The 57,671-nt window shown below is 38.8% G+C and carries 59 protein-coding genes and 7 tRNA genes (2 of these 66 only partly in view); 48 read left to right on the forward strand and 18 right to left on the reverse strand.

Going from position 1 to position 57,671, the window contains the following annotated elements:
- Both BEN71_RS01455 and BEN71_RS01460 read right to left on the reverse strand, forming a co-directional pair.
- On the reverse strand, positions 1-19 hold the 5' portion of the coding sequence (locus BEN71_RS01455; RefSeq protein ID WP_068972989.1) for a GFA family protein. 464 nt of this gene lie to the left of the window's left edge; only the first 19 of its 483 coding nucleotides appear in the window; the start codon lies at positions 17-19; its stop codon lies off the left edge, out of view.
- A 13-nt stretch (positions 20-32) separates the two neighbouring features.
- Positions 33-1,499 (reverse strand): carotenoid oxygenase family protein, encoded by a 1,467-nt coding sequence (locus tag BEN71_RS01460; RefSeq protein ID WP_068972988.1) that lies wholly within the window; start codon positions 1,497-1,499, stop codon positions 33-35.
- A gap of 95 nt (positions 1,500-1,594) precedes the next feature.
- Between BEN71_RS01460 and BEN71_RS01465 the strand changes: the two genes are divergently transcribed.
- The 5 genes from BEN71_RS01465 (at position 1,595) to BEN71_RS01485 (ending at position 5,182) form a co-directional block, all read left to right on the forward strand.
- Positions 1,595-2,206 carry a TetR/AcrR family transcriptional regulator gene (locus tag BEN71_RS01465; protein WP_227542643.1) on the forward strand — a complete coding sequence of 204 codons (612 nt, stop codon included), beginning with the start codon at positions 1,595-1,597 and terminating at the stop codon, positions 2,204-2,206.
- 229 nt (positions 2,207-2,435) lie between these two features.
- Positions 2,436-3,383 (forward strand): pirin family protein, encoded by a 948-nt coding sequence (locus BEN71_RS01470; RefSeq protein WP_068972986.1) that lies wholly within the window; start codon positions 2,436-2,438, stop codon positions 3,381-3,383.
- Positions 3,384-3,432: 49 nt separating this feature from the next.
- On the forward strand, positions 3,433-3,831 hold the full coding sequence (locus BEN71_RS01475) for an OsmC family protein (protein WP_068972985.1): 399 nt from the start codon (positions 3,433-3,435) through the stop codon (positions 3,829-3,831).
- Between the two features lie 94 nt (positions 3,832-3,925).
- On the forward strand, positions 3,926-4,567 hold the full coding sequence (locus BEN71_RS01480; protein WP_068972984.1) for a glutathione S-transferase family protein: 642 nt from the start codon (positions 3,926-3,928) through the stop codon (positions 4,565-4,567).
- 6 nt (positions 4,568-4,573) lie between these two features.
- Positions 4,574-5,182 (forward strand): alpha/beta fold hydrolase, encoded by a 609-nt coding sequence (locus BEN71_RS01485; protein ID WP_068972983.1) that lies wholly within the window; start codon positions 4,574-4,576, stop codon positions 5,180-5,182.
- Between the two features lie 19 nt (positions 5,183-5,201).
- Here BEN71_RS01485 and BEN71_RS01490 read toward each other — a convergent pair whose 3' ends face one another.
- Entirely contained in the window at positions 5,202-6,059 is an 858-nt protein-coding gene (locus BEN71_RS01490) for a helix-turn-helix domain-containing protein (protein ID WP_068972982.1), read from the reverse strand.
- A gap of 186 nt (positions 6,060-6,245) precedes the next feature.
- On the opposite strand from BEN71_RS01490, the gene BEN71_RS01495 reads away from it, so the two are divergent.
- Complete coding sequence (locus tag BEN71_RS01495) at positions 6,246-7,160, forward strand: DMT family transporter (RefSeq protein ID WP_068972981.1); 915 nt, start codon at positions 6,246-6,248, stop codon at positions 7,158-7,160.
- A gap of 35 nt (positions 7,161-7,195) precedes the next feature.
- Here BEN71_RS01495 and dinB read toward each other — a convergent pair whose 3' ends face one another.
- The 5 genes from dinB to mdtD all read right to left on the reverse strand — a co-directional run bounded on the left by dinB (position 7,196) and on the right by mdtD (position 12,630).
- Positions 7,196-8,251: a DNA polymerase IV gene (gene dinB / locus BEN71_RS01500; protein WP_068972980.1), complete on the reverse strand. Its 1,056-nt coding sequence runs from the start codon at positions 8,249-8,251 to the stop codon at positions 7,196-7,198.
- 68 nt (positions 8,252-8,319) lie between these two features.
- Complete coding sequence (locus tag BEN71_RS01505) at positions 8,320-9,357, reverse strand: MBL fold metallo-hydrolase (RefSeq protein WP_068972979.1); 1,038 nt, start codon at positions 9,355-9,357, stop codon at positions 8,320-8,322.
- A 59-nt stretch (positions 9,358-9,416) separates the two neighbouring features.
- A complete protein-coding gene (locus tag BEN71_RS01510) occupies positions 9,417-10,127 on the reverse strand; it encodes a glycoside hydrolase family 25 protein (protein WP_068973042.1) in 711 nt (236 codons plus the stop codon).
- 74 nt (positions 10,128-10,201) lie between these two features.
- A complete protein-coding gene (locus BEN71_RS01515) occupies positions 10,202-11,170 on the reverse strand; it encodes a hypothetical protein (RefSeq protein ID WP_068972978.1) in 969 nt (322 codons plus the stop codon).
- Positions 11,171-11,238: 68 nt separating this feature from the next.
- Positions 11,239-12,630, reverse strand: a complete 1,392-nt coding sequence (gene mdtD / locus BEN71_RS01520) for a multidrug transporter subunit MdtD (protein ID WP_068972977.1) — start codon at positions 12,628-12,630, stop codon at positions 11,239-11,241.
- 176 nt (positions 12,631-12,806) lie between these two features.
- Here mdtD and BEN71_RS01525 point away from each other — a divergent pair, with 176 nt between their 5' ends.
- The 3 genes from BEN71_RS01525 (at position 12,807) to BEN71_RS01535 (ending at position 16,318) form a co-directional block, all read left to right on the forward strand.
- Positions 12,807-14,648: a choice-of-anchor I family protein gene (locus BEN71_RS01525; protein WP_068972976.1), complete on the forward strand. Its 1,842-nt coding sequence runs from the start codon at positions 12,807-12,809 to the stop codon at positions 14,646-14,648.
- 203 nt (positions 14,649-14,851) lie between these two features.
- Positions 14,852-15,817 carry a hypothetical protein gene (locus BEN71_RS01530; protein WP_068972975.1) on the forward strand — a complete coding sequence of 322 codons (966 nt, stop codon included), beginning with the start codon at positions 14,852-14,854 and terminating at the stop codon, positions 15,815-15,817.
- A 147-nt stretch (positions 15,818-15,964) separates the two neighbouring features.
- Entirely contained in the window at positions 15,965-16,318 is a 354-nt protein-coding gene (locus BEN71_RS01535; RefSeq protein WP_068972974.1) for a DUF1304 domain-containing protein, read from the forward strand.
- 61 nt (positions 16,319-16,379) lie between these two features.
- Here the strand turns inward: BEN71_RS01535 and tenA are convergent, their stop codons facing one another.
- Entirely contained in the window at positions 16,380-17,051 is a 672-nt protein-coding gene (tenA, locus tag BEN71_RS01540; RefSeq protein ID WP_068972973.1) for a thiaminase II, read from the reverse strand.
- Between the two features lie 220 nt (positions 17,052-17,271).
- Here tenA and BEN71_RS01545 point away from each other — a divergent pair, with 220 nt between their 5' ends.
- The 4 genes from BEN71_RS01545 (at position 17,272) to BEN71_RS01560 (ending at position 21,119) form a co-directional block, all read left to right on the forward strand.
- On the forward strand, positions 17,272-18,357 hold the full coding sequence (locus tag BEN71_RS01545) for a DUF475 domain-containing protein (RefSeq protein WP_068972972.1): 1,086 nt from the start codon (positions 17,272-17,274) through the stop codon (positions 18,355-18,357).
- A gap of 172 nt (positions 18,358-18,529) precedes the next feature.
- Entirely contained in the window at positions 18,530-19,894 is a 1,365-nt protein-coding gene (locus BEN71_RS01550; RefSeq protein ID WP_068972971.1) for an MFS transporter, read from the forward strand.
- Between the two features lie 51 nt (positions 19,895-19,945).
- A complete protein-coding gene (gene ssb, locus BEN71_RS01555) occupies positions 19,946-20,521 on the forward strand; it encodes a single-stranded DNA-binding protein (RefSeq protein WP_068972970.1) in 576 nt (191 codons plus the stop codon).
- A gap of 148 nt (positions 20,522-20,669) precedes the next feature.
- Positions 20,670-21,119 carry a hypothetical protein gene (locus BEN71_RS01560; protein WP_068972969.1) on the forward strand — a complete coding sequence of 150 codons (450 nt, stop codon included), beginning with the start codon at positions 20,670-20,672 and terminating at the stop codon, positions 21,117-21,119.
- Between the two features lie 66 nt (positions 21,120-21,185).
- Here BEN71_RS01560 and BEN71_RS01565 read toward each other — a convergent pair whose 3' ends face one another.
- Positions 21,186-21,656: a hotdog fold domain-containing protein gene (locus tag BEN71_RS01565; protein ID WP_068972968.1), complete on the reverse strand. Its 471-nt coding sequence runs from the start codon at positions 21,654-21,656 to the stop codon at positions 21,186-21,188.
- A 132-nt stretch (positions 21,657-21,788) separates the two neighbouring features.
- Here BEN71_RS01565 and BEN71_RS01570 point away from each other — a divergent pair, with 132 nt between their 5' ends.
- From BEN71_RS01570 to BEN71_RS01590, 5 genes are all read left to right on the forward strand, one after another.
- A complete protein-coding gene (locus tag BEN71_RS01570) occupies positions 21,789-22,421 on the forward strand; it encodes a TetR/AcrR family transcriptional regulator (protein WP_171405005.1) in 633 nt (210 codons plus the stop codon).
- A 155-nt stretch (positions 22,422-22,576) separates the two neighbouring features.
- The gene (ahpC, locus tag BEN71_RS01575; protein ID WP_068972966.1) at positions 22,577-23,140 is read left to right on the forward strand and encodes an alkyl hydroperoxide reductase subunit C; all 564 of its coding nucleotides are present in this window, start codon (positions 22,577-22,579) and stop codon (positions 23,138-23,140) included.
- A 188-nt stretch (positions 23,141-23,328) separates the two neighbouring features.
- A complete protein-coding gene (locus BEN71_RS01580) occupies positions 23,329-24,207 on the forward strand; it encodes a pirin family protein (RefSeq protein WP_068972965.1) in 879 nt (292 codons plus the stop codon).
- Between the two features lie 718 nt (positions 24,208-24,925).
- On the forward strand, positions 24,926-26,224 hold the full coding sequence (locus BEN71_RS01585; protein ID WP_068972964.1) for an FAD-dependent oxidoreductase: 1,299 nt from the start codon (positions 24,926-24,928) through the stop codon (positions 26,222-26,224).
- A 32-nt stretch (positions 26,225-26,256) separates the two neighbouring features.
- Positions 26,257-27,072, forward strand: a complete 816-nt coding sequence (locus tag BEN71_RS01590; protein WP_068972963.1) for an SAM-dependent methyltransferase — start codon at positions 26,257-26,259, stop codon at positions 27,070-27,072.
- A 103-nt stretch (positions 27,073-27,175) separates the two neighbouring features.
- Here the strand turns inward: BEN71_RS01590 and BEN71_RS01595 are convergent.
- The 3 genes from BEN71_RS01595 to BEN71_RS01605 all read right to left on the reverse strand — a co-directional run bounded on the left by BEN71_RS01595 (position 27,176) and on the right by BEN71_RS01605 (position 28,755).
- Positions 27,176-27,251 (reverse strand) — tRNA-Thr (locus BEN71_RS01595).
- A gap of 345 nt (positions 27,252-27,596) precedes the next feature.
- The gene (locus BEN71_RS01600) at positions 27,597-28,109 is read right to left on the reverse strand and encodes a tetratricopeptide repeat protein (RefSeq protein ID WP_068972962.1); all 513 of its coding nucleotides are present in this window, start codon (positions 28,107-28,109) and stop codon (positions 27,597-27,599) included.
- A 418-nt stretch (positions 28,110-28,527) separates the two neighbouring features.
- Entirely contained in the window at positions 28,528-28,755 is a 228-nt protein-coding gene (locus tag BEN71_RS01605; protein ID WP_068972961.1) for a hypothetical protein, read from the reverse strand.
- A gap of 296 nt (positions 28,756-29,051) precedes the next feature.
- On the opposite strand from BEN71_RS01605, the gene BEN71_RS01610 reads away from it, so the two are divergent.
- Positions 29,052-29,405, forward strand: a complete 354-nt coding sequence (locus BEN71_RS01610) for a hypothetical protein (RefSeq protein ID WP_068972960.1) — start codon at positions 29,052-29,054, stop codon at positions 29,403-29,405.
- A gap of 190 nt (positions 29,406-29,595) precedes the next feature.
- Here the strand turns inward: BEN71_RS01610 and BEN71_RS01615 are convergent.
- A tRNA-Ser gene (locus BEN71_RS01615) sits at positions 29,596-29,685 on the reverse strand.
- Positions 29,686-29,804: 119 nt separating this feature from the next.
- On the opposite strand from BEN71_RS01615, the gene BEN71_RS01620 reads away from it, so the two are divergent.
- The 3 genes from BEN71_RS01620 to BEN71_RS01630 all read left to right on the forward strand — a co-directional run bounded on the left by BEN71_RS01620 (position 29,805) and on the right by BEN71_RS01630 (position 33,438).
- The gene (locus BEN71_RS01620; protein ID WP_068972959.1) at positions 29,805-31,685 is read left to right on the forward strand and encodes a potassium transporter Kup; all 1,881 of its coding nucleotides are present in this window, start codon (positions 29,805-29,807) and stop codon (positions 31,683-31,685) included.
- A gap of 369 nt (positions 31,686-32,054) precedes the next feature.
- Entirely contained in the window at positions 32,055-33,116 is a 1,062-nt protein-coding gene (locus BEN71_RS01625; protein WP_068972958.1) for a DNA/RNA non-specific endonuclease, read from the forward strand.
- A 76-nt stretch (positions 33,117-33,192) separates the two neighbouring features.
- Complete coding sequence (locus tag BEN71_RS01630) at positions 33,193-33,438, forward strand: hypothetical protein (protein ID WP_068972957.1); 246 nt, start codon at positions 33,193-33,195, stop codon at positions 33,436-33,438.
- Positions 33,439-33,569: 131 nt separating this feature from the next.
- Here BEN71_RS01630 and aqpZ read toward each other — a convergent pair whose 3' ends face one another.
- The gene (gene aqpZ / locus BEN71_RS01635) at positions 33,570-34,262 is read right to left on the reverse strand and encodes an aquaporin Z (RefSeq protein WP_068972956.1); all 693 of its coding nucleotides are present in this window, start codon (positions 34,260-34,262) and stop codon (positions 33,570-33,572) included.
- 260 nt (positions 34,263-34,522) lie between these two features.
- Positions 34,523-35,542 carry an AraC family transcriptional regulator gene (locus BEN71_RS01640; protein ID WP_068972955.1) on the reverse strand — a complete coding sequence of 340 codons (1,020 nt, stop codon included), beginning with the start codon at positions 35,540-35,542 and terminating at the stop codon, positions 34,523-34,525.
- A 231-nt stretch (positions 35,543-35,773) separates the two neighbouring features.
- Between BEN71_RS01640 and BEN71_RS01645 the strand changes: the two genes are divergently transcribed.
- Complete coding sequence (locus BEN71_RS01645) at positions 35,774-36,394, forward strand: sterol desaturase family protein (protein WP_068972954.1); 621 nt, start codon at positions 35,774-35,776, stop codon at positions 36,392-36,394.
- Positions 36,395-36,860: 466 nt separating this feature from the next.
- Here BEN71_RS01645 and BEN71_RS01650 read toward each other — a convergent pair whose 3' ends face one another.
- Positions 36,861-37,130: an oxidative damage protection protein gene (locus tag BEN71_RS01650; RefSeq protein WP_068972953.1), complete on the reverse strand. Its 270-nt coding sequence runs from the start codon at positions 37,128-37,130 to the stop codon at positions 36,861-36,863.
- 41 nt (positions 37,131-37,171) lie between these two features.
- Positions 37,172-38,602 (reverse strand): argininosuccinate lyase, encoded by a 1,431-nt coding sequence (gene argH / locus BEN71_RS01655; protein WP_068972952.1) that lies wholly within the window; start codon positions 38,600-38,602, stop codon positions 37,172-37,174.
- On the opposite strand from argH, the gene BEN71_RS01660 reads away from it, so the two are divergent.
- The 25 genes from BEN71_RS01660 to rplJ all read left to right on the forward strand — a co-directional run.
- The gene (locus BEN71_RS01660) at positions 38,593-39,753 is read left to right on the forward strand and encodes a sensor histidine kinase (protein ID WP_068972951.1); all 1,161 of its coding nucleotides are present in this window, start codon (positions 38,593-38,595) and stop codon (positions 39,751-39,753) included. The two genes, argH and BEN71_RS01660, sit on opposite strands and share 10 nt — an antisense overlap.
- Before the next feature lie 49 nt (positions 39,754-39,802).
- Positions 39,803-40,540 (forward strand): LytR/AlgR family response regulator transcription factor, encoded by a 738-nt coding sequence (locus BEN71_RS01665; RefSeq protein ID WP_068972950.1) that lies wholly within the window; start codon positions 39,803-39,805, stop codon positions 40,538-40,540.
- A 107-nt stretch (positions 40,541-40,647) separates the two neighbouring features.
- Entirely contained in the window at positions 40,648-41,571 is a 924-nt protein-coding gene (hemC, locus tag BEN71_RS01670) for a hydroxymethylbilane synthase (protein WP_193925004.1), read from the forward strand.
- 13 nt (positions 41,572-41,584) lie between these two features.
- Positions 41,585-42,364 (forward strand): uroporphyrinogen-III synthase, encoded by a 780-nt coding sequence (locus BEN71_RS01675; protein ID WP_068972948.1) that lies wholly within the window; start codon positions 41,585-41,587, stop codon positions 42,362-42,364.
- Positions 42,361-43,194 (forward strand): hypothetical protein, encoded by an 834-nt coding sequence (locus tag BEN71_RS01680; RefSeq protein ID WP_068972947.1) that lies wholly within the window; start codon positions 42,361-42,363, stop codon positions 43,192-43,194. The genes BEN71_RS01675 and BEN71_RS01680 overlap by 4 nt, the downstream gene beginning before the upstream one ends.
- Positions 43,195-43,198: 4 nt before the next feature.
- A complete protein-coding gene (locus tag BEN71_RS01685) occupies positions 43,199-44,392 on the forward strand; it encodes a hypothetical protein (protein WP_068972946.1) in 1,194 nt (397 codons plus the stop codon).
- 7 nt (positions 44,393-44,399) lie between these two features.
- On the forward strand, positions 44,400-44,834 hold the full coding sequence (locus BEN71_RS01690; RefSeq protein WP_068973041.1) for an acyl-CoA thioesterase: 435 nt from the start codon (positions 44,400-44,402) through the stop codon (positions 44,832-44,834).
- Positions 44,835-45,048: 214 nt separating this feature from the next.
- On the forward strand, positions 45,049-45,375 hold the full coding sequence (locus BEN71_RS01695; RefSeq protein WP_068972945.1) for an H-NS histone family protein: 327 nt from the start codon (positions 45,049-45,051) through the stop codon (positions 45,373-45,375).
- 164 nt (positions 45,376-45,539) lie between these two features.
- The gene (gspN, locus tag BEN71_RS01700) at positions 45,540-46,283 is read left to right on the forward strand and encodes a type II secretion system protein N (RefSeq protein WP_068972944.1); all 744 of its coding nucleotides are present in this window, start codon (positions 45,540-45,542) and stop codon (positions 46,281-46,283) included.
- Positions 46,283-47,146, forward strand: coding sequence for a type II secretion system protein N (locus BEN71_RS01705; RefSeq protein WP_068972943.1), 864 nt, complete (start codon positions 46,283-46,285; stop codon positions 47,144-47,146). Before gspN ends, BEN71_RS01705 begins: the two co-directional genes overlap by 1 nt.
- Positions 47,147-47,187: 41 nt before the next feature.
- Positions 47,188-49,461 carry a type II secretion system secretin GspD gene (gene gspD / locus BEN71_RS01710; RefSeq protein WP_068972942.1) on the forward strand — a complete coding sequence of 758 codons (2,274 nt, stop codon included), beginning with the start codon at positions 47,188-47,190 and terminating at the stop codon, positions 49,459-49,461.
- Between the two features lie 143 nt (positions 49,462-49,604).
- Positions 49,605-50,324, forward strand: a complete 720-nt coding sequence (locus BEN71_RS01715) for an FHA domain-containing protein (RefSeq protein WP_068972941.1) — start codon at positions 49,605-49,607, stop codon at positions 50,322-50,324.
- A gap of 94 nt (positions 50,325-50,418) precedes the next feature.
- Positions 50,419-51,087 carry an HAD-IA family hydrolase gene (locus tag BEN71_RS01720; RefSeq protein ID WP_068972940.1) on the forward strand — a complete coding sequence of 223 codons (669 nt, stop codon included), beginning with the start codon at positions 50,419-50,421 and terminating at the stop codon, positions 51,085-51,087.
- A 153-nt stretch (positions 51,088-51,240) separates the two neighbouring features.
- Positions 51,241-52,734 (forward strand): anthranilate synthase component I, encoded by a 1,494-nt coding sequence (gene trpE / locus BEN71_RS01725; RefSeq protein WP_068972939.1) that lies wholly within the window; start codon positions 51,241-51,243, stop codon positions 52,732-52,734.
- A 97-nt stretch (positions 52,735-52,831) separates the two neighbouring features.
- Positions 52,832-52,907 (forward strand) — tRNA-Thr (locus tag BEN71_RS01730).
- 53 nt (positions 52,908-52,960) lie between these two features.
- Positions 52,961-53,044: transfer RNA gene (locus BEN71_RS01735), tRNA-Tyr, on the forward strand.
- A 37-nt stretch (positions 53,045-53,081) separates the two neighbouring features.
- Positions 53,082-53,157 (forward strand) — tRNA-Gly (locus tag BEN71_RS01740).
- A gap of 14 nt (positions 53,158-53,171) precedes the next feature.
- Positions 53,172-53,246 (forward strand) — tRNA-Thr (locus BEN71_RS01745).
- Positions 53,247-53,388: 142 nt separating this feature from the next.
- On the forward strand, positions 53,389-54,579 hold the full coding sequence (tuf, locus tag BEN71_RS01750) for an elongation factor Tu (RefSeq protein WP_068972734.1): 1,191 nt from the start codon (positions 53,389-53,391) through the stop codon (positions 54,577-54,579).
- Between the two features lie 48 nt (positions 54,580-54,627).
- Positions 54,628-54,703 (forward strand) — tRNA-Trp (locus BEN71_RS01755).
- Positions 54,704-54,777: 74 nt separating this feature from the next.
- Positions 54,778-55,218, forward strand: coding sequence for a preprotein translocase subunit SecE (gene secE, locus BEN71_RS01760; RefSeq protein ID WP_068973912.1), 441 nt, complete (start codon positions 54,778-54,780; stop codon positions 55,216-55,218).
- 7 nt (positions 55,219-55,225) lie between these two features.
- Complete coding sequence (gene nusG, locus BEN71_RS01765) at positions 55,226-55,759, forward strand: transcription termination/antitermination protein NusG (RefSeq protein ID WP_004718486.1); 534 nt, start codon at positions 55,226-55,228, stop codon at positions 55,757-55,759.
- 117 nt (positions 55,760-55,876) lie between these two features.
- Entirely contained in the window at positions 55,877-56,305 is a 429-nt protein-coding gene (gene rplK / locus BEN71_RS01770; protein WP_004868049.1) for a 50S ribosomal protein L11, read from the forward strand.
- Between the two features lie 3 nt (positions 56,306-56,308).
- Positions 56,309-57,004 (forward strand): 50S ribosomal protein L1, encoded by a 696-nt coding sequence (gene rplA, locus BEN71_RS01775; protein ID WP_068973911.1) that lies wholly within the window; start codon positions 56,309-56,311, stop codon positions 57,002-57,004.
- A gap of 313 nt (positions 57,005-57,317) precedes the next feature.
- Positions 57,318-57,671, forward strand: the 5' portion of a protein-coding gene (gene rplJ / locus BEN71_RS01780; protein WP_068973910.1) for a 50S ribosomal protein L10. Its footprint extends 153 nt past the window's final position; the window shows 354 of its 507 coding nt (coding positions 1-354); its start codon is at positions 57,318-57,320; its stop codon lies beyond the right edge, outside the window.

Here is a 57,671-nt window from a genome sequence, read left to right on the forward strand (position 1 = left end):
TGATTGGTGTATTTTCCATATTTTTTATTCTCCTAATTTACATCTAAGTCCGCTTGATTCACCCAATTGGAATGAAAACCTAAAGGAATATGTGTCGGCAGTTCAATGATCGCCACAGGTTCTTGGGTAATATCTTTGGCATCCAAAATCACCACTTTACTGTTTTTGCAGTCGATTGAATGTACATAAGAGATTAACCAACCTTCATCTTCACCATGAGTATCAGGATTTGGAATAAAAATCACTTCACCTGTCACATAACCCTCACCATAAAAATGTTGTGTGGTTTCATTCGATTCTAAATCATGTTTCAACAAATAATTCGCTTGAATATCGGTTGGATTGCCCGGTATACCTTCTTCGCCTAAAGTAATCGTATAAGCATAACGATAAGATTTACCTGCCAAACGCTCATCAAAACGAGGGAATTCCTGAGGTGTTGCAGAAATGACTGTACGCTTAATTTCACCTGTTGCATATTGCAGATGCCAACGTTCAAAACGTACCACTTGACCATCCGATGGACCCTGAATGGTGTTTTTAAAGGTTTCATCATGCACGGCAGCATCTAAAATCACATCGCCATTTTCCAGATCATAAGCATTACAACTATGGAAAATAAAACATGGATCGACTTTGAACCAACGAATGTCTTCGGCGTTGCCATTTTTAGGTAATAAACCAATTCTTGCTTGATGTTTTTCATTCCATTGATAAGGGAAATCGGCACCACGCATGATATTGGAAATTGAGAATGTAATCGGCAAATCGAATATCACCATTTTACTTGCAGTCATATTACAGTCATGCATCATTGGACCATGCTGTACAGGAATACTGACACGGTTTTTCAGTTTTCCATCTTGATCAATCACGTGATAATGAATTTGATTCATCACCAAAGCATCGTAGCAAATCGCATGTAATTCACCTGTTTCATGGTCTTTGTGTGGATGTGCTGAAAATGCAAATTTTTCATCATCATTAAATAAACGATAACGGACACTATTCAGCTCGGCATCCATTTCAACAGGAAGCGGCCCTGCTTCTACAATCGTCCAGATTTTTCCTGCATGACCAATAATATTGGTATTGGTAATGTCTGCCACACCACGAGGATTGCCTTCAATGCGAGGACGTTTTAATTTGTCATGAACCTGATGTGTGCCGACATAGCGACTTTTACACCATAAGGCTTGTCCATCTTTGAGGCGTAGTCCATGCACCATACCATCGCCAATAAACCAATTATAAAGTGTAGGATTTTTCACTTCTAATGGGTTCGGTCCCATGCGTAAAAAGAGACCATCAAGCTGTTTTGGAATCGTGCCAATGACGTTGAAATCGTGATGAACGGATTCAGCGACAGGTGCAAAAGGACCTTTGAGAAAAGGGTTATCATCCACATAGGGGATGCGCTTTTTCGCAAGTTCGGCAAAGAAATTCAGTGTTCCCATAGCCAAGCGATTATTGGCTAAGTTATTCATGAAACTTGACATAATTCTGCATCCTTTTTGAGTTTTTATTGCTTGTTTCGTATAATTTGTGCAATGTGTACAGTAGTCACATTTAATTTATAATATTAATGTTTACGGTGTCAACATTGAATAAAAAAATCCACGATTCGGTCACGACGTATCATCATGGCAATCTGCGTGAAACTTTATTGACGCAGGGCTTGATTTTATTGGAGTCTTCGCAGGGCACGGAGTTCAGTATGCGTGAATTGACCCGAATTATTGGCGTGTCGGCAAATTCCGTTTATCGGCATTTTGCCAATAAAGAGGAATTATTAATTGCCATGGCGATTCATGGCTTTGAGCAATTATTAACACTGCAAGGTCAGGCGATTCAAAACTCGGAGGACAGCAGGCAAGGTTTTATTTTGTCAGGTAAACAATATATTGCTTTTGCCATGCAGTATCCTGCACTGTTTCGTTTAATGTATGGACGCTTCACTGTGAGCCAAGCCGATGAAAACTTAAAAGCCATGGCAAATTTGGCTTATACAGGGATGTTGTATGCGATTGCCAATACTTTAAATGTGTCTGTAGATGATGCTAAAGCCAAAGTGCTTGCGGTTAAATCATGGAGTGTGGTGCATGGTTTAAGTCATTTATTGGTGGATGGTCAGTTTGATGATCTGTCTGAGATTGATCGTGAAAATATGATTGATCAGGTTTTGGAGACGTTAAAAACTGAGTGATGCTCTTGACTTGATGGTTTTAGAAATGGCTTTATTCTGGCACTGACAGAATGTTATCTGATGATTTACAACAAAAAGCAAAATTATCATTGTCCTATAGATGGTATTCAGCGTATTAAGATAGTGATGGTTCGACACAAATTGATTCTTTATGATCAATTCAAGTAATTAAAGTACAAAAGATGTTGAATAGACATCCTAGACTGATGAACAACTTTAGGATAATAAAATGACCAATACCAATTTTACCGAACTTTCCCATTCAGATGATTGCGAAAAATATGTGAATCAATTTATTCAAGATTTTCCTATTCGCGCTGCGGAAATAGGCAAAGGCACCGTCATTAAACGTGCTTTACCGAGTCGCCAAAAGCGTATGATCGGCGCATGGTGTTTTCTTGATCACGCAGGTCCAGTGGACTTTTCACAAGGTGATGGCTTAGATGTAGGACCGCATCCGCATATCGGTTTGCAAACATTTACGTGGATGATAGAAGGCACATTGATGCATACCGATAGCATCGGTTCTAAGCAACTCATTCGCCCGAAACAGGTCAATTTAATGACTGCAGGTTATGGTATTTCACATACTGAGGTTGCGCCAGACACTGAAACTAAGATGCATGCTGCGCAATTATGGATTGCTTTACCTGACGACAAAATCAATATGGCACCGCAGTTTGATCATTACCCAGAATTGCCGATTGTCGAAAAAGACAATATTGAATTTACCGTATTAGTCGGTGATTTTTTGGGTAAACATTCACCTGTAAAAGTCCATACTGAATTACTTGGGATCGATTTTTTTGCCAAAGAATCGACCAAATCTGTGATTCCGCTGAACCCTAAATATGAATATGGATTCCTTGCATTGGAAGGTGATGCGGTAGTCAATGGTCATACTTTGAATAGCGATAACATGGTGGTGTTAGAGCCAGGTGTTTCTCAAATTGAGGTGGAGTTACCGCAAGGCTCACGTTTATTGTTGATTGGTGGTGAGCCGTTTGAGTCCCCAATTTTGCTATGGTGGAATTTGGTGGGACGTACTCAGGAAGAATTGAAAATTGCGACTGAGCAATGGATCAATCACGATGCACGTTTTGGCACGATTCCTGATTATGAGGGTGCACGTTTAGAAGCTCCAGCATTCCCTGAAAAAATGCGTCCATCGAAGTAAGTCATTTACATCGCTCATTTAAATAATGAATTCAGATAAGGAAAATAATATGGCTGTTATTGCACAAGCTCAAGTAAAAAGCTTGCCTGAACCGTGGTCTGGAGAGGTAAGCAGTGGTAAGCATCATTTGATTACCGATAAACCTGAATCTTTTGGTGGGCAGGACAAAGGTTTAGCGCCGTATGATTTTATTTGTTCAGGCTTGATTTCTTGTACCATGATTACCTTGCGTATGTATGCGCAACACAAAGGTTTTGATTTGGGTGAGTTTCAAGTTAAAGCAGATTTTAATGCCAATAAAGAAGGGCAGGAATGGATCGAACGTCGTTTGTCATTTGCTCAACCTTTAACTGAAGAATTACATCAGAAGGTTTTGGATATTTGTCAGAAAACACCTGTGACCAAAACTTTGTTGCGTAGTGTGGAAATTAATACGTCAATTATTTGATTTTCTATTTCAATGAAAAGGCATTTTGTAAAACAAGATGCCTTTTTTTATCATAATCGCTTATAGTCAATGCAAAATAATAGAGGCAATAACAATGATTACGTTACATCATTTGGAACAGTCACGTTCTCTGAGAATTTTGTGGGCGTTGGAAGAGTTAGGTGTCGAATATCAAGTCAAATATTATAAACGCTTACCGACTTTTTCTGCGCCACCTGAACTCAAACAGATTCATCCTTTAGGTAAAGCGCCCGTATTAACGGATGGTGATTTGGTTATTGCTGAATCTGCGGTGATTTTGGATTATTTACAAAACACTTATGACACTGAAAATAAATTCAAACCTCACGAACCCAAAGATCTGATGCAATACAATTATTGGATGCACTATGCAGAAGGTTCTTTGATGCCTTTATTAGTATTTAACTTGGTATTGAGCAATGTACCCAAGCATGTGCCTTTTATTATCAAACCTGTTGCAAAGAAGATTACTGAAGGCGTAAAAGCAGGATTTATTAATCCTCGGTTGGCAGATCACATTCCATTCTTAGAAAGTCATTTAACCAAACATGATTATTTTGCAGGAGATTTTTCTTTTGCAGATATTCAAATGAGTTTTCCAATTGTCGCTTTGCAAGAGCGTGTGGCGGGGAAATATCCCTTATTAAAAGAATATGCTGACCGTATTCAACAGCGCCCCGCATTTCAAAATGCTAAAGCAAAAAGTGGTTTTTAGTACCCAATGAATTTGATCTTTTTACCTGGTGCATCTGGAAATACTGAATTTTGGCGCCCTGTTGCAGAAAAACTCGTTGTGACTGGAGAAAAGACAGTAATCGCTTACCCCAGTTTTGGTGGTTATCCCGATCATGTCGATGTACACAATTTCAAAGATTTGCAGAGTTATGTTCTAGATCAAATTCAACAATCCTCAGTCATCATTGCGCAATCAATGGGTGGAATTTTTGCGGTGCAAGCGGCATTGCAAAAGCCAGAATTGATTGAAGCTGTAGTCTTGGTCGCGACATCAGGTGGTATCGACTTAAGCCCATTTGATGTGGCGGATTGGAGAGAGGATTATCAACTAAACTTCTCTGTGCCTGATTGGTTCGTTCGTCCGCACATCTTTTTAGATGAACAGCTTTATAAAATTGACTGTCCTGTGTTATTGATTTGGGGTGATGCTGATCCGATTAGCCCCGTGGCAGTGGGGCAATATTTACATGGCAAGATTGTGATTTCAGAACTGCATGTGATTGAAAATGGGCAACATGATTTAGCTTTTACTCATGCTAATCAATTAACTCAAATCATTCAGAAATTTTTAGAAAAAATAGAAGAGGCAAAATAAAAGGTATGTCGCATTAAATTTATTTACGTAATTGAGACGGTATATAGCCAAAATGATGTTTAAATCGTGTGCTGAAGTGACTTGCTGAACTAAATCCACAACTTAAAGCAATTTCGATTAGTTCTAAATGACTATTTAAAATCAATTCATGGGCTTTTTTTAGGCGTGTGTGTAATACATATTGATGTGGTGATTGTCCTGTAGATTGCTTAAACATATGAGCAAAATGGTATTCACTCAGATTTGCTTGATGAGCAAGATCTGCAATACTGATTGATAGATGTAAATGTTGTTCGATCCATTCCAAAACAGTCCTTAAAATGTGCGGTGCTAAACCACCCGAAACATAGGGAAGTCTCCATTGAACACTACTGTAATTTTGAATTAAATGGTTCAATAATAGATTGGCTGCTGAACTAAACTGTAATTGATTTTCTTGATCTTGCCACTGTCCATTTAATAAAAAATGACGATAAGTCGCACTGACCAATGGGTCCTGAATAAAGTCTTTTTCGTTTAGTTGAATCTGAGAGGGTTCTTTATCCCATATTTTCACAGCAATATTTTTTAAGTGCTGATCTGTATAATATAAATGCACAAAACTTAAGTGATCTCGGACATCCCAAGTCGATTCTAAGCCTTGTGGCATTAGACAAAATCGATCTGGTGCACCACCATTTCTCCAACCTGTAGAAGTCTTTCGATAACTTTCATAGCCACCTCGAATATAAAGGCTTAAGGTGTGATGATTACTACAAACGCTGACATTATCTTTTTGATTTGACCATGCAGCCATTTGTATCCCTGAACCGATATGAACTGTGTCAATCAGTTGGGCATTGTGCAGTTGTAGTATTTCAAGCGTTTTGTATTTCATATCATCACATGGTCTTAAAATGATTATGACAACAATCTGTTTGGTTAGATTTTAGCGACTGTTTTCACAATAAACAAAAATAAGCAAAGAAAATAGCAAGATTGTGAAAGTGACCACAAGAATATGACGGAGAGTTTTTGCTCAAGCAAGCAAACTAAAACTCTTAGCGCATCTTCGAGAAAGTTTATGAATGTTTTGTTGTATTTTTCAGTGGTCATCATTTGGGGAACCACATGGATTGCGATTAAATTACAACATGGTCAGTTTAGCCCAGTCATTGGTGTGTTCTGGCGCTTCTTGATCGCTGCAATGATTATTTTTATCGGCTTATTGCTCACTAAAAAACTTAAGGCTTTGAATCTCTGGGATCATTTATTTTGTGCATTGCAAGGTCTTTGCATTTTTGGATTCAATTTTATTTGTTTTTATAGCGCAGTCGCATATATCAATAGTGGGCTAGAATCCGTCATTTTTTCTATGGCTATTTTATTTAACGCATTTAACAATAAATTATTTTTCCAACAGAAAATATCTTTCTATTTTATACCTGCCTCCATTTTGGGACTTGCAGGAATTGTTGCATTATTTTGGCATGATCTTTTTACGGCTCATTTAAATTCAAAAATTCTGCTTGGAATTGGTTTATGCATGTTGGGAACCTATGGATTTTCATTAGGGAATATGATCAGTATTCGACACCAAAAAAGAGGGCTTGATGTTTTGAGTACCAATGCTTATGGCATGTTGTATGGAAGTGTGACGATGCTTTTGATTGGCTTGATAACCCAGCAAGATTTTTTCCCGACTATCACGCTACAAGGCTTATTTGCTTTAGGTTATTTGAGTATCTTTGGAACCATCATTGGCTTTACTCTGTATTTTATTTTGATTGGACGCATTGGGGCAGGCAAGGCAGCATATAGCACATTATTATTTCCATTGGTTGCACTCAGTATTTCAACAATTTGGGAAAATTATCATTGGTATACATTGTCATGTATCGGCGTATTTTTAATTTTATTTGGAAATTACATTTTATTTGCACAACCTAAATGGCTAAGTAAGTTGAATTCTCATCAAGGCGAATCAAGAAAGGTATGATTTATAATGAAAATAAAATTTAGATAAATGTAGGATCACCACAAAGACAGTTGTGACTCATCTTGCTGTTCTGCGAGTTGGTATAAACCGACACCGATTAAACGGAATTGAAAATGACTGGGAATTTGCATTTCATTTAACAAAATCTGAATGACTTGCACCATTTCTTGTTGAGATTTCAAAGCTGTTTTAAAGCTTTTACTGTGTTGTAACACTTGAAAGTTCTTCAATTTCAGTTTGACCGTGACACCACGTGCAGACATTTGTTTTTTATCTAAACTGAGCCAGACTCGTTCAATTAGCGTGTCCCAATAGCCTGAGCATTGTTCGAGGGTCAGATCATCATCAAAAGTGGTTTCCTTAGAAATTTGTTGACGTTGTCGTTCAGCTTGAACAGGTCGTTCATCAACTCCTTGCGCATATAGAAACAATTGTTTGCCGTATTTTCCAAAATGGTGAATCAGTACATTTTCATCAATCTGCTGTAAATCCCCCAATGTTTGTAGATTTAAACTGGTTAATTTTTCTTGGGTGACTTTGCCCACGCCAGGGATTTTTTTTAATGGTAAATCATGAATAAAATGCTGAACCTGACTGGGTTTAATGATGCAGATACCATTCGGTTTATTCCAATCTGAGGCAACTTTGGCGAGAAACTTATTTGGGGCAACCCCTGCGGATGCAGTTAAGCCTGTCACTTTGAAAATATCTGCACGAATACATTCAGCCACTTCTGTCGCACTGGGAATATTTTTTAAATTTTCAGTGACGTCTAAGTAAGCTTCATCTAAAGAAAGTGGTTCAATCAGCGGTGTGTATTGTTGAAAAATCTCATGAATCTGCTGTGATACCTCACGGTATTTATCAAAATTAGGTTCAATCACCACCACTTGCGGGCAAAGTTTCTTGGCTTGTCCCATCGACATAGCAGAACGGAGTCCAAACTGCCGTGCAGGATAGGATGCAGCAGCAATCACTGCCCGAGGGTGATGTGAGGAAATCACCACAGGTAAATGTTGCAACTCAGGACGTTCACGCAGTTCTACTGAGGCATAGAACGCGTCCATATCAATATGAATGATTTTTCTCATGAATCACACAGTGTTATAACGCTGTAAGATGATTCTAACAGACCTCACTCATTTTCCCTGTAGAAATTCTAGTTTTGCAAAGGGTAAGCGACAGGTTGTGTCAAGATGACCACTTTGGCATGTTGTTGTTCCACGTAGTGGAACAAAGTTTGCATACTTTTTTGAGTATTATCTGCAAGATAAGGTAAAAATTCCAAAGGCTGAGTCAGCGGTAGCGGTTCCCAGAAATTATCCCAATGTATTGGAATGACGGTTTTGGGTTTTATTGTTCCAATGGTTTTTTCTAAATATTGTTGTTGGTATTCAGGTGTTTGACGTGATAGTTGGGCAATGCCTAAAAATAATGTATCAACATGCATGTTCTTTAACTGATTCGCGATAACACCAGTACTGGCTTTGACCAAGACTTTATAGCCTTGATGTTCAATCAAATAATCAAAACTGTGTCCTTCTTTAAATTCAGAAAAACGTGCAGGTTGTTTTAATGGATGTGTAATGACTTCGCCGAGATCATTATTTACGGCAGTAGGTGGGGTATGTTGAGATGGAATAGCTGTGACCTTAAATTCACCAAATAGCATTGTTTGCAAAGGGGAAATGAGTTGAAGCTGTTGTTCTGCAACATTCCCACCTCGTGCAATATTCATTGTGCTTTCTGAACCGATGATTTTAATGGGTAATTGCTTGCCGAGTTCAGCGATATCGAGCGCATGATCATAGTGAGAGTGTGAGGTGAATACGGCTTGTACGCGTTTTAAATCGTAGTCTTTAATGATTTGTGCAAGCAGTTTTGGATTACTTTGCACGGGTTTCAATAAGGTTTGTGTGAGTGAGGGACGAGTAAAGAATCCATCAATCAAAATCTGGGTTTGTCCATCATCAAATAACAGGGTGGAAACTCCAAAGAATCTGACCGTGAGTTGTTTTTTATCTAGATGATTTTGACTATTGTTTTGATTATTTTCAGATGAGCTTAGCTCAGGTTGATAGATCCATTTCTGAAATTTTTGGACATGTCCTGAGGGTTGTAATAAAAACGTCAGTGTTGCAATCACTAGAAATATAATCAGTGAAATCGAAAAGGTAACGATCTTTTTAAGCTTCATCCGTGATTCGCATATTTTTATTTTATTGGCTATCACGGTAGCATATTTATTCGACGATTTTATGGCTTTGCAGATTTTTCTGTTTGAATCACATGATTATTTTCTAAAAATTGTTTCCATTGTTTTTCATCACCATGAAACACATTCAAATCGACATTTTTATTGATACCTGAAATTTTGCCTTGATTGGTTTTTTGCCAAAATGTCCACGGACGTCCATCTTTTAAATCAGGTTGTTCTTTATATTCACGAATCCAAATCGGGGTATCCTTAAATTCACCGATTAACACCATGTTATAAAACACTTTTGAAGTATAGAAAATTGGTTGTTTGGCATAATGCGTTTGCAATTGGTCATGCATAGATTTGATCTGTTTGAGCAATTGTTCTTTGGTGAATGTATTGATGCAATTGCTGTCATATTCCAAGTCGATGACAGGGGGTAGTGCATTGGTTTTGATTGGAACAGTTTTGATAAAATTCTGTGCTTGAATATCGCCATCACGGCATAAACGGAAGAAGTGATACGCACCAACGCGCATGCCACGCTCACGTGCTTCTAACCAATAGTCTTGAAACTTATCATCTTGATAGTCACCACCTTCTGTGGCTTTGAGATAAACAAATTGATATTGCTGCGGAGAGATTTTTTTCCAATCAATATCGCCCTGATGGTGTGACACATCGAAGCCATTGATTGGATAAGGTTCAGCAGAAGCAATATTAACATACAACATTGCCAAACCAATTACACTGCATAGCCCTGTCATGATTAACGTGAAACGAGTACGGGTGAATTTGGCGGTTTTGGCTGAATGTTTCACAAGATAATCCTGTACATAGATTATGCGATTTCTAAGTTAATATTCGCATTGCAGTATTGATCATGTATCGATTGTACGCGTTTTGCCTTGGGATGCGTCAATTGACTACCCAATTGTTCTATAAACTTACATGAAGCATATTTCTGAGCAAGTGACTGATATTTTGTGATCCAAATTTCTCGGTCGAGCAAACGATCTTCTTGAACAGGCCAAACACCTGAACGTAATGCTTCGACACCGATTCTCCAAGGTTTAGGGCTAATCCTTGCGCGGAAACAATTTTGGTTCTTACACATGCGTACATAATTCGGATCGGCTTGTAATGCGTTGAAAAGCAGTTGGGCTTCCTCACCTCTTGGATCAAATATCTGATGCATCACTAAAACACGAAAGCCTTTTGGTGTCCGATAGACACGTAAATGCCATGTTGGATGGCTTTGAGAGAAACTACGAATGAGTGCTAAGCCCTGTTGCTCAGGGTTGGATATAAATCGATGTTGAATTTCCAATAACTTTTCAGCGGTTTGTCGACTGATCATGATCGAAAACAGTATACCTATACCAAGTACAATCCATGATTTGAATAATAATGCGCTCACAGCGCAGAGCAAAAAGAGTGCAAATAAGCCTGCAAAATACAATTGTCGACTTGGTGCATCATTAAAATCAATATCTGCAAAGAGTACATCAGGTGTATTTAGACAAAGCGCACCATAAGAATTACGCGTGATAATCACATCATTTTGTTGGTCTATGATTTCTTCACGTATGGGAAGTCCTTCACTGCTATTGTAAGGAATTTTATGATCAAATTTTCGGACATCTTGGCGAGACTTAAGCTTCTCAACGGCTTCAGTTTTGCGAGCTTCAGCATGTATTTGAGCATCCTCCATACTCAGATCTGACCATCCAAAGCGTTTAATGGTTATTTGTTTTCCTTCATGCTGAATTGTTATTTTTGCTTCAGCCCAATATTGGGGAATGATCATGTTGAGTTTCCTTATTCTTTATTTAGTTACTTTCTTTAGTTTATTTTATCTAAGTTATTTTGAAGCCTTTAATCCTTAAAATACTTGGGAATTTGTAGAAAAATAATCATGGTCACGATATTCATTAAACCTAAACAAATCAGCGTGTAATGGAATGCTTGGGTAATATGTGCTTGATTGAAGTAGTTTGTGAAAGCATTCAGTAAAGTCCCTGCAACTGCAATCCCGATACTCATCGACAACATCATAATCATCGACAAGAAACTATTGCCACTACTGGCATCTTGTTGTGGCAAATCTTTGAGTGTAAATGTATTCATGGCGACGAATTGAAGTGAGTTAATTACCCCAAAGACAAAGAAATGCAATGTTCTGAGCCATGTCGGTGTGTCCGCCGTGTGTAAAGCAAAACTGGCAATACACAACCCGATCAATAAGGTATTTACAATTAAAATTGAACGATAGCCTGTGCGTTGCAAAATTGGTCGAATAATCGGTTTAGAGACCAATGAACCGATCACGATAGGTGTCAACATCACACCTGTCATAAAGGGCTCCATATTAAACGCAACTTGCAGCATCAGCGGTAAAAGAAAAGGTACAGCATTACTACCAAAGCGCGCGAAAAAGTTGCCTAAAACACCAATTGAATAGATTTTATTTTTAAATAAGCGACTACGAAATAAGGCATTTTGATGCGTATGCGCATGATAAGCATAGATTAAAGCGGCAATGAACCCTGAGATCAGTAAACCTATACTCAGCGATTTTGAAACTTCAGTACTGGCAATATTTTCAATCCCTAAAGCCATCCCAATCATCGCAATGGCTAAAAGCACAAAACCACTTAAATCAAATGATTTTACTGAAGATTCAGTGACATTTGGCATGGCTTTAAATGTGACCAACATCCCAAGTAGCCCGATCGGAACATTAATTAAAAAAATCCAATGCCATGAGGCATATTCAACTAACCATCCACCAAGAATAGGACCCGCCAATGGACCAAGTAAGCCCGCAAGGCTCATAGTACTCATTGCCGATAAAAACTGTTCACGGGGAATAATTCTCAGCATGGCCAAACGCCCGACAGGCAAGAGAAATGCACCACCAATCCCTTGTAGGACACGGAATATGATTAAAGTATTAAAACTGTTAGATAATGCACAACCGATAGATGCTGTAGTGAAAATGACGATGGCAGCAAAAAAAGTATTACGGACACCAAAACGATCTGAAAACCATCCACTTAAAGGAATACAGGCAGCCACAGCCAAAACATAGCTAATCACCACACCATGCATCTTGAGCGGGTCTTCTTGCAAGCTCGTTGCCATTGCAGGTAATGCTGTATTGATAATAGTGGTGTCTAAACCTTGCATAAAAAAGCCGATCGACACCAAAAAAACCAATAAATAAAATTCAGGCTGTAACTTTAAATGCGTGGGTGCGACAGTCATATGAGCAAGAGTTTGGGGTGAGTGGTGATATTTTAAAACAAAAGCCTGATGCTTTGTGTTGTGCTTTGATCACTGTAATGGTCAATTTTTTGCAATAAAACTGACATATGAGTGTCATGAAGTTTACACCTAAGCTTAATAAATTAGTCAAAATTTAAGCAAATATTAGGTAAAACATGAAATTCAAAATTTCTGCATTGTGTGTTGCAATGCTTACACTGGGGTTGGTTGGATGTAATGATGATAACAATGACACAGCGGTAATCACACCACCAGTGGTTGAAGAGGCTACACCTGAAAGTATCAGTCTAAGTCGCATTGGTCGTTATGAAACAGGCATATTTGCGGAAAGTGCAGCAGAAATTCCAGCTTTTGATGCATCGACAAAACGCATTTTTGTAGTCAATGCCAAAAAAGGTTTGGTCGATGTCTTGGATGCTACGAAACCTGAAGCGCCCGTACATATCGGTGAACTCTCAGCACGGGATCAACTTGCTGATTCTGAAGTAAATTCTGTTGCAGTGAAAAACGGTATTGTTGCTTTAGCGGTTCAAGCAAAAACCAAAACAGATAAAGGTATCGTGGCATTTTTTAGTGCCAAAGATTTGAAATTTATCAGCAAAGTAGAAGTTGGTGCATTGCCTGACATGCTCACGTTCAGCCCAGATGCAAAGACGGTTTTGGTTGCGAATGAGGCTGAACCCAATAATGACTATAGTGTCGATCCAGAAGGTTCAATCAGCATTATTAATGTATCAGACATCACCAAACCGACCGCAGTTGTTGCAGACTTTAAAGCGTGGAATGATAAAAAGGCAGCTTTGATTCAATCAGGTGTGCGAATTTTTGGACCAAATGCGACAGTTGCTCAAGATTTAGAGCCTGAATACATTACTATTAGTGATGATGGTAAGACTGCATGGGTAAGCTTACAAGAAAATAATGCGATTGCTAAAATTGATATTGGTGCAAAAAAAGTGACCGATATTTTTGCATTAGGCTATAAAGATCATGGCCTTGCAAATAATGCCTTGGATGTGAGTGATAAAGATAAGAAAATCAATATCCAAGCATGGCAAGGTGTGCAGGGCATGTATCAGCCTGATGCAATTTCACATTATCAAGCCAATGGTTCAACGTATTTAGTCACAGCCAATGAAGGTGATTCACGTGAATGGTTGGCAGATGAAACTGCTTATTTTGCAGGAAATAGCAGTAAAGGCTATGTCGAAGCCATTCGCATGAAGCACTTATTTAACGTCAAAGGTTTTAATAGCAAGGGTGATTATCCTGCACATTTACAACAAATTGCCATCGGTGCAAAAGGTGCGAAACTGGATCCAACTGTATTTGCATATTGTGGTGCGACAGCAACCGATCCAGCATTATGCCGTGATGATGCGCAACTTGGACGTTTAAATATTGCATGGAATATGGGGTATGAAACCAATGCAGATGGTTCTCCTAAATTGGATGCCAATGGTTTACTGACGTATAACAAGCTTTATGCCTATGGTGCACGATCATTTAGCATTTGGGATGCGCAAGGAAAATTGGTCTGGGACTCTGGCAGTGAACTAGAACGTAAAGTTGCTGAATTATTCCCAAATTATTTTAACAGCGACCATGAAGCACCAGCTTTGGATGATCGTAGTGATAATAAAGGACCTGAGCCTGAGGGAATCACCATTGGTAAAATTGGCAAAAAAACCTTTGTATTTATTGGTTTAGAGCGTCAAAGTGGCATCATGGTTTATGATATTAGCAACCCTCAAAAACCGACGTTTATTCAATATTTTAATGACCGTACTTTTAAGCAAGATCAGGTCTATACCGATGCCAAAGGGCAACCAATTTTGGATAAAGATGGGAAGCAGCGCTTAATCGAAAAGAGTGATTTGGGTCCAGAAGGCTTAACTTTTGTTGCTGCCAAAGATTCGCCAAATGCGAAGCCCTTGCTGATTGTCGGAAATGAAGTTAGTGGTACAACAGCAGTCTATCAAGTGAATATTAGATAAGTGGTTGAAGCAAAAAGATCTGTTTAAAGAATAATTTTTATTCATTTATCAAATATTTAACAGGAGTCCAATGTGACTCCTGTTTTTAATTTTACAGGATATGAATAATTAAACATGTTTAAAATATGAAAAGTGGAATAATATCGCACACTTTATCTAATGAAAGACGGCTTTTTTATGTGTCTAAATAGAGGTTTGGCATCATGAGCATTGATGTTTTAATGATCATTGGCTTCTGTCTAGCTGCTTATTCTATTGTGGGTAATGATGTTCCACAGACTTTAGGAACTTTTATTTCTTCCAATGCACATCGCCCTTGGTGGATGCTTTGGCTGTACACCAGTACCATTTTAACAGTTGTCCTAATGTATGGTTGGTGGGTATCAGGCGTGGGTGACGCATCCTATGGTCGTCTAGAAACTATTCCATTTCCCAAAGAAGGAATGACTTGGTTATATGTGATCCCGCCACTGATTCTGCTGTTTTTGACACGCTATGGTATTCCTGTCAGTACCACGTTCTTAGTGCTCACGATTTTCTCTCCGAGTAGCTTGAGCGCAATGCTGACCAAGTCAATGATGGGTTACGCGGTTGCATTTATCGCAGCGATCATTATTTATCGTTTTGTGGTCAAAAAAGTCACGATTTATTTTAGTGAAACACGGCATCAGCCGACACCGAAAGCATGGATTGCCATCCAATGGGTGGCGACAGGTTTTTTATGGAGTCAGTGGCTGATTCAAGATCTTGCTAATATCTTTGTTTATGTTCCTCGCGCCGTGCCTTTATGGTTTATGCTTTTTGCGATCAGCGTATTTGTGATTTTATTGGGTGTGGTTTTTTATCAGCGTGGTGGTGCGATTCAAAATATTATTGATACTAAAACTGGGGTGCAAGATGTCCGCTCAGCCACAATTATTGACTTCATGTACGCGACGATTTTATTGGTATTTAAAGAGCTCAGTAATATTCCGATGAGTACCACTTGGGTGTTCTTAGGCTTATTGGCAGGGCGTGAATTTGCTATGGCGATGCATTTGAATGAAGTGAATAAATATCGAACTTCTCGTAATGTTAGTAAAGACGCGATGAAATTGATGTTCGGTTTAGCCGTCAGTATTCTGCTTGCAACAGCTTTACCTTGGTTATATCAACTGATTTCGGGTTAATTATTTTCATGAAATATCATCAAAAAGGGTTTGGTGATATTTTATTTTGACAACGTTAAAGTCATTATTTAAGAATTAAAAAGTTAAATTTATATGCTAATTTTAGCTTCATCCACATAATGCAAAAATGATAAAGGTGAGCGGAGTATGATTGGCAATATACTAATCGGATTCATAGCAGTGCTACACATTTACTTCTTGGTTCTAGAGATGTTTCTGTGGGACAAACCGATGGGAATGAAAGCTTTTGGTAATAGTTTGGAAAAAGCCAAATTGACCAAAGTCTTGGCACAAAACCAAGGTTTATATAATGGTTTTCTAGCAGCAGGTTTAATTTGGTCTTTGTGTGCATCTGCACCGTTTGCTATTCAATTGGCGAATTTCTTTTTAGGCTGTGTATTGGTCGCTGGGATTTATGGTGCTGTGACAGCCAGTAAAAAGATTTTATATATTCAGGCATTACCTGCTTTGGTTGCCTTATTGGTTGTGAATTTATTGTAATTCTTACATTTTACTTACCCTCTCAATCTTCTGTTTGATAAGAAGATTGAGAGGATTTAGATTATTGATCTAAACCTAACCATTGTCTTTGGTTATACGCACCATCCCAGAATAACCATTCCAGTTCAGCACCTTTGGTATAAGCCTTGTGCATTTTCTCAATCGTGTCTGCATCACAACGTTCCGCGATACGATCAATCGTCGCTAAAACATTTTTCACCGCTTCATTAAATTCTTCACCTGAGTAGGTATCGACCCATGCTTGGTAAGGATTATTGGCAACTGATTTGCTGACAATATCTTTGCCCACTTCTGCATAAATCCAAAAACATGGAAGCAATGAAGCCAGTACCACAGGGTAACTTTCAGACCATGCTGTTGCAGTTAAAAATGACGTGTAATGATGGCATGCCAAAGTTAAAGGCGTATTTTCAAAATCATCTTTACTGATGCCAAAATCTTTCATGAAACCATCATGTAGACTACGTTCAACCACAATGGCTTCTTTAGCACCTTGGGTGAATTGAATAATATCATCCGCTTCAAAGGCTTTTGCGCCACAGACGGCTAAAGCACGTCCATAAGCCACCAAATAATGTGCATCTTGAATCACGTAGTGACAAAAAGCTTCTTTGCTTAATGAACCATTGGCAAGTTCCTGATTAAATGGTAGGGCGAGGGTTTTTTGGTATAAGGCAAGATTACGTTGCCAAACGTCTTGAGAAAAAGACATAGAAGAGATCCAATCACAATAAAATTCTGTCGTGAAGAGAATATAGCAATAGATTGAGGCACAAGATATGAAAAGAAATTTGGATAAAAATGATAATTCAAAAAATCATACGAAGTGTTTTGGAAAAGTGTGAAAAAGTCGTCATAATGAGCGCATTAAAAACTCAATTTTTATTTCAGTTTGATCGATTTAAACAACTATTTTCCGTAGGTTAATTCTCATGATGAAACATTTTGGTTTCTCAATCATATTTTCAATCATATGCTTAGGGCTTGCCGCATATTGGGGCTTTGCACATCATCCTGAAGCAGGTATCCAAGCGATGATTACAGCGCTTACCATTACAGCGATTCTCGCAGTCATGGAAGTGTCTTTATCTTTTGACAATGCTGTTGTGAATGCATCTGTACTACGTAACTGGGATCATTTTTGGAAAATGATCTTTTTAACAGTGGGTATTCTTATCGCTGTTTTTGGTATGCGTTTGGTTTTCCCTGTCGTGATCGTGGCTGTAACAGCAGACATGGGCATGATGGACGTTGTGCGCATGGCATTGAATAATCCAATTGAATATTCAGCCAAGTTAATGGCACACCATGCTGAAATCGCCGCTTTCGGTGGTTCATTCTTACTATTGGTATTCTTAAACTTCTTCTTGGATGAAGGTAAAGATACGCACTGGTTTAGATGGTTGGAAAAGCGTTTGGCAAATCTTGCAAACGTTCCTGCAATGTCAGTCTTCCTTGCTTTGATTGGATTGTTGATCATGGCTGCAAATATTGCAGAAGAAAGCCGTTTGGTTGTCGTGATGGCAGGAATCTGGGGCATCGTGGTCTATGTAGGTGTACAAGTACTGAGTCACATGTTGGGTGGTGAGCCTGAGGTGGATGAAAATGGTAATGCAGTCGGGCATGATGCCAATGGCGCACCGACAGGTATTATTAAAGCGGGTATTGGTGGTTTTATTTACCTCGAAGTGCTCGATGCATCATTTAGTTTTGATGGGGTAATTGGTGCTTTTGCGATTACTTCCGATGTTGTGATCATCATGCTGGGTTTAGCGATTGGTGCGATGTTTGTTCGTTCGATGACGATTTATCTTGTCGATAAAGGTACATTGGATGCTTATATCTATCTAGAACATGGTGCGCATTATGCGATTGGTGCTTTGGCATTTATCATGCTTGCAAGTGGTACTGGTCTACATGTACCAGAAGTTGTGACAGGTTTGATCGGTGTGGCATTTATTGTTTGGGCAGTGATTGCTTCGATTCAATATAACAAACGCATTGAACAGAAAGGCTAGGATTAGCACGATTATTTTTCAGAAATAGGATTCATCCATTTTTAAGAAAAATGATTACAATAGAGAGCACTTTGAAAGTGCTCTTTTTTATGCTCAATGTTTTCACAAAGTTGCCACAATATGCGATGATGTGGCTAAAGATTAGCTCGCCAGTTTTGATAAGCCAGTAGATATGATGAATCCTTTAGAACGCCGCTCGACCTTTGCTTTAAGTAGTATTTTTGCTTTACGCATGTTGGGGTTGTTCATGATTATTCCTGTCTTTGCTGTAGCAGGGCAGTCGTATCAATATGCTACACCTGCCTTAATCGGTTTGGCTGTTGGTGTTTATGGTTTAAGCCAAGCCATTTTGCAAATTCCATTTAGTCTTTGGGCAGACCGTTTTAGCCGTAAACCGCTGATCGTCTTTGGCTTAGTGCTATTTGCTTTAGGTGGTGCAATCGCGGCAATGTCGGAAACCATTTATGGTGTCATCATTGGTCGTGCAATTGCAGGGGCAGGGGCTGTATCCGCAGTGGTGATGGCGCTTCTCGCTGATGTCACCCGTGAAGAAAACCGAACCAAAGCCATGGCAGTCATGGGCATGAGTATTGGTTTATCTTTTACGGTTGCTTTTAGCTTAGGACCTTGGCTCACCAGTTTAGTAGGCATCTCAGGATTATTCTGGGTAACGACCATCATGGGCTTATTGGCGATTGTAAGCTTATTCCTCGTGCCGAAAACCACACGTCACCATAAGAATTTTAATCAAGGTTATCTCAACCAACTCAAGCAAGTCTTGAAAATGGGGGATCTAAATCGTCTGCATGTGTCGGTATTTTCATTGCATTTATTGCTGACTGCGATGTTTGTCTATGTCCCATCACAATTGATTAATTTTGCAGGTATTCCACTATCAAAACACGGTATTGTGTATTTGCCCTTATTAGTGATCAGTCTGTTTTTTGCATTCCCAAGTATTATTCTTGCTGAAAAATATCGCAAAATGCGCAGTATTTTCCTGACTGCGATTGCAGGAATCATTGTCGGTTTAATCATTTTAATTTTTGGTTATGAATCTAAATATATCTTATTGTTAGGATTAGGTTTATTTTTCATTGCCTTTAACGTGATGGAAGCATTATTGCCATCTTGGTTGTCTAAAGCTGCACCGATTCAATCCAAGGCAACAGCAATGGGTGTCAATGCAAGTGCTCAATTCTTAGGTGCTTTTTTCGGTGGAACACTCGGTGGGCAATTAATTTTGCTTAATAATACAACAATGGGTTGGAGTGTTTTATCAGCAATTGCTATAATTTGGCTGCTCATTAGTTTTGGGCTGGCTCAACCACGATATTTAACATCAATCGTGTTGCGATTACCTGAGGATAAACAAACCGATGATTGGACTTCTCAGTTATTAGCAATTCGTGGTATTGAAGAGGTCGTGGTCATGTCTGAACAGCAAGTGGCTTATATAAAGGTTGATAAACAGCAAATAGATGATGCTGGGCGACAACATTTAACGCACTTGTTCGGGAAAGAGGTAGCCATTTAAACATAACTCTTATAAAGTAAAACATAGAATCGAATAGGAAGATAACGTCTAATGCGTGGTGTAAATAAAGTTATTTTAGTTGGTACTTTAGGTCGTGATCCTGAAACTAAAACTTTCCCGAATGGGGGCTCTCTCACTCAATTTTCAATTGCAACAAGTGAATCTTGGACAGATAAAAATACGGGCGAAAGAAAAGAACAAACAGAATGGCACCGTATTGTGTTACACAACCGTTTAGGTGAAATTGCACAGCAATATCTACGTAAAGGCTCGAAAGTGTATATCGAAGGTTCTTTACGTACTCGCCAATGGACTGACCAAAATGGTCAAGAGCGTTACACCACAGAAATTCGTGGTGAACAAATGCAAATGTTAGACTCGAACCGTCAGCAAGGTGGCGAGGGTGGTGAAAACGGTGGTTATAACCAACCGCGTTTCAACAACAATAATCAAGGCAACCAAGGCGGTTATGGCAATCAGGGTGGAAACCAAGGTGGCTATGGAAATAACAACCAAGGTGGTTATGGCAATGCTGGAAACAATGTCAATCAAGGTTTCCAATCGCCTAAACCAGCGCCTGCTCCAGCGGCAGCACCAGCAGATTTAGATGATGACCTTCCCTTTTAATTTGAATTAAAACGGTAGATCGTCATCCAAAACCCTTTGTGAACGCAGAGGGTTTTTTTATTGGTTCAATTAACCAAAAGAAAAACAAGCGGTTACTCAAGATTTAGTATATAACGAATAAATAAAAATATTTTAATGGGGATAAGTCATGTTGAAGCAAGCTATGGGCGTTGTACTATTGTGTGTTTCTGCCTATGCAACAGCTGAGCCGAAAACGAAGCAACAGGCACAGACACCGAAAAAATCATCACCGTGGGTGCTGATTCATCAGGGTGAATATGGCAAAACATTGATACAACGCTTTATTGGAAATGAAGCTATTTCAGCTGAATACCCGCAAGTAAAAAGGTTTGCTTATAAATATGTTTATACCTATGGTGTACCCTCTTTGAAAATTGAACCCAAAGGTTATATTCAAGCTATACATTTAATCAATTGTGCTGAGCAGACCCGTGCTTATGAGATGAGTCAGCGCTTTAAGCCAAATGGTATTGCCATTGATCAAGATGGAACTATGCCTGTTTATTTTGAGCCGATGAATTTAGAAACTCCAGAAGACAAGGCACTGTATCAATACATCTGTGAAGCAAAATATTAAATCATTTTATGATGAGTGCGCATACATGATGCGTATGCGCATCTGTTTTATTGTGCTAATTATTTCCTATTTTTTGGGTTTCGCTGACACCCACATCGTGATCACCGCTCTGAACACGGTTTCATTGGCTGTATCTTTGACATCAACATTGACCAAATAATCACTGCCTTCCGACCATTGAAAATCAGCATTTACAGGCGTGGCAATCGCCACCAAATCAGTTTCTGCTTTCTTTAAATATTCCACGGTCATGCCTTTTGGAATCCAACGATGCGATGATGGCACGGTTGCATCGGTCATGGTTCCACCTGCAAGCTCTGCCATATTACACATTGCAATCGCATGCACTGTTCCAATGTGATTCAGCACAGCGCGGTGTTTTTTGATTTTAATTTCACAATAATTTTCTTTCAGTTGCTCAAAGACAGGCGAAATACTGTTGAAGTATGGCGCTTTAAAACAAATTAATTTTGAAAATGTCCATTTTCCTGCGGGTTTATTTTTAAAACTGTTCCATAATTTTAGTGCTTGGCTCATTGTTCTTTCCTGTTTGAATAAATCAGAATATAATTCTAATACAGAATAATATTCTGTTAATGGCAAAAGAATGATGTTCTTTGTACTTGAGAGTCAATCGAAGGCATTTATGGATGAAAATACACGGGTTGAATCATGAATAATTTGGTGTTGTTAGAACGCATTTACACTGGTCGCCGTGCTGAATTAAAGCGTATTATTTTGAATGAAGCACTGGATTGTTTTTTAAATCATGGCATTGAAACGACCAATATCGAGATGATCCGTGAGCGTGCAGAGACCAGTATTGGAGCGATCTATCATCATTTTAAAAATAAAGAGGGCATTGTTCAGGCATTGTATTTTTCTGCCTTAGATGATCAAGCGCAACGCCGTGAACAGGCTTTACTGGAAGTCCAGTCCTTAGAGGATGCGATGAAAGCCATTGTGCATAGTTATATTGACTGGGTGACGGATTTTCCTGATTTTGCGCGGTTTTTATATCTATCGAGTGCGATGGTAAAACGTCAGGACGATGTATCTGAACTAAAGCAAAAGAATCAACAACGTAATCATTATTTAATGAAGCTGGTTCAAAAATTTTATGACCATCAAAACCTACAAAATATTCCCAATGAATTGTTGCTGTCCTTAGTGATTGGTGCGACAGAAAGTTATTGCCGCGCATGGTTATCGCATCAGGTTAAAACCTCTCCACAGCATTATAAAACGGCATTGGCAGATTCGGCATGGCGAAGCTTGGTGGAATTTCCGAGTGTGGAATGATCGGCATCATCAATTGAAAAGTAAAAGTTAAAAGAATTTACAAATCTATTTTTTCGATTGATTTTATAAAAAACTACTGTTTTACCAATTTTAAAGAGTTTCGTATTCTAGTTTCACAGATAAGCAATCCCTGAAACGAATTGAAGGAATACCAAATGAGTTTAATCAATACTGAAGTCAAACCGTTTAATGCAACAGCGTACAAAAATGGTGAATTTATCGAAGTGTCTGAAAAAGACATGACAGGTAAATGGTCAGTTATATTTTTCTATCCTGCTGATTTTACATTTGTTTGCCCAACTGAATTAGGCGATCTTGCAGACAACTATGCTGAATTTCAGAAAATGGGTGTAGAAATTTATTCAGTGTCTACGGATACTCATTTCACTCATAAAGCATGGCATGATAGTTCTGAAGAAATCAAAAAGATTCAGTACACCATGGTTGGCGATCCAACTTGGACACTGGCAAAAAACTTTGAAGTGCTGATTGAAGATGAAGGTTTAGCAGATCGTGGAACTTTCGTGATTGACCCAGAAGGTAAAATCCAGATCATTGAAATCAATGCAGGCGGTATTGGTCGTGATGCACAGGAACTACTACGTAAGGTTAAAGCTGCACAATATGTCCATGCACATCCAGGTGAAGTTTGTCCTGCAAAATGGAAAGAAGGTGATGCGACACTTGCCCCATCCATTGACCTGATCGGTAAAATCTAAGTTTAGATTGACAGATGTAAAAGAAAAATCCAGAACTCAGTTTCTGGATTTTTTTGTTTAAATTCAGCATACATTTCAATGCTCATTATCCTATTAATAGAAAGCACAGTATCAACTTAGACCCTTATTAAATAGCTTAAAACAGCTAAGATATAAATAAGTTAAAACTTCGTGATCGGAGAGAAATAATGAAAAAAGTTGTAGGTGTATATCGCAATCAACAGATGCACTGGGTTGGTGATGGTTTTCCTGTGAAAAATCTATTTTCTTATGATCGTTTAGGGCAAACCATTAGTCCATTTTTACTGTTGGACTATGCAGCACCTTATCATTTTGACCCTACCACAGCACAACATGGTGTAGGTTCACATCCACATCGTGGTTTTGAAACAGTGACCATTGCCTATAAAGGTGAAGTGACACACAAAGACTCACATGGTGGTGGTGGCACAATCAAAACAGGTGATGTGCAATGGATGACGGCAGGTTCAGGTTTAGTTCATGAAGAATTCCATTCAAGTGAATTTGCTGAACAGGGTGGATTGTTTGAAATGGTACAGCTGTGGGTCAACCTGCCTGCAAGTGATAAAATGACTGCACCGAAGTATCAAGCCATTGAGGCGATACAAATCCCAGTGATTAAATTTGATGATGAGGCTGGTTATCTACGTGTAATTGCAGGGGAATATGCTGAACAGCAAGGTCCAGCAAACACTTTCAGCCCAATCAATGTGTGGGATGTTGTGCTCAAAGCAGGTCATCAAGCTCATTTTCATGTTCCAATTGATCACACCAGTTTGATCGTTTTATTGGAAGGTGAGTTATTGCTGAACGGTACTCAACAGGTGCTAGATCATTCGGTCGTCATTTTTGGCAAAGATGGTGAAGCACATGTACAAGTCGAAGCGGTACAAAATGCCAAGTTCCTTGTGCTTACAGGTAAACCACTAAATGAACCAATCCAAGGTTATGGTCCATTTGTGATGAATAGCAAAGATGAAATCATTCAAGCTTTTGATGATTTTAATAATGGAAAGTTTGGTGAAATTGCCGTAGAGGTTGAGTAATTTTATTGATTACAGAGTATCCAGTATTATTTGCTAAATAACATCAGTGAATGTTTTGGTCATAAAAAAAAGAGCCTCTATCCCACACGATAGAGGCTCTTTATTCGCTGTAGTTCTAGTTTTATAGATGATATTCTTGTGATCTAGTTATCGTTTGTGGATGCATAATAGTGAATTAGAAATGTGATGTAAAGCACGTAATTATTTTTATGGTTAATTTATATACATTAATTATAAAAAGTTTTTTAAATATTATGCATTTAAAAATATGTAATTTTTTTATGTTTCAATGAGGTTTCAAAGTAAAAAAAGGGATCTCTATTCCACACAATAGAGATCCCTTTTATGCTGTAGTTAATGTTATTGTTCATATTGTTATAATTTAATGTTTTTGTTTATTATGTGATTTAATTCTCATTTTTATGGTTTGAATAATAAATAAGAAACTAACCTTTGTAAATAGCTTTTTTAAAAAATAGTTAATTTATCCTGCTGTTTTTAACAGAATTTTTTATATAGATAGAAATAAAACTGAAATATAGGAACTACAGAAAGCACTTAATTAGAATAAAAGCTCGGAAATATAAACGTTACAGCCAATTTGCAATTTTGACCAAAAAAATTCAACAAAAAAAAGTTAAAACTGGAACTTTTTAATACCGTGATTTATTCGGCTATAGCTCATAATAAAAAAAATGGTTACGCACGGATAATAACTTTGAATATTGCAGTGATTGGTAGTGGTATGGCGGGACTGGCGACCGCAAGAATTTTGAAAGATGCGGGTCATAACATTACCATCTTCGAAGCATTACCTGGTCGTGGTATGGATAGTCATAGTATCGCATTTGAAGGTGGGTTGATTGATGCACCACTGCGTGTGATGAATCCACATTTATGGAAAAATACCTTAAGCCTAGCGACTCATCTTGGAATCAAAACTTTTCCAGTGCGTACTTTCATGGCATGTAGTTGGTTGTTTGAAGATAAAACTGAAACGTGGTTAACGACCTCTCGTACACGTATTGGAAACTTTCCGATCATCAATAACCGTAAAGGGATTAAACAATACGGTTGGCGTTTAGTGAAAGGGATGTTGCAGTTAAAAACTGCGATTCATCAATATTTTAAGTCAAAAAATCAAGATATTACCCTTGCTGATTTTATAAATAATAATGAAATTGAAGAAGTATTTTGGCATGGTGCAGTGATGCCTGTACTTTATACAATCTGTACTTGTGATCCAAAAACTATCGGTGAATGGCCTGCAAAACCACTTTTAATTTTCCTTAGACAATTGACAGATGGTGATGCGCTGTTACGTCTACACGGTGGCACACCTGCATTTGTCGATAAATTAGTTGAAGGAATCGATATTCATAGTGGTTCGGAAATTATTAAGGTTGAAGAACAAGGTGAAGGTGTATTGGTTGAAAATGCACAAGGTGAAACATTCCAGTTTGACCGTGTGGTTGTTGCTACACCAACCAATAAATTAGATCAGTTTTTAAATAAAGATCAATTTGCTGAAGATATTACGTTATTGCAAAAGTTTAAATTCGAGCAAGGTGAATTGGTGATGCACACTGATTCAACCGTGATGCCACCAAATCGTAAGGATTGGGCGGTACTGAGCTATATGATGGATCGTAAATTTACCAAGCAACAATTTACAGTGTGGTTGAATTCGATCGAACCAAGTCTAGTGGGTAAATCACCAGTCTTCCAAACTTGGCGGCCTGTGACTGAAATTGATCCGAAAAAAGTGATTTCTACTGTTTCATTAACTCGTGCGGTGGTTGATCGTGAAACTGTTGCTTTAAATAAAGAGTTGCAGCAACGTCATAAGGCACCAAATCGTAAAGTGTTTTATTGTGGTTCATGGTCGTGTGATGGTTTACCAATCCTTGAATCAGCGGTAACTTCTGCAATGCATATTGCTGAGATTTTTGGTGCACCACTACCTTTCGTAGGAATGAAACCAAATGTTGAAGTTGCACCACAGTTAGGGTATTAAGAAAATACCTTAATGATCTCTTCTGAAAAAACATGAAATGGATTCGAGCACTTCAGCAAAAACTGCCACAACATAAATATGCAATCAATGCAAAAATGTTGGGTGATGATGCTGAATGTGCTTGGACGAATTTAGGATATTGGGATGATGCGACGTCATTCTATCCACAAGCCTGTATGCAACTGGCGGAGCATTTGGCGCAATCACTACAATTAAATGCCAATGACCGAGTTTTAGATTTGGGTTGTGGACAGGGTGCAAGTCTACAATACTGGTTTGAGCATTATCAGGTTCAAGATTTAGAAGCAGTCGAATTACAACAACAATGTATTTCAAATATTCAAAAAATACTTCCGCAAATCACAGCAATTCATCATCAATCATTTTTAAATTTAAATGAAATTTTGTTTAGGCAGTCTTTTGATGTCGTGATGTGTATAGATGCTGCATATCACAGCGATTTAAATTCATTTCTACATTCAGTACACCCTGTTTTAAATTCAAAAGGACGTTTAGGTTTTCATTATCTAATGTGGTCAGATCACGTTTTAAATTCAAAACAAAAGTTAAAATATCGGGGCTTACTAAAAGCCGCAGATGTAAAATTTGAAAATTTAAAAAACCAAACTCACTTGCAACAATTGATTGAGCAATCGGGTTTTGAGCAAGTGCAAATTCAGGATTTTTCAGTAAATGTCTTGGCTGGTTTTAGTCGTTATATTGCTTCACGGCCAAAAGGGAAGCGTGGACTGGATCAATTCAAAATCGCAATGACTGCAAAATTATGTCAAGCCTTGATTGATGATGGTTTGGTGAAATATGTTCAAATCAGTGCAGTGAAAATATAGCTTCATCTTTATTCTTTAAATCAGTTTTTGAAACCTTATATTATTCAAATCATAGGCATTAAAAACAACAAAGCCTCACTAAAAAGCGAGGCTAAGTATAAAATGGTGCCGGCACACGGATTCGAACTGTGGACCTACTGATTACAAGTCAGTTGCTCTACCAACTGAGCTATGCCGGCAACGTGGCGAGAATTTTACAGAATTTTTGTAAGTTTGCAAGCCAAAAAATAAGCAATTAAATTTTCTTTATTATTTATTGATGTTATGCACTTCAAAAAGAAAAGTATCTTTTAAAATTGTTTTGAAGCTTGCTAGGTGGAGTCTTACATTAACTTGTATATCTTGCACCATGACTGGTTCGTGCCGCAAACTGTTGCGGATGACTTTTTCGCGTATCCATATTCTTCAAGATTTAGAGTGTGATTTTATTATTGCACAACATCTGTTATTCATTGCTATCATTAAAATTACAGAATAAAAAGTGAGTGATTAACTGGAGGTTTTAATCACTCACAAAAATGAAATTAGTTTTTCAAAGCCACTTGAGCTAGCGTATTACCTTGATTGGCTGCATGTTTAAACCATTCTTGTGCTTTTACTTGATCTTGTGCAACACCTGTGCCAGTTTGGTAAGCATCTGCAACTTTGTACTGTGCTTTGGTATAGCCTTGATTCGCAGCTTTTAAGTACCAGTTAAATGCTTCAGTGGCATTCTTTGTGCTGTGAATCCCCATCTCTGCAACCATCGCTAAACGATATTGTGCTTTGATATTATTTTGCTGTGCAGCAGAAGTTAGCCATTGCATCGCTAGAGCGTGATCTTGTTTAACTTGGTCACCATTGAAGTACATCATGCCTAAATCATATTGTGCTTCAATATTTCCTTTTTGAGCTGCTTCTAGATTCCATGCAAATGTGTGGCAGTCTGCTGAACTGGCTTGAGCCGCTGTTGAAGTTTCTGCAAAGCTTGAAACTGAAAAAAAAGCACCGTTTGCAAAAATTAAAGCTCCGAATAGTATTTTATGTAAATTTTTCATAATATTTTTTCTTAATGTGACTTTGTATGCATTATTTTTATCAAAGTTGGAATGATGTGTAAATAGATAAATTCAAATTATTTTTAAAAAATGTGATTATTTTCTCATTTTTTATTTGTTATTAATTAAACATTTGATTTATATTGATTTTGTATTATTAATATATATTAAATAAAGTCTATTTAAGATTAATTTATTTTAATTAATTCACTTTGTTTTAGATTGATTAACATAAGGATTAAGTTTAATTTAAACAAATATGAGTTTACTTTTGGATCAGCAATAAATTTTCATGACGATATTAAAAATGTTTGAACAGTATTTTCATTAAAAAGGCTTACCTAAAAGTAAGCCTTGTGTTGGTATTTTAAATGTATGAGTTTATATGAAGTGCGAACTTTTCACGTCAGAAGAAAATCTATTTACTCCTTAAAATAAGATCTAAATCTTGCGCGCATTCTTCTAAGGTAATCGCCATATCAATTTGCATTTGGGGTTTAAGTTCATCTGCGAGTTTTCTCCATTGCTCAATTAACCGGATCGCTTTTTGAATTTTATGTTTATTTACATCCTTGGCAATTGTAGGGGTGTATCCACCACGTTTAGCATTTTTCACTTGTCTTACATAATTGGTGCTGTTATTCATTGTCACTCCCGAATAGCAGTTTTATGCTCTTAACTTGCTTGAGTCGCGAATTGATATTGCTTGATTATTTTGTTGAGTGAATATTTCATCTATATGTATTTGATTATTATTTTATGTTTAATTTCCTCCTTGCTAATGGCTGGAAGTTTCTTTTCTCTTGATACTAATTCAAGAAAGTTTGAATTGAAATAGTCACTTGCAATTTATGATCTGTGGAGATGTATCTATTTACTTCAAAAAATATTGGGAATGTCGTATAAAGATGAACTGAAAAGAACAAGATTGAAGAATGACAAATGTTGAGAATCATAAGTACGAGTATTTTATTTTTGTTGATTTCTTTCGTCCATGCAGAAACTCCGAAAGCATGTCAGTTGGTTGATGATACTTCTGAAACACTGATACAGCTGAGACAAAGTGGTTTATCTCTAGATGATATTGATCTCAATCCAGAAGCGTTAACTGAGCAAGAAGCTCAGTTATTAAAAGCAATGATTGAAGATGCAAAGCGTGTTCCAATTTATAAGATTCCGTTATCACGACAAAAAGCGATTGAAGATTTTAAAGTGAAATGGCAACGCAATTGTTTATCTGAGAATCGTGATTTGAAGAAGGAAAGTAAGGCAATTTTAAAAGAATGGGATGATTGAAAATATAATTGATAATCGTGTTTTTAATGAGTCATTTTGATCATCATCTGCGAGCAGATACCGTCAAATGTGCCGCCAAAAATATGAGAAGATTATGAGATTGCTTCATAACATGTAGGCGTAAAAAAAGGCTTAAACCCTTTAGATTTAAGCCTTTCGTACTACGGTACAGTCCCGTAGAAAACAATCTTGGCGGTGAGAGAGGGATTCGAACCCTCGAAACGCGCAAACGTTTACACACTTTCCAGGCGTGCTCCTTCAGCCACTCGGACACCTCACCAAGGCGTGGGATGATAACCAAAAAAAGGATTTATGCCAAGCAACAATTGATTTAAAGCAAATTTTTTTTTTCGGTGATATGATTCGCCAAAATAATGTCTAATATTTGAAGACGAATTTATGCAAAGTACTGCAAAAAAAGCTGCGCTTCCTGCGATTACGCTCGCAGCACTCGGGGTTGTATTTGGAGATATTGGTACAAGTCCATTGTACGCACTTCGACAATGCTTCCTCGCCGCACATATTGCCATAACAGAAGCGACAGTACTCGGAGTGCTGTCGCTCATTTTTTGGTGCATGATGCTGACGATTAGCTTCAAATACGTCACCATGATCATGCGTGCAGATAACAATGGTGAAGGTGGGATCATGTCATTGCTGGCATTGAACCTCCGTTCAACACGAATAGCAGACAATAAAAAAATATTCCTGATCGCCATTGGTTTCATAGGTGCATCATTATTCTTTGGTGACGGAATCATTACCCCAGCGATTTCAGTTCTTTCGGCAATTGAAGGTCTCAGCATTGCCACGCCGATGTTTAATAAATGGATCGTACCCTTAGCCATTGGAATACTTACAGCATTATTCCTCGTACAACGTCATGGAACAGGAACAATGGGGAAACTCTTTGGTCCAATTACGTTAACGTGGTTTATTTCAATTGGTTTGATTGGTATTCATAGTATTAGCCAGACCCCTTATATCTTGATGATGCTGAGTCCCCATTGGGCGATTAACTTTATTTTTCATCAACCATTGGTTGCCTTTTTGACCATGGGGGCGGTGATTCTAACAGTCACAGGTGGGGAAGCACTCTATGCAGATATGGGACATTTTGGACGACCGCCAATCCGTCTGGCTTGGTTCACCATCGTATTGCCAAGTTTGGTTTTAAACTATGCGGGGCAGGGTGCTTTACTACTTCGCAACCCAAATGCCATCGAAAACCCATTCTTTTTATTGGTTCCACAATGGGCGCTGTATCCTGTGATTGCATTGGCAACTATGGCTGCGGTGATTGCTTCGCAAGCGGTGATTTCAGGCGTATTTTCAATGGCGAATCAAGCCATTCAATTACGCTATTTACCACGCTTAACAGTGCATCATACTTCTGATGTGGAGCAAGGGCAGATCTATATCCCGTTTATTAACTGGATCTTGTATGTTTCGATTCTACTGTTGATTTTGATTTTCCAAAACAGTGCTAATCTTGCCAATGCTTATGGTGTTGCTGTAACCATGACTATGCTTTGTGACACGATTTTGATTGCTTTTTTGGCATATGGTTTCTGGCGTTGGCCAAAATGGAAATTGGCACTTTTCGCGATTCCGTTCTTATTCATCGACTTGGTATTTATTGCATCTACATCGCTTAAAATTTTCTCGGGTGGTTGGGTACCAATGTTGATTGGTGGCATCGCATTTACGGTGCTGATGACATGGCGTACTGGGCGAGAGATAGTATCCAATCGTTTGGAAAAAGATGCGTTGCCGTTGGATTTATTTATTAAGAGTGTCAGTTTGAGTGATGAAACTCAATTCGTTCCAGGACAAGCGATATTCTTAACAGGTAATTCAAATATTGTACCGCATGCTATGTTGCATAATATTAAACATAACAAGGTTTTGCATGAGCGTAACATTCTGGTGACGGTGGTGACCCGTGATGTTCCTTATGTGTCGGATCAAGAACGTATACGGGTTGAAATTCTAGACAATCGCTTCCAACGTGTCTTTGTTTATTATGGCTTTAAAGATCAGCCTGATATTCCAAATGCCTTAGAACTGGCATATAAACAGCTCGATGTTGAATTTGACATGATGCATATCAGCTTCTTTATTTCCCGAGATCGCTTGATTCATACCGTTGGTGATGGCATGGCGCCGTGGCGTGAAAAACTGTTTATATCGATGCAACGCAATACCAGTCCCGTCAGTGATTTCTACCAAATTCCACCAAATCGTGTGGTGGAAATGGGGAGTCAGATTGAAATTTAAGATGTGAATATGTGAAAAAGCCAGAATTGATTCTGGCTTTTTTATGTCTGTTGGAAATGTTCAGTGTAAAAACATGTTTAGAACGACGAAATGTGTCGTACATGGGTCGAGATGCTTTATTTTAAATGACATAATCAAGGATGTTCTGACAAGGGATATTTTGAAAATTGCCATTCTATTCTGAATAAATAAGGTTTTATGCCTAAATTTGAGCTGTAGTGTTGTTTTACTACACAGAAGTTGTCGAAGCTTTATTCAGTTGAATATTCACACAATATCTTTCAAGGTGTTCGCTTGTTAAGCTGTTTATATTCAAAAATGATTTTGAATACTTATTTGTTGTACTGCATGGTTTGATGTAGCTTGGGAATGTCTTCGTTGAAAAATTCAATCGTTAAAATAGTATTAGGTGTGGTAGCTACAGGTAGCTTTGCGATTGCATTTGGACAAGAAAAAATATCTCAACTAATCCCTTTTACACAAGGTAGCAGCAATAACTCGGAATGTTTAAATCAGTTCTATCGTGATGAACCCCCAATACTCACTAAAGACAGTTTAAAGAAAAATAGTTATCCGTTGTGCTTCAATGGTTTTAATGTGATGTACTCAGGCGTTTCAAAAACACCTTTGTGGACTGCAGAATATTTATCGCCAAGTCGTTTAAGTCAAAAAATCAAACGTGAAGACAATTTTCATGAGGAAGGGCGTGTAAGTTCAAATCATCGTGCATTGTTATCTGACTATCGTGGTTCAGGTTATGACCGTGGGCACATGTCACCCAATGCAGATATGTCAAATACAGCATCACAGTTTGATAGTTTTTCTTTAGCCAATATGGTGCCGCAAGCGCCCAAAAATAATCAACAAGTATGGCGTGAATTAGAAGAAGCCACTCGGGCAATGGTGACTAAACAGAAAAAAGACGTTTATGTCGTTACTGGCCCTGTATTTTCAGGGAAAAAGTTAAAAACTATTGGTAATGGTGTGATTGTTCCAACAGCTGTATTTAAAGCGATCTATATTCCTAAACATGGCATTATCGGGGCGTACTATGCACCGAATGACAATTCATTAAAGGTAAAAGTCGTCAGCGTTTGTTATTTAGAAGAACAGCTGGGAATCAATTTATTTCCACAGCTGACCGAGGAGCAAAAGCGTAATACCTATAAATTGCCTTTAACTGCCAATCAAGTTAAAGCGAATAAAGATATTGAATATGCACATTGGGATGCAGAAAGCCAATGTGCTGAAACTGTGCCTACTGCACAAATTAAGGCACTACAAAAGCAATTCCAACCCGATGGAAAGGGAAATGCTTCATCATCGACAACGGGTTTGCAAATTCCGAAAGTAGATGAAGAAACCAAAGATGCTTTAGTTAAACAATTGGTCGAGGCATTATTACAATATATTTTACAATTTTTGAAATAAATACAGTGGATGACGTGCAGTATATTTCAACAAAGGATTTATACTGTCCCAATATAGAAAAATCGAGATAATTAAAATGTTTAAACCATTTGAAAATGGAACAGAGTCACATTCGATTCATGATTTAACTTTAGAAAATCAGTTAGACTGTGTCAGTATTTATGGGAATTTACAGATCAGTAAAGACCAACAAGGATTGAAGTCAGCCAAGGCATTGCAAGCTTATTTAAATGACATCGTTGCACATCTAGAGAAGCAATCGAATTTACCTGAACAGATTGAACGCCAAACTGAAGGTGAAATAGAGAATCCTTTTCTGTAGCATTTCATTGTTCTTCAAGATGCAAATGATCGTATGTGGTTGATGTTAAATCGTTCACGCTTTAGATTTTCTATAAAAAACCTGCCGAAGCAGGTTTTTGATTTTGTAAATAAATGTTTGTTTATCAACAATTAATTTTGTGATTCACCACCAACAATTTTGTAGATCACAGCACCAATCACAGCACCTACAATCGGTGCGACCCAGAAAAGCCACAATTGTCCCAATGCTGCCGTTTCAGCAAATATTGCAACAGCAGTACTTCGTGCAGGATTTACAGATGTATTGGTGACAGGAATACTAATCAAATGAATCAGTGTAAGTGCTAGACCAATTGCGATCGGTGCAAAGCCTGCAGGAGCACGCTTATCCGTTGAACCTAAAATTACAATCAAAAATATAGCCGTCAGTACAATTTCAATAATGAGCGCGGAAACAAGTGAATATTTTCCTGGTGATAAATCACCATAACCATTGGTAGCGAATCCCCCTGTACCTGTAAATCCAGCTTGCCCTTGAACAATCAAATACAAAATAAAGGCAGCAACAATACCTCCGACAACTTGTGCAATGATATAAGGGGCAAGATCTTTGGCGTCAAAGCGACCACCAACCCATAATCCTACACTTACCGCGGGATTAAAGTGCCCACCTGAAATATGTCCAAAAGCATACGCACCTGTGAGTACAGTTAAACCAAATGCTAAAGCAACTCCAGCAAAACCAATGCCGAGTTCAGGGAATGCGGCAGCTAAGACTGCGCTACCACATCCACCAAAAACAAGCCAAAAAGTTCCGAGAAATTCTGCTAAATATCTATTCATGAGTATTCCTATTTTTTTTATTGCGGAATGAAGCTGTGCCACATTTAAATTGGCGTCAGCCGTGAGAGTTTGTGAATCTTTATTCTGGCGCCTAAATAATAAGCTAAAATAGAAAAATAAAACTAGAAAACTATTTCTGTTACACAAAAAACTATTGAATTAGTTCACTAAAATAGAGATGACATAGTCCATACATTGATTGCTATCATTCAGAGTCTGTATGAACTGATGAGCTTTTGCTGATATTTTAGTATTTCATTTTATGCCTTAATTTCGGCATTTCGATGCTGTATTCGCCATTGTTGTGGGGTCATTCCAGTCCACTGTTTAAATGCACGCTGAAAGGCGCTTTGTTCTGAATAACTCAGTAATAAAGCAATTTCATGCAGACCAAGGAATGGATCTTGCAAATATTGAAGCGCGAGAATCTTTCTGATTTCTTGGACGCGCTGTTGATAGGTTGTACCTTGGTTTTGTAAATGGCGTTGAAGCTGTCTTACAGACATATTGAGCTGTTGTGCAATATGCTCAATTTGATAATGGTTTTTCTGCAGACCTAATAAGATATATTGCTGTAATCGTTGATCTAATTGTGTTGAATTTGGCAAATCATCCAATAAAGCTTGTGCTTGCTGCATTAATAGTTTTTGTAGAGTTTGATCACCTTGATTGAGTGGGGTGTTTAATGCTTGAAGAGGAAAGACCAATTCAGGATTGGCTTGTTTAAACAGCACAGGGCATTGGAAAAAATCTTCATAAATTGCCACATTGCTAGGCTTTTCATGGGTGAAATTGATTTGATGAATTTTGGTGTGGTGTGAAGATAAAAAATGTCTTAAAAATTGCACCATGATGGCAATCGCAATTTCATCCGTGATTTGTGTTGTTAAGTGAGATGGCAAAGTATCCCAGCGAATAATAATATTATCGTTATCAAAGGGTTCAACTTTGAGTGGGCTTCCATCATAAACCAAGCGGTGAAAGTCAAAATAGCGCGTTAATGCCTCACCCATGGTGTCACAAGATTGGGCGATATACGCAATAATACCAATATGCTTGGGCTGCAAATGTTTTGCAATTTCTACACCTAAAGCAGGGCTTTGTACTTGCGTTTGAATATCATCTAAAAGTTCACGCCATAGATTAAAGTCAAAACGTTCTTGTGTTTGAACTTGACGTAATTTCTCTGAAATATTTAGATGATTCGCTTCGGCGTATGCGAGTAATAATTGTCCGAGTCCACCATAGACTGAGCCTACATAATCCTTGAGTAGTTGCATATGTATCGTCTTTTTTATTACAAAAATATTATTTTAAAAACGAGCTTATTCTAATCAGAATTAAGTAAGACAAACAAGTTAAAACTGTTCGCTGACGTATTGAAAATGAGTTGAGACGAAGTACGAGATTGGAAAATATGTCGTAATTTGTCAATGCAAAAGACTTTTCTTGTCAATATTAAATGATTATTACGCTTTATATTAAAAATATGAGAAGAATAGGAGAGAGCCATGCTAAAAGGCTTTGTTGTAGGATTAGTTGTTGCAAATGGTTTTGAATGGGTTGCACATAAGTTCATTTTACATGGAGCTCATCGTAAAGGTCAGCCTCGTTATAGCCCCGTGCCGGACAGTATGAAATCTCATTGGGAGCATCATAGAGAGGTACGTAAGCAAGGTTTTCATGACGATGGTTATGTTGAAGGGATCTCAAACTGGCGTACAAAAAATGAAATCGTTTCCTTGGCGGTCGTTGCAAGTGCGGCGAGTCTAATTTTTTATCCGATTTCAAAAGGTATGGTGGCAGCATCTTTATATAGTGCATGTAATTATTACTATATTCACCGTCGTGCACATTTAGAGCCAGATTGGGCGAAGAAAAAAATTCCTTGGCATTATGACCATCATATGAATTCTAACCAAGATGCGAACTGGTGTGTGACAAAACCATGGTTTGATTATTTGATGGGAACACGTGTGGTTTCATCAGCAGATTTAAAAGAACAGAATCCTTTGGGTGTGGCATTGCCTGAACCTGTTGCACGATGGTTATCTGCCAAAGTGGAACAGTTCTTTCCTGCAAAATGGGTGGAAAAAGCACCGAAAGTGTTTCGGAAAAGCTGTGGTTTCTGAAGTTTATAGGAGTCTCCAAGACTCCTTTTTTTATGGCTGTAGAAAAGTGAAAGTAAAAAAATCCCCAAATGTATGGAGATTTTTGTGATAAAAGCGTATGGGGAACTTTGAGGTTTGTCTTCTTTCGGAATATATTCCTCAGGGCAGAGCAATGTTCTAGACAAAAGAAAAGCCCCAATTCAGGAGCTTTTCAAATGTTTGCCTACGCGTTTCGCTTGTCTTGCAGAAAAATAAGGCAAAAAAGAATTTCTAGATGTATGGAGATTCTTTTCAATTAAAGCCTACGCACATCTTCGATGTTTGTCTTGCGTAAAAAGAAAGCGTTGCTTTCTAAATTACACCCGAAGCATAGCTTCGGGTCTTGCGCAAGGGCGGAGCAGTGCTCCGCTTATCCTTTGCACTCAGGCATAGCCTTCGCCTTCTTGCGGAATATATTCCTCAGGGTGGAGCGTTGCTCCACTGATCCTCACTCAGGCTTTAGTCCTTCAGCTTTTTCCAACGACTCATCATTATTGAAGAATTTTTCACGTTGTTCTTCAAGGAACTTCTTCGCATCAGGTTCAAACACATTTAAACGTTTTTCATTGATCAACGTGGTTTGGTGTTTGAGCCATTCTTGCCAAGCTTGCTTAGAGATCGTGTCAAATAATTCTTGACCTTTTGCACCAGGGAAAGGTGCAAAGTCTAAAGCATCCATTTCTTTTTGATATTTACGGCAAAAAACTTGTCGAGACATATCAATACTCCAAATTTAATCTGATAATTAAACTTAAAAAATTAAGCGTAAAGTTTTTCTAAGCGTACATAAGCACGTTGAATTGCAGCTTCAACTTGAGCAGGTGCAGTACCACCGATATGGTTACGTGCATTCACTGATGCTTCTAAAGTCAGTGCTTTTTCAAACACATCTGCTTGAATCAAGTCAGAGAACTGTTGAAGTTGCTCAAGTGTGAGTTCAGATAAATCTTTCGATTCTTCAACACCTAAAGCAACCGCTTTACCGACGATTTCATGTGCATCACGGAACGCCACACCATTTTTAACAAGGTAATCTGCTAAATCTGTTGCTGTAGAAAAGCCACGAAGTGCAGCTTCACGCATGATTTCAATATTTGGAACCAATGCAGGAATCATATCTGCAAATGCCATGAGTGAACCACGAACGGTATCAATCGCATCAAACAAAGGTTCTTTGTCTTCTTGGTTGTCTTTGTTGTATGCCAACGGTTGACCTTTCATGAGTGTTAATAAACTCATTAAGTCACCATAGACACGACCTGTTTTACCACGGATCAACTCAGGAACATCTGGGTTTTTCTTCTGTGGCATGATCGAAGAACCTGTGCAGAAACGGTCAGGAATATTCACAAATTTAAATTGTGCAGAAGTCCATAGAATCATTTCTTCTGACATACGTGATAAATGCATCATGATCAAAGATGCAGCAGCATTAAACTCAATCCCGAAGTCACGGTCAGAAACAGCGTCAAGTGAGTTTTCAGCAACAGCTTCAAAACCTAACAATTCTGCAGTATAGGCGCGGTCAATTGGATAGGTTGTTCCTGCAAGTGCAGCAGAACCTAAAGGCATGCGGTTGACACGTTTACGACAGTCGATTAGGCGTTCCGAGTCACGCACCAACATTTCAAACCACGCCATTAAGTGGTGACCAAAAGTCACAGGCTGTGCGGTTTGTAAATGGGTAAAACCTGGCATGATGGTATTGGTATTTTTGGCAGCAAGACCCAAAATACCTTTTTGTAATTTTTCCAATAATTTTAAAATGGCATCAATTTCATCACGCACATATAAACGGATGTCTGTTGCCACTTGGTCGTTACGGCTACGACCTGTATGTAATTTCTTACCTGTAATACCGATACGCTGAGTGAGGCGTGATTCGATGTTCATGTGTACATCTTCTAAGTCGATGCGCCACTCGAAGTTACCCGCTTCAATTTCAGCTTTAATTGTGTTCAAACCGTTGGTGATGTCATCACGTTCTTGTTCAGTCAAGACCCCAACTTTTGCTAACATGGTTGCATGTGCAATAGAGCCTGCAATATCTTGTTTATAAAAGCGTTGGTCAAATTGAACAGATGCAGTAAATTCAGCAACAAAGGCATCAGTAGCTTCGGAGAAACGACCGCCCCACATGCCTGAAGTTTGGGCTTGTGACGGATTAGAGGAATTAGAAGATGTGGTCATATCGGCTCAATAAGAAAAAAAGCAGTAAAACTGAAGCTAGTATAGCAAATTCAGTCTCTCTTGCCGAAAGAAAGCGTAATCATTCGTCAATAAAATCGAGAACACATTTTCATCAATCTTATTTTTTTAGCAAAATGGGACATGGGCAATATTTATTGGAACTGTTTATAGCCAGTAATGTATTGGCATTTTTATTGGCATTGGCAGAGGCACAATCTTGGTCGAATCTTAATTTTGGACACGTTTTAGCTTATATTTTATATATTAATTGGATATTACTGGCATTTGCTGCTTTTCAAGATATCTTCCAAAAACGCCTCTCAGAATATAGCTATTTTTCAGCAGCGATATTTAGTTTTATTTTGCTACAAACGATCGTGTTTTGTACCAGTGTTGTTTTAAATCTTCTTGGATTTATCGGTTCACATATTTCATTACAAAATATAAGCGTCGATCAACTCTTTCATAATGTGATCCTACATTTGAGTTATGGGGTGTTATTGGGCGCATTTTGTTTGCGTTATATGTATATTCGAGAGCAATCTGTTTTACAACAAAACAGCGAGTTGAATGCACGGGTTCAAGCGATGCAGGCACGGATTCACCCTCATTTTTTATTTAATAGTTTAAATAGTGTGGTGAGTTTAATTGCCATAGATCCAGATAAAGCTGAACAAATGCTGATTGATTTATCAAAGTTATTTAGAGCAAGCTTACAAGAATTAAAACTGGTGACTTTAAAAGAAGAAGTGGAACTGTCTAAGCAATATATTGCAATTGAACAAATTCGTTTAGGAGAACGATTAAAAGTGGAGTGGAATATTCCGCATCCAGAACTATTAGGGCAAGTTAAAATACCTTTACTCACTTTGCAGCCACTTATTGAAAATAGTATTTTTCATGGTGTTGAGAAAAAGATCATCGACGCTAAAATTGGAATACTGGTTGAAATATTGCAAAATCAAGTCAATATAGTCATTACTAACCCATTTTTACAAGATAGAATAAAAGTTAGAGAAGGGCATGGAATTGCTTTAGAAAATGTAAAACAGCGTTTAAAAGCACATTTTGGTGATTCTGTTTATTTTCGAAATTATGCGGGAAATGGATTATTTACTACTGTTATTCAATATCAGTATAAAAATAGATGACTGAGAAATTTATTAAAATAAGTATTAGGGATTTGGGCAAGGAGGTGTAATGGACATCCTGATTTGTGATGATGAACCACTTGCGGTGGAACGGCTATCACGATTGGTGGCGCAATTGGGGCATCAGGTTGTAGCGACAGCACAACATGGCAAACAAGCTTTGGAAATGGTTCAGCAGTTTGAGCCAGATGTAGTCTTGTTAGATATTCAAATGCCAGAAATGGATGGCTTGACTTGTGCACAGCATTTGGCACATTTTAATCCCATGCCTGCTATTATTTTTTGTACAGCGTTTGATGAGCACGCTTTACAAGCAATTCAGTCTCAAGCAAAAGGATATTTGTTGAAGCCAATTGCAAAAGCTGAGTTAGAAACAGTTTTGGAGAATGTGACCAAACTGACGCAAGCTCAATTAACTAACTTAGAACAAAAAGAACTCATGGAAGAAAAAGTGCAAAGACAGCAAATTGCTGCAAAAACCTATCGAGGTTTGGAGTTGATTCCTGTTGAAAATATTTATTATTTTTTGGCAGATCAAAAATATGTCACGGTACGTCATAAAAATGGCAGTGTATTGATAGATGAAACATTAAAGGATTTGGAAACGGAATTTTCTGATCGCTTTATTCGAATTCATCGCAATGCGCTCATTTCATTGGACTATTTGGATGGTCTGGAAATGGTTGCGTCAGGGCAGTATCAAGCACGTTGTCGTGAACTCGAAGAGCGACTTGCTGTGAGTCGTCGTCATTTACCATTGCTAAGAGAGCGCATGCAAAATTTATAATTTTGTAGGAAATTAACGTTTGCCTTTAAATCATTTGATAATTTACTTGCAATTTTATGATTGCAGGGTAAGTTTAGGGTGTTTAAAAATTTGGCTAAGCTGACATGATCAAAACCTTGAAAATAGCAACTCGTCAAAGCCCGCTTGCAATGTGGCAAGCTGAGCATATTCGTGACCGACTAGAGCAACTACACACGCATGTAAAAGTGGAGTTGGTAACTTTCGTGACTCAAGGCGACAAAATTTTAGATACGCCTTTGGCGAAAATCGGTGGTAAAGGTTTATTTGTTAAAGAACTAGAAGCAGCTTTGCTTGATGGTCGTGCCGATTTAGCGGTTCATTCGATGAAAGATGTACCGATGCAACTACCAGAAGGTTTAGAGCTTGCTGTGATTTGCGAGCGTGAAGATCCTTTCGATGCTTTCGTGTCTAATCAATATGAAAAGTTTGAAGATTTGCCACAAGGTGCAAAATTGGGAACTTCAAGCTTACGCCGTAAAAGTCAGATTTTAAAACAGCGTCCTGATCTTGATGTGATTGATTTACGTGGCAATGTGGGGACACGTTTATCAAAACTTGATGCGGGGCAGTACGATGCCATTATTCTTGCCAGTGCAGGTCTAAAGCGTTTAGAACTTTCAGAGCGTATTCGTCACACTTTACCAGCAGAAGTGAGCTTACCTGCGGTCGGTCAAGGTGCTTTGGGTTTAGAGTGTCGTGCAAATGATCAGGAAATTTTAGATTTGATCTTACCTTTGATGCATGCTGAAACAAATGCATGTGTTCGTGCAGAACGCGCATTTAATGCTTATTTGGAAGGTGGTTGTCAGGTCCCTATCGCTGGCTTTGCAACATTAGATCATGAAACATTATCAGTGGAAGGTCGTGTCGGTAGTCCCGATGGACAAACGCTTTTGCGTAGCCAAGTGACTGGTACAGTTGATCAAGCTGAGCAATTGGGTGTGCAATTGGCACAAAATTTACTTGAACTCGGTGCTGGAGAACTTCTCAAAGCACTTTATCAAGATTGATTGTTTAACCACAATGTTATTTATCAATACCCGTCCAGTTGATCGTGCTCAAGCATTGACGCAATGTTTGAGCAAAGCGGGTTTTGATGTGGTTGATCTTCCATTATTGGTATTAACACCCCGTCCTTATGCTGTCGAATTAGAACAACTTTATTTACAACTTCTCGAAACTCAAGTGATCGTTGTGGTGAGTCCGACTGCTGTAGAGCTTGGCATGCAGTATTTGGAAAAAGCGGGGCTTTCTCTTGAGCAAATTCGACATATTCACTGGATTGCAGTGGGAAAAAGGACGGCTCAGGTCTTAAGTCGGTTTGGTATAGTCGCTGACGTCCCTGAAGTTGAAACCTCAGAAGGTATGCTGAGTCTACCTATTTTTAATACATTCACAGGTTTAAAAAAAATTGCTTTTTGGCGAGGTGAGGGTGGGCGTCAGTTTATGATGCAACAATGCCAAGCTCGCCAAATTCAAGTGTTAAACTTTGTTTTGTATGAGCGTCATTGCCCCGAACAAACACCGCAATTATTCTCTGATTTTTTTGATCAAGTTGATCAACCAAAACCATATTGGAACTGTATAAGCAGTGAAGCAAGCTGGCGTAATTGGTTGGCGTTAACTCAGACTCATGCCAGTATAGTCAATGATTGCCATTATTTAGTTTTGGGTGAGCGTTTGTATCAATTATTGCAACATGATAAAAATGTCACTCAAAAGTGTTTTAATATTACTCAGGTTCAAGATTTAGAGCCAAATACAATTCTACAAAGTATCATGCAGTTGCAAAGGAAGTTATGAAGAAGTTTATCTATATCTTATTGTTGATCGCTTTAGGATGGCTCATTAAATTGAGTTATGACTTCTATCATGTTTCGCAACAGCTCACAGAGATTCAGCAAAGTTTGCATAAAAGTGAGCAAAAAAATGCCAGTTTGAATGATCAATTGGTTGCTGTTCAACGTCAAAGTGATGAGCCTATAAAAAAAGAAACAGCTCAAAAAGTCGTATCAGCACCTGAACAAATTGTGGGTATTAGCCCGAGTGTGGTGATTAAACAAAAATTAGAATTGGTACAGTTTGCTCTACAGCAACAGCAATTTGTTTATGCAATTGAGCATTTAACTGAGCTGAATCAATCCTTGGATCATTACGCTTTAGCGGATGCAGTGCAGCAAAGTCTACACCAAGCCATTGCACAAGATATGCAAAGCATTCAGCAGTTTGTGATTGATCGCAATGCGCAACAAGATCAATTAAATATCCTCATCAAACAAATTGACCAAAGTTTGCAAAAAGAGTTAAAGAATAATCAACTTAGTGTGCCTCAAGACCATCCAAAGCATTTTTGGGAGAAGTGGCTTAGTGTTGATATTGTTGAGCCAGATTCAGCAGCTTTGGCAAATCGCAAATTTATTTTAAAAGAAGCACAGCTTAGATTATTACTTGCACAACAGCTTTTGAGCAAAGGGCAAAGCACTGAATATCAAGAGATGTTGAATCAAGTTGTGCAATTATTAGATACCTTACCTGATGCGACGAGTCAGAAACTGAAGCAACAGATTTTAAAGCTTAAGCAGATTACACAAGCACCTATACCCAAGCTCAGTAGCTTGGCTGTTTTGGGGTAGTTGAATGAAGCATATATTTTTAATCTATGCCCTGATTAGCCTGATTATTTTTGCTGTTCTCAGTGTGTTGAGTTATAGCGCAGGCGCAGGCTATGTTTATGTGCTATGGCATAATATTCAGATCCAAACCAATCTATGGGTGTTGTTGTTTTTTGGTGTGTGGGTAAGTTTTTTCATGCACCTTGCATGGTATTTGATAAAACGTTATTTAAATCGTGAAAAAAGAAAATTAGAACAGATTTTAAGTTTTAATAATTTACATCCCTTTGAAAAATTAGGGGTATTGTGGTTGTTGGATGGCGAAGAAGAGCAAGAACAGGTCATTCGTAATATCTTTGATCAATCTGGTTTGCTCAAATCAATTATTCACGCACAGTTATTATTCAAAAAAGCTCAGTGTGTTGAAGCATTACAGATACTGGAGAATAGTCCACCTTCAGCATTTGAACTTGCAGAAATTTTGCGAATTGAAATTTATTTAGCACAGCAAGATCAACAACAAGCTTTGACTCATTTAGAGTTTCTAAATGGACATGATTTATCACCTTGGTTAGGTGAACTCGCAGAAAGTTATAAATTGCGTCTACAAAAGTTATGGGGGCAATTTGCAATTCAATTTCCATGGCAATACTTACATGGCACTCAGTTTGGTCAACTGGAAATAGCAACAAAGCAACAATGGCTCATGCAACTTTTGGGTTGTTATGATCAAGCAAGTTTCGAAGACTTGGAATTGTTACAGCAAAAATTCTTTGAAATACAACCACAATTAGATCAAATGCCTTATGAAACTAAGATTTTATGGTTAAAACTCATTATGCGTTTGCCGGAATTGGCACAGCAACAGCAACAACTGGCGATTCAAATACTCGATGAAAAATTTGATCAAGATGTCTTTTATTTGTGGTTCCAACATCAACTTTTGCGTCAAAACCCTGATTATGAGCAATTAGAGCAACAAATTATAAAACTAGAAACCAAGTATATGAATATTCCTGTATTTAGTTTTGCAATGTGGCATATATATACAGCGACACAACGAGATAATGAAGCAGATCAACTTTTAACATTATATCCAAATGATGTTTTGATGAACTATTTGAGAATTAAAGCGACATTGAATGGTAATGAGGCATTAATTCAGCAATTGAATTCAATTTTTGAAAAAGACAGCAATTATATTCAATTTAAAATCTGAGAAAATTATGAACAATGATTTAGTGAAATTCCCTGTAGTTTATGAGCAAAAAGTCGCTTGGGGAGATATGGATGCTTTTGGTCATGTAAATAACGTGATGTATTATCGCTATATCGAAAGTGCACGTATCGCATATTTTGATCGCCTAAATGTATTTGAACAAGATGTTTTAACCGTTGTATCTTCGAGTCAGTGTAAATATTTAAAGCCTGTATTTTATCCCGATGTATTAGAAGTTGGTGCACGTATTGAAGAAATGCGCAATAGCGCGATTCGAATGTATTATGTTTTATTTAGTCAACAACAACAGCAGATCGTTGCTGAAGGCGATGCTGTGATTGTATTTGTTGATAAAGATGAAATGAAAAAAACTTTGATTCCTGAGCATTTACGTAAAGTTATTATTGATTTAGAAGCGACCGTAGAAAATAGCCTTGCTTAATGGGAGTGAAAACTGAAATATATTTTAAATAGCGAAGTGTAGCTAAATCACATATATATTATTTAAGGTGATATATAATGATTTAGCTAATAATCTATTTTTTGTTTTTTTATGTATTAATAAGTAAAGCTATCTATTGCTAATTGAGTTAAATAAAAATACTCTTGCTGAGAAATTATTTTAAATAATTATTATGAATTTAAGTGGAGAGTTAATGATGCCTGATATTAGTAATTTATCGGTCGAAGAGTTAAGGAAATTAACAGCTGAAGCAGAAGCATTAATTGAATCTAAAAAAGATCAAGCTGTTGAAGACGCATATAATCAAATTATTAAAATTGCAGAGTCTGCTGGTTTGACTTTAGAGCAGTTCATTGAGTATGGCTCGCAAAAACGCAAAAAAACGACGCGTAAAGTTGTAGAGCCACGTTACCGTAATAAAAATAACGCTGCAGATACTTGGACGGGTCGTGGTAAACAACCACGCTGGTTAGTTGCAGAAATTGAAAAAGGTGCAAAATTAGAAGATTTCTTGATCTAATCTTCATCGAAGTGTCATTCAAGACCCATAAAATGAAAGAACCAAGCAAAACAGCTTGGTTTTTTTATAAGAGTGAATTGGCGATGTGAAAAAATTATGCATAATGTATAGAGAAAGAGGGCATCATCTCGCACGGAAGAATAAATGAATTATGGTAAAGCTGGATGAATAAAAAATCAAAACAGATCACTTGGTGGATTACTGGGGTTATCACTTTTTTAATTTTTGTACTTTTACAAGTCCCTGCAACATGGCTAATTTCTAAATTTTATAAAAATAATCAGACATTACAGAATGTCAGTGGCAATATTTGGCAGGGTCAAGCAGATTGGCATAAAGGTAATTTACGAGGTTCAGTCACTTGGCGTACACGTCCTTGGGATTTGCTTTTACTACGTGTCGGTGCCAATGTTGAAGTACATAGCGGTCAAACTCAACTGAATGGGGTAGTTGGTTATGGCTTTGGGAAAAAGATTATTATCAATAAGATGCAGGGGCAAATTGCACCAGAGACATTAAAAAATGTTGCCAATTGGCAGTGGCCAGCCAATTCAATTCAAATTTCAGATATGACACTTCGATTTAAAAAAGATACAGGCTTTAGTGATACTGAAGGTAAATTACAATGGGGTGGTGGTGAACTTCGTTATACCTTTGGGCAACGTCAAGATCAGATGAATATCCCATCCTTGAATGGTCAGCTCAAAGATGAAGCAGGTAAATTGATTTTTGATATTCAAGATCAACGTAGTCAGAAGATGGCAAATATTAGCCTAGATCCGAGCATGATGCTTGATGTGCAGTTAACACAGCGCATGTTATTGAATGTACCATCTTATGATGGGAAAGCAGGACTAGACACTTACGTGATCAGTACTAGACAACCCCTGATTCAAGGTGGTTTCTAATGAATTTAAGACAACAATTTGAAAATATCTCGTGGAAGAAAACGGATCAACTTGCTCCAGTTGTATTATTCATATTAATTTTGGCGCTGTGTTGGAAGTTGGCATCTATTTTCTGGTGGGTGGTTGCCCCGCCACAAGTGATGCAGCCTGAACAAGTGAGTTTGGGGTCACAACAAGTTCAGGTGCCGAATATTTCAGGATTTTCATTGTTTAATGAAGTGGGTTCTAATGCTGCGGCTGATGACAGTATTCCGATGCAGTTGCAAGGTGTTATGGTTGCTTATCCTTCGCGCGCTTCTTCGGCAGTGATTAAAGTTAAAGAGGTTGCAGACCGTTATGCGGTGGGGGATACGCTTGAGGGAACAAGTTATCAACTGTCAGAAGTCTATTGGGATCATGTTGTTTTAAGTCAGAATGGTAATAACTCTAAGGAATTACGTTTTAATAAATTAGATAGTTTGTATCAACCCATACCGCAGAATGCCGATGGACAGAATCAAAACTCATCTATGCCTTCACCATCCAGTAATCCTGAATCAACGCCACAAGTACCGCAAAATTCGAGTCAAAATGCTTTAGGGCAGGCCATTGATCGAATGAATGAAAATAGGGAACAATACCTAAAGAACATGGGGGTAAGCACCAGTGGCGGTCAAGGCTACGAAGTGACAGATCAAACCCCCGCAGCGCTTCGGAATAAATTGGGGCTTCGCTCAGGCGATCGTATTCTTTCGCTGAATGGTCAGGCTGTTGGGCAAGGACAGAGTGATGTTCAACTCTTAGAACAAGCCAAACGTGAAGGCAAAGTTAAAATTGAAATTAAGCGTGGTGATCAGGTGATGACCATACAGCAAAGTTTGTAAGTGGCTAGGACTACAAATAAAATTAGGATAGATAATAAGTTATGGCTTTTTTGAATCACAATCGACCACTTTGGGCTTTAGTCGCTGCTACACCGATGATGATGGCGGTGAGCACTGCATCACATGCACAAACGTGGAAAATCAACTTACGCGATGCTGATCTCACTGCTTTTATTAATGAAGTTGCAGACATTACAGGTAAAAACTTTGCGGTTGATCCACGTGTACGTGGCAACGTTACGGTTATTTCAAATAAACCGCTTAATAAAAATGAAGTTTATGATTTGTTCTTAGGGGTTTTAAATGTCAATGGTGTGGTGGCTGTGCCATCAGGGAATACCATTCGCCTTGTACCTGACAGCAATGTGAAAAACTCAGGTGTGCCATACGATCCACGTAATAATGCACGAGGTGATCAAGTCGTCACTCGTGTGATTTGGTTGGAAAATACCAATCCAAATGATTTGATTCCTGCTTTACGTCCCTTGATGCCACAATTTGCACACCTTGCTGCAATCCAAGGGACAAATGCTTTAATTGTGTCTGATCGTGCTGCCAATATTTATCAGCTTGAAACTATTATCCGTAATTTAGATGGTACAGGTCAGAATGATATTGAAGCTGTGCCATTACAACAAAGCCAAGCTGAAGAGATTATTAAACAGCTTGAAGCAATGAGTGCGACAGGGGCTTCAAAAGATTATGCAGGTGCACGAGTGCGTATCGTTGCGGATGCACGTACCAATCGTATTCTCATCAAAGGTGATACGGGTTCTCGTAAGCGCATTCGTAACATGATTGAAATGTTGGATGTGCCATCGGCAGATCGTTTGGGTGGATTAAAAGTATTTAAACTTAAATATGCCAGTGCGAAAAACTTATCTGAAATTTTACAAGGCTTGGTTACAGGACAAGCGGTGAATTCAAGTGCTAATAATTCATCGAATAGTTCATCAAGCAATAGCTCAAGTAGCCTCAATAATTTTAATAACTCAAATAATTCAAATAACAGCAGTTCATCAAGTTCAGGCAGTAGTATTTCAACACCAGGTATTAATCTTGGTGGAAACTCAAATAACAACAATCAAAACAATGTCTCTAGTTTTAATGCTAACGGGGTCAGCATTATTGCGGACAGTACTCAGAATGCATTGATCGTCAAAGCTGAGCCACAGTTGATGCGAGAAATTGACGCAGCAGTTCAGCAATTAGACATCCGTCGTCAACAAGTGTTGATTGAAGCCACCATTATTGAAGTTGAAGGAAATGATGCAGATCAACTCGGTGTGCAATGGGCAATGGGTGATTTAAGTAGTGGTGTCGGCTTGATGAGTTTTGATAATGTCGGGTCAAGTTTGGCGAGTATCGCAGCAGGCTATTTAACAGGCGGTGCAGCAGGTGCGGCATCTAAATTAACACCTTCAGGAACTTCACTGGTTTTAGGTGATTATAAAGAAGGTGCAAATGGTTCAAGACGCTTGTATGGTGCTTTGATTCAAGCACTCAAAGAACGTACTAAGTCGAATCTATTGTCTACACCGTCGATTTTGACGATGGACAATGAAGAAGCCTATATCGTGGTGGGTCAGAACGTTCCTTTTGTTACGGGTTCAGTCAGTACGGGCACAGGTGGGACGGTTAATCCTTATACCTCGATTGAGCGTAAAGATGTCGGTGTGACCTTAAAAGTTGTTCCACATATTGGTGAGGGTGGTTCGATTCGTCTAGAAGTGGAACAAGAAGTTTCTGCGGTAACTGACAATAAGGGGCAGGCGCAGGATTTAGTCACTAAAAAACGTTCGATTAAAACATCGGTGTTGGCTGATCATGGGCAGACTGTGGTCTTAGGTGGATTGATTTCAGATGATTCTGAGCATACGCGCCAGTCAGTACCATTATTGGGTGATATTCCAGGTCTTGGTCGCTTATTTAGAGCTGATGGAAAGTCGAACAAAAAGCGCAATTTACTTGTATTTATTCACCCAACGATTGTAGCAGATAACAACGAAATGCGTCGTCTTTCACAGGGACGTTATGATCAATTGTATAGCTTGCAATTGGCACTTGATAAAGAGGGTAACTTTGCCAAACTTCCAGCTAGTGTCGATGATGTATTCCAACAGCGTTTACCAATCGAAACCCCTAAAAGTTCACAAGCAATTATTCAAACACCCGCGCAACCTGCACAGCAACCAAGCCAGTATCAGAAAGTACCATCAGGTGGTGTGACAAAATCAACACCTCAAGGGGCTATCACCACACCTGTTGCTGAAGAACCGAGCAATATTATTAGGCAACAATCAAAAGGTTCATAATGGGCTTAACTCTCAAGCGGTGTAGCTTTTTACTATTTACAAATAAAGCTCCAGACTATGTGATGCGTATTATTTGACCCTAGACAGTGGACGGATGAATGCGTCGTGCTAAACTAGAAATGAATTGGAAATGAGAAAATATCATGACTTGGAAACTACAAGCGATTACAGGTGAACTTGAAGGGCAGGAAGTTACGGTTGACCGTGATATGTTGGTTGGACGTCACCAAGATGCCGATCTTCAATTACAAGCTGCTGAAATTTCACGTCGTCATGCTGCATTTTTGCTTAAAGACAAGGCGCTTTGGGTTCAAGATTTAAAATCATCCAATGGTACTTTTGTGAACGATATTCGTATCGATCAAGATAAGCTGTTGATGGATGGTGATATTGTTCAATTTGCCAGTATTAAATTTAGTGTGCTTGCTCCTGCAAAACCTGTTGAAAATATTGTAGGAACAGAAGTACCAGAGATTGAAGTCGAGCCAGTTTCGACACCAATTGAACAGTCAATTCAACAGCCGTCAGAAGCGATTGCAACCGCTGAGGTTCAACAAGCACCTGTTGAAAAAACACCTGCTCAACAAATGAATGAGCAAGGTATGCCAGAACTTTCTGCACGTGATGCTAATGTGCAAGTTTCAAAAGACGGAATGCCAACAGGTATGGGGGTGCCAAAACCAGCACCAATCCCTGCGAATGTTGATATTCATGCTGCGCCAGTACCAGAAGCATGTGATATTAAAACTTCAGATGAATGTGCAAAAGAAGAAGTGACTACCCAAAAAAATGCAATGTTGGGTTTATATACCATTATTGCCTTGGTTATTTTGGCAATTATTGCATGGCTATTCTTTAAATAAGTTTTGAATGCGATACACTCAAGGCATGCAATCGCATGCCTTTGTTGTCTGTACTTTGATTTTTTTGAATGTGAATAAATACGGGGTGTAAATCATGAATGTAGCAAAATTGGCCCAACGCGACTTAATTTTATTTGATTTGGATGGAACATTGGTCGATTCTGCTTTTGATTTATATCGTGCGATGAATTTGAGTCTAGCGCGTTTAGATTTACCTTTGGTCACAGAAGCACAAGTGCGTGTTTGGATTGGTAAAGGCACCTCATTATTTTGTGAAAGTACCTTGAAGTATTTAAAAGGTGAGGTTGATCCAGTTTTACATCAACAGCTCTTAGATACTTTTTTAGAAATTTACAATGCTGAACCTTGTGTAGATACCCGTCCATTTGATGGGATTTTAGAATTCTTGGATTGGGGAATTCAAAATAATAAAAAATTAATCTGTGTGACCAATAAGCCAGAACAGCCTGCTCGAAAAATTCTAGAAGTTTTAAACATGGATCACTATTTTGTCGATGTGATTGGTGGTGATCGTTTTGAAAAGCGTAAACCTGACCCGATTCAGTTGAACTATTGTGTAGAGCATTATCAATCGAGCAAAGAAAAAACCCTCATGGTGGGTGATTCAAGTAATGATGTTGAGGCAGCGCGCCGTGCAGAGGTTGATTGTATTGTGGTCAGCTATGGTTATAATCATGGTGAAGACATTCATTTATGCCAACCGCAGCAAGTGGTCGATAATTTGACTGAACTTTTGGCTTGAATTGGCTGTGTAAATTGATTTTTGAATTAAGTTTTTAAATAAGTTGTGAGAAAAGGAAAGAGGAATGAACAGCAAAACTGCTTTTCGATGGCGTCACTAAGTTAGATCTATCGCAATCAAACTTAGTAATATCGAAAATAGAGAGAATTCCTCATGACAACTTTAGCGCAATTTGAACAATTAAAATCTGCTGGCTATAACTTAATTCCAGTCTATCGCCAGCGATTGGCAGATACAGATACACCATTATCTGTATTTGCACGATTGAAAGAACATCAACAAGCTTATTTATTTGAATCAGTTGAAGGTGGGGAAAATTGGGCGCGCTATTCTATTATTGGATTGGGCGAATCAACGGTTTTCTCGTGTAATGCTGGGCAGCTTACCATTCAATCACCAGATGGACAGGTTGCAACACAGGATTGTAGTGACCCATTTCAGTTCATTCGTGATTTCCAAGCGCAGTTTAAAGTACCTACACAAGCAGATTTACCAGCATTACCAAGCTTTACAGGTGGTTTGGTGGGCTACTTTGGTTATGACTCGGTACGTTATATCGAGCCACGTCTAAAAAATGTGCCTGAAGCTGATCCTGTGGGCTTACCAGATTTATGGATGATGCTGTCTAAAACAGTAATCGTTTTTGATAATTTAAAAGATACGCTATTTCTTATCGTGCATGCGGATATTCAAGATTCAGATGCTTATGCAAAAGCACAGCAACAATTAGATCAAATTGAAGCCCTGTTGGCGACTCCAATCAGCTTGGTGGCACAGAAGCATACAGCGCCACATTTTGAATCTTTGACAGGTAAAGAAAATTACCTTGCCTCAATTGAAACGGTGAAAGAATACATTCGTGCGGGCGATGTGATGCAAGTCGTGCCAGGGCATCGTATGGTATCTGATTTTGATGGTGAGCCATTACAGGTCTATCGTGCCTTACGCCACCTCAATCCATCGCCTTATTTATTCTTGGTGCAAGGTCAAACCATTTCAGATCAGAAACCTTTCCATATTGTAGGCTCATCACCAGAGATTCTTTCCCGTCTGGAAAATGGTATTGCAACTGTGCGTCCGCTTGCAGGCACGCGCCCGCGTGGGAAAACCAAAGAAGAAGATTTAGCACTTGAAAAAGATTTGCTTTCTGATGAAAAAGAAATTGCAGAGCATTTAATGTTGATTGACTTAGGTCGAAATGATGTCGGTCGCATCTCAAAAATTGGTAAAGTTCAAGTGACTGATCAAATGGTGATCGAACGTTATTCGCATGTCATGCATATTGTGTCCAATGTGCAAGGTGAAGTGCGTGATGATGTCGATGCTTTGGATGTTTTTAAAGCAACATTCCCAGCAGGAACACTTTCTGGCGCACCTAAAATCCGTGCGATGGAAATTATTGACGAAGTCGAGCCTGTAAAACGTGGAATCTTTGGAGGTGCTGTCGGTTATTTAGGCTGGCATGGTGAAATGGACATGTCGATTGCGATTCGTACCTGTGTCATTCGTGAAAATAAAGTCTATGTACAGGCTGGTGCAGGGCTTGTTGCTGACTCAAATCCTGAATCAGAGTGGAATGAAACCCAAATAAAAGCTCGCGCAGTGATCAAAGCGGTTGAATTATCGTCAAACGGATTGATTTTATGAGTTTTTGACAGTTTTTTTAAAAAAAACACTTGCAAGGATTCTGAGTTTTGCTAAACTGCACACCGTTCCGATACGAAACGTACGAAACAAAAGAAACGCCGGCATAGCTCAGTTGGTAGAGCAACTGACTTGTAATCAGTAGGTCCACAGTTCGAATCCGTGTGCCGGCACCATCTTAAAGTTTCAAGCGTGTAGTAAAAGAACAACACTGAAAGTAAGTGTAAATGGTGAGATTCCCGAGCGGTCAAAGGGAGCAGACTGTAACTCTGCCACGAAAGTTTCGAAGGTTCGAATCCTTCTCTCACCACCATTACTTCACTTCGATAAGTGGTAATTACCAACATTAAGCGGGAGTAGCTCAGTTGGTAGAGCGGTAGCCTTCCAAGCTACATGTCGCGAGTTCGACCCTCGTCTCCCGCTCCATCGAAGATGATTTTGCTCTTATAGCTCAGTGGTAGAGCACTCCCTTGGTAAGGGAGAGGTCTCGAGTTCAAATCTCGATAAGAGCTCCAGATTACAGTTTAGCGATTATTCGCAGAAGATTCCAAAAGCAGGCTTATTAGTCTGCTTTTCAAGTATTAGGTGTCTAGTTTTTTAGACGACTGTCGATGCTGAGTTGTTTAACTCGTGTTCGACATAAACGAGGAAGAACAAATGGCTAAGGCTAAGTTTGAACGTAATAAACCACACGTAAACGTGGGTACAATTGGTCACGTCGACCATGGTAAAACAACTTTAACAGCTGCGATTGCAACTGTATGTGCAAAAACTTTTGGTGGCGAAGCGAAAGACTACGCTGCAATTGACTCTGCACCTGAAGAAAAAGCACGTGGTATTACAATTAATACTTCTCACGTAGAGTACGATTCTCCAATCCGTCACTACGCTCACGTAGACTGCCCAGGACACGCCGATTATGTTAAAAACATGATCACTGGTGCTGCTCAGATGGATGGTGCAATCCTTGTTTGTTCAGCGACTGATGGTCCTATGCCACAAACTCGTGAACACATCCTTCTTTCTCGCCAAGTAGGTGTTCCTTACATTCTTGTTTTCTTAAACAAATGTGACATCGTTGATGACGAAGAGTTAATCGAATTAGTAGAAATGGAAGTTCGTGAACTTCTTTCTACTTATAACTTCCCTGGTGATGACACTCCAGTAATCCGTGGTTCAGCTCTTGCTGCACTTAACGGTGAAGACAACCAGTACGGTGTTCCAGCTGTTCTTGCTCTTGTTGAAGCGCTTGACACTTACATCCCAGAACCAGAACGTGCGATCGATAAAGCATTCTTGATGCCAATCGAAGACGTATTCTCTATCTCTGGTCGTGGTACAGTTGTAACAGGTCGTGTTGAAGCTGGTATCGTAAAAGTTGGTGAAGAAGTTGAAATCGTTGGTATTAAAGATACAGTTAAAACAACTGTAACTGGCGTAGAAATGTTCCGTAAACTTCTTGACGAAGGTCGTGCGGGCGAGAACTGTGGTGTTCTTCTACGTGGTACTAAACGTGAAGACGTTCAACGTGGTCAAGTACTTGCTAAACCAGGTACAATCAAGCCACACACTAAATTCGACGCAGAAGTATACGTACTTTCTAAAGAAGAAGGTGGTCGTCATACTCCATTCCTTAACGGTTACCGTCCACAGTTCTATTTCCGTACAACTGACGTAACTGGCGCTATCGCTCTTCAAGACGGCGTAGAAATGGTTATGCCTGGTGACAACGTAGAAATGTCAGTAGAATTAATCCACCCAATCGCAATGGACCCAGGTCTACGTTTTGCGATCCGTGAAGGTGGTCGTACAGTTGGTGCTGGTGTAGTTGCTAAAGTAACTGCATAATTACATAATGAAATTTGAACCGAGAGTTTAGACTCTCGGTTTATTTATAGGTCAGTAGTTCAATTGGTAGAGCGTCGGTCTCCAAAACCGAATGTTGGCGGTTCGATCCCGTCCTGACCTGCCAGTTTTTAAATAAAAAACTTGATGTCGGCTAAACTGGTCATATAATAAGTCGCGAAACCTACGACGAGTACAAAAATGTCGAATGATAAATCACGTGACGCAAATGGCGGCGCGGCAATTCCTCAAAGCAACAATTCAGCTGAAATGGTGAAGTCAGGTTCTCCATTTGATTTTATTTTGTGGATCATTGCATTGGCTCTATTGGGCGGTGCGTTGATGACAAATCAATATCTTCCAGCATATTGGGCACCAGCAAATAATGTGTGGGTGCGCGTTGGGGTAATTTTAGCTTGTATCATCGTAGCTTTAGGTTTATTATACGCCACCCATCAAGGCAAAGGCTTTGTTCGTTTGCTCAAAGATTCGCGCATCGAATTGCGTCGAGTGACTTGGCCGACGAAGCATGAAACAGTAACCACTTCATGGCAGGTTCTGCTCGTTGTTGTAGTTGCCGCAATTATTTTGTGGTGTTTTGACTATATCATCGGTTGGTTTATGAAGTTTATTATCGGGTAAGAGAGCTATGAAACGTTGGTACATTATTCATGCCTATTCAGGCTATGAAAAACAAGTGATGCGTTCACTTAATGATCGAATCCAGCGTAGCGCTGTTGCTGATAGTTTTGGTGAAGTCCTTGTTCCTACCGAAGAAGTGGTAGAAATGAAGGATGGTAAGAAACGTAAGTCAGAGCGTAAATTCTTTCCAGGCTATGTATTGGTCGAAATGGAAATGAATGATGAAACTTGGCACATTGTTAAAGAATGTCCGAAAGTTTTAGGTTTTATTGGCGGTACGGCTGAAAAACCTGCACCAATTACGCAAAAAGAAGCTGATGCGATTCTTGCACGTGTACACAATAAAGGTGAAGCACCTCGTCCTAAGACGATGTTCGAGCCGGGTGAAGAATTATTGGTTACGGATGGTCCATTCACAGACTTTAAAGGTGTGGTGGAAGAAGTTCAGTACGAAAAATCGCGTTTAACGTTGACGATTAACGTATTTAACCGTCCAACGCAGGTTGAATTGGAATTTCGCCAAGTCGAAAAAACAATTTAATCTAAATCGTTTTAAAGCGCCCGATTTGTTATGGATCGGGCATTGTTGTTGTAACGGTATCGTTACTTAAAAACTTGGGGAGCTCTAAAAGGCGTTTGTACCCAGAGGTAATTTGAAATGGCTAAGAAGATTGACGGCTATATCAAGCTGCAAGTTCCAGCTGGTAAAGCGAATCCATCTCCACCGATTGGTCCTGCACTAGGTCAACGTGGTGTTAACATCATGGCATTCTGTAAAGAATTCAATGCTGCTACACAAAAAGTTGAAGCTGGTCTTCCAATTCCTGTAGTGATTACTGTGTACAACGATAAGTCGTTCACATTCATCATGAAAACTCCACCTGCTGCGATTCTTCTTAAGAAAGCTGCTGGTATCCAAAAGGGTTCAGCTGTACCTAACAAAACTAAAGTTGGTAAGTTGACTCGTGCTCAATTGGAAGAAATTGCGACTACTAAAGAACCAGATTTAACTGGTGCTGATTTAGACGCACGTGTACGTACCATTGCTGGTTCTGCGCGTTCTATGGGCTTGGAAGTGGAGCTATAAGACATGGCTAAATTAACTAAACGTCAAAAAGCCATTGCTGCTGCTGTTGAAGCAAACAAAGTTTACACTTTGGAAGAAGCAGTACAAGTTCTTAGCAGCCTACCTGCTGCAAAATTCAAAGAATCTTTGGATGTTGCGGTAAACCTAGGTGTTGATCCTCGTAAATCTGACCAAGTTGTTCGTGGCGCGACTACACTTCCTGCAGGTACTGGTAAAACTGTACGTGTTGCTGTGTTTGCTCAAGGCGCTGCTGCTGAAGCTGCTAAAGCTGAAGGCGCGGACGTTGTTGGTTTTGATGATCTTGCTGAAAGCATCCAAGCGGGTAACCTTGACTTTGATGTCGTGATTGCTGCACCAGACGCTATGCGTGTTGTGGGTAAATTAGGTACGATCCTTGGTCCACGTGGCTTAATGCCAAACCCTAAAGTGGGTACTGTAACTCCTGACGTAGCAACTGCAGTTAAAAATGCAAAAGCTGGTCAAGCACGTTACCGTGTAGACAAAGCGGGTATCATCCACGCTGCGATCGGTCAAGTAGGCTTTACTGCTGAAGCTGTTCGTTCAAACGTTGAAGCACTTGTTGCTGACCTTAAGAAAGCAAAACCTGCAACTTCTAAAGGTATCTACATTCAAAAGATCACTTTGAGCTCAACTATGGGTCCTGGTCTTGTTGTAGACGTACAGAACGTTACTAAATAAGTTTTATTACTTATTAAAAGAATTTTAAAGCCCTGAGCAAGTTTTAAAGCATTGCTTTAAAACTTGCGCAAGAAACGCTCAGTCGTATTTTGCAGACTCAGGCAAACTTTGAATTGATAAATGAATGTTTATCAGCGTCAAAGACCTCAGGCGAGGGGAGTTTTCGGACTCGCTTCTTAAAAGTCCAGTCTGAGTAGACGCGGTGGTGTGATTTTTCCTCCTCCGCGTGTAAGTCCCAATGTTGCAAAACATGAGGCTTACGAATTGGGAGTGCATTCGGTTGAATGCATAAATTACCGCTAGGAGGTTTTCAATGGCTCTTCTTATCGAAGACAAAAAACAGATCGTAGCAGAAGTAACTGAAGTTGCTGCTACTGCGTTCGCTGCTGTTGTTGCTGACTATCAAGGTTTAACCGTTGAGCAGTTAACTACTCTACGTGTTGAAGCTCGTAAACTAGGTGTTAAAACACGTATCGTGCGTAACACTTTGGCTAAACGTGCACTTCAAGATACTCAATTCAATATCTTGAATGATGACCTTGTTGGTCCAACAATCTTAGCTTTCTCTACTTCTGAAGACGACATGGGCGCATCTGCTCGCTTGTTTGAAGAATTTGCTAAAACGAACAAAGCATTTGAACTTAAAGCTGCTGCATTTGACGGCAAA

The sequence above is a fragment of the Acinetobacter wuhouensis genome, assembly GCF_001696605.3.
GTDB lineage: Bacteria > Pseudomonadota > Gammaproteobacteria > Pseudomonadales > Moraxellaceae > Acinetobacter > Acinetobacter wuhouensis.

Coding starts and splice junctions, on each gene's coding strand:
- gspN (WP_068972944.1), top strand. CDS start 45,540: ATGAATAAAAAATCAAAACAGATCACTTGGTGGATTACTGGGGTTATC.
- BEN71_RS01610 (WP_068972960.1), top strand. CDS start 29,052: ATGTTGAGAATCATAAGTACGAGTATTTTATTTTTGTTGATTTCTTTC.
- BEN71_RS01590 (WP_068972963.1), top strand. CDS start 26,257: ATGAAATGGATTCGAGCACTTCAGCAAAAACTGCCACAACATAAATAT.
- BEN71_RS01620 (WP_068972959.1), top strand. CDS start 29,805: ATGCAAAGTACTGCAAAAAAAGCTGCGCTTCCTGCGATTACGCTCGCA.
- BEN71_RS01625 (WP_068972958.1), top strand. CDS start 32,055: ATGTCTTCGTTGAAAAATTCAATCGTTAAAATAGTATTAGGTGTGGTA.
- aqpZ (WP_068972956.1), bottom strand. CDS start 34,262: ATGAATAGATATTTAGCAGAATTTCTCGGAACTTTTTGGCTTGTTTTT.
- argH (WP_068972952.1), bottom strand. CDS start 38,602: ATGACCACATCTTCTAATTCCTCTAATCCGTCACAAGCCCAAACTTCA.
- BEN71_RS01600 (WP_068972962.1), bottom strand. CDS start 28,109: ATGAAAAATTTACATAAAATACTATTCGGAGCTTTAATTTTTGCAAAC.
- rplK (WP_004868049.1), top strand. CDS start 55,877: ATGGCTAAGAAGATTGACGGCTATATCAAGCTGCAAGTTCCAGCTGGT.
- BEN71_RS01565 (WP_068972968.1), bottom strand. CDS start 21,656: ATGAGCCAAGCACTAAAATTATGGAACAGTTTTAAAAATAAACCCGCA.
- secE (WP_068973912.1), top strand. CDS start 54,778: ATGTCGAATGATAAATCACGTGACGCAAATGGCGGCGCGGCAATTCCT.
- BEN71_RS01640 (WP_068972955.1), bottom strand. CDS start 35,542: ATGCAACTACTCAAGGATTATGTAGGCTCAGTCTATGGTGGACTCGGA.
- tenA (WP_068972973.1), bottom strand. CDS start 17,051: ATGTCTTTTTCTCAAGACGTTTGGCAACGTAATCTTGCCTTATACCAA.
- BEN71_RS01515 (WP_068972978.1), bottom strand. CDS start 11,170: ATGATCATTCCCCAATATTGGGCTGAAGCAAAAATAACAATTCAGCAT.
- mdtD (WP_068972977.1), bottom strand. CDS start 12,630: ATGACTGTCGCACCCACGCATTTAAAGTTACAGCCTGAATTTTATTTA.
- BEN71_RS01715 (WP_068972941.1), top strand. CDS start 49,605: ATGACTTGGAAACTACAAGCGATTACAGGTGAACTTGAAGGGCAGGAA.
- BEN71_RS01675 (WP_068972948.1), top strand. CDS start 41,585: ATGTTATTTATCAATACCCGTCCAGTTGATCGTGCTCAAGCATTGACG.
- BEN71_RS01530 (WP_068972975.1), top strand. CDS start 14,852: ATGAGCATTGATGTTTTAATGATCATTGGCTTCTGTCTAGCTGCTTAT.
- BEN71_RS01660 (WP_068972951.1), top strand. CDS start 38,593: ATGTGGTCATATCGGCTCAATAAGAAAAAAAGCAGTAAAACTGAAGCT.
- ssb (WP_068972970.1), top strand. CDS start 19,946: ATGCGTGGTGTAAATAAAGTTATTTTAGTTGGTACTTTAGGTCGTGAT.
- BEN71_RS01525 (WP_068972976.1), top strand. CDS start 12,807: ATGAAATTCAAAATTTCTGCATTGTGTGTTGCAATGCTTACACTGGGG.
- dinB (WP_068972980.1), bottom strand. CDS start 8,251: ATGAGAAAAATCATTCATATTGATATGGACGCGTTCTATGCCTCAGTA.
- BEN71_RS01560 (WP_068972969.1), top strand. CDS start 20,670: ATGTTGAAGCAAGCTATGGGCGTTGTACTATTGTGTGTTTCTGCCTAT.
- tuf (WP_068972734.1), top strand. CDS start 53,389: ATGGCTAAGGCTAAGTTTGAACGTAATAAACCACACGTAAACGTGGGT.
- BEN71_RS01685 (WP_068972946.1), top strand. CDS start 43,199: ATGAAGCATATATTTTTAATCTATGCCCTGATTAGCCTGATTATTTTT.
- BEN71_RS01690 (WP_068973041.1), top strand. CDS start 44,400: ATGAACAATGATTTAGTGAAATTCCCTGTAGTTTATGAGCAAAAAGTC.
- nusG (WP_004718486.1), top strand. CDS start 55,226: ATGAAACGTTGGTACATTATTCATGCCTATTCAGGCTATGAAAAACAA.
- BEN71_RS01535 (WP_068972974.1), top strand. CDS start 15,965: ATGATTGGCAATATACTAATCGGATTCATAGCAGTGCTACACATTTAC.
- BEN71_RS01665 (WP_068972950.1), top strand. CDS start 39,803: ATGGACATCCTGATTTGTGATGATGAACCACTTGCGGTGGAACGGCTA.
- BEN71_RS01645 (WP_068972954.1), top strand. CDS start 35,774: ATGCTAAAAGGCTTTGTTGTAGGATTAGTTGTTGCAAATGGTTTTGAA.
- trpE (WP_068972939.1), top strand. CDS start 51,241: ATGACAACTTTAGCGCAATTTGAACAATTAAAATCTGCTGGCTATAAC.
- BEN71_RS01705 (WP_068972943.1), top strand. CDS start 46,283: ATGAATTTAAGACAACAATTTGAAAATATCTCGTGGAAGAAAACGGAT.
- BEN71_RS01550 (WP_068972971.1), top strand. CDS start 18,530: ATGATGAATCCTTTAGAACGCCGCTCGACCTTTGCTTTAAGTAGTATT.
- BEN71_RS01630 (WP_068972957.1), top strand. CDS start 33,193: ATGTTTAAACCATTTGAAAATGGAACAGAGTCACATTCGATTCATGAT.
- BEN71_RS01545 (WP_068972972.1), top strand. CDS start 17,272: ATGATGAAACATTTTGGTTTCTCAATCATATTTTCAATCATATGCTTA.
- BEN71_RS01475 (WP_068972985.1), top strand. CDS start 3,433: ATGGCTGTTATTGCACAAGCTCAAGTAAAAAGCTTGCCTGAACCGTGG.
- BEN71_RS01720 (WP_068972940.1), top strand. CDS start 50,419: ATGAATGTAGCAAAATTGGCCCAACGCGACTTAATTTTATTTGATTTG.
- BEN71_RS01460 (WP_068972988.1), bottom strand. CDS start 1,499: ATGTCAAGTTTCATGAATAACTTAGCCAATAATCGCTTGGCTATGGGA.
- BEN71_RS01470 (WP_068972986.1), top strand. CDS start 2,436: ATGACCAATACCAATTTTACCGAACTTTCCCATTCAGATGATTGCGAA.
- BEN71_RS01505 (WP_068972979.1), bottom strand. CDS start 9,357: ATGAAGCTTAAAAAGATCGTTACCTTTTCGATTTCACTGATTATATTT.
- ahpC (WP_068972966.1), top strand. CDS start 22,577: ATGAGTTTAATCAATACTGAAGTCAAACCGTTTAATGCAACAGCGTAC.
- BEN71_RS01650 (WP_068972953.1), bottom strand. CDS start 37,130: ATGTCTCGACAAGTTTTTTGCCGTAAATATCAAAAAGAAATGGATGCT.
- gspD (WP_068972942.1), top strand. CDS start 47,188: ATGGCTTTTTTGAATCACAATCGACCACTTTGGGCTTTAGTCGCTGCT.
- BEN71_RS01480 (WP_068972984.1), top strand. CDS start 3,926: ATGATTACGTTACATCATTTGGAACAGTCACGTTCTCTGAGAATTTTG.
- BEN71_RS01495 (WP_068972981.1), top strand. CDS start 6,246: ATGAATGTTTTGTTGTATTTTTCAGTGGTCATCATTTGGGGAACCACA.
- BEN71_RS01580 (WP_068972965.1), top strand. CDS start 23,329: ATGAAAAAAGTTGTAGGTGTATATCGCAATCAACAGATGCACTGGGTT.
- rplA (WP_068973911.1), top strand. CDS start 56,309: ATGGCTAAATTAACTAAACGTCAAAAAGCCATTGCTGCTGCTGTTGAA.
- BEN71_RS01510 (WP_068973042.1), bottom strand. CDS start 10,127: ATGACAGGGCTATGCAGTGTAATTGGTTTGGCAATGTTGTATGTTAAT.
- BEN71_RS01485 (WP_068972983.1), top strand. CDS start 4,574: ATGAATTTGATCTTTTTACCTGGTGCATCTGGAAATACTGAATTTTGG.
- BEN71_RS01695 (WP_068972945.1), top strand. CDS start 45,049: ATGATGCCTGATATTAGTAATTTATCGGTCGAAGAGTTAAGGAAATTA.
- BEN71_RS01680 (WP_068972947.1), top strand. CDS start 42,361: ATGAAGAAGTTTATCTATATCTTATTGTTGATCGCTTTAGGATGGCTC.
- BEN71_RS01490 (WP_068972982.1), bottom strand. CDS start 6,059: ATGAAATACAAAACGCTTGAAATACTACAACTGCACAATGCCCAACTG.
- BEN71_RS01605 (WP_068972961.1), bottom strand. CDS start 28,755: ATGAATAACAGCACCAATTATGTAAGACAAGTGAAAAATGCTAAACGT.